This is a genomic window from Streptomyces sp. JJ38, assembly GCF_019303475.1.
Lineage (GTDB): Bacteria > Actinomycetota > Actinomycetes > Streptomycetales > Streptomycetaceae > Streptomyces.
This window is the reverse complement of sequence record NZ_JABLSI010000018.1, coordinates 1-55,851: the sequence shown is the minus strand read 5'-3', so window position 1 is coordinate 55,851 and position 55,851 is coordinate 1. Positions and strand designations below refer to the sequence as shown.

At 70.8% G+C, this 55,851-nt stretch carries 57 protein-coding genes and 4 tRNA genes (1 of these 61 only partly in view); 15 read left to right on the top strand and 46 right to left on the bottom strand.

Annotation, left to right across the window (positions count from 1 at the left end; all coding sequences use genetic code 11):
• Positions 1-101, top strand: partial view of a DoxX family membrane protein gene (locus tag HPT28_RS12160; protein ID WP_219091048.1) — the final stretch only. It extends 319 nt beyond the left edge of the window; the window shows 101 of its 420 coding nt (coding positions 320-420); its start codon lies off the left edge, out of view; it ends in the stop codon at positions 99-101.
• A 12-nt stretch (positions 102-113) separates the two neighbouring features.
• On the opposite strand, the gene HPT28_RS26825 is transcribed toward HPT28_RS12160, so the two are convergent.
• Positions 114-236, bottom strand: coding sequence for a hypothetical protein (locus tag HPT28_RS26825; RefSeq protein ID WP_257578483.1), 123 nt, complete (start codon positions 234-236; stop codon positions 114-116).
• A 166-nt stretch (positions 237-402) separates the two neighbouring features.
• Here HPT28_RS26825 and HPT28_RS12155 point away from each other — a divergent pair, with 166 nt between their 5' ends.
• The 3 genes from HPT28_RS12155 to HPT28_RS12145 all read left to right on the top strand — a co-directional run bounded on the left by HPT28_RS12155 (position 403) and on the right by HPT28_RS12145 (position 3,683).
• Complete coding sequence (locus HPT28_RS12155; RefSeq protein WP_219091047.1) at positions 403-741, top strand: hypothetical protein; 339 nt, start codon at positions 403-405, stop codon at positions 739-741.
• A gap of 183 nt (positions 742-924) precedes the next feature.
• The gene (locus tag HPT28_RS12150; RefSeq protein ID WP_308119187.1) at positions 925-1,584 is read left to right on the top strand and encodes an ABC transporter ATP-binding protein; all 660 of its coding nucleotides are present in this window, start codon (positions 925-927) and stop codon (positions 1,582-1,584) included.
• Positions 1,585-1,673: 89 nt separating this feature from the next.
• Positions 1,674-3,683: a hypothetical protein gene (locus HPT28_RS12145; RefSeq protein ID WP_219091045.1), complete on the top strand. Its 2,010-nt coding sequence runs from the start codon at positions 1,674-1,676 to the stop codon at positions 3,681-3,683.
• Positions 3,684-3,701: 18 nt separating this feature from the next.
• Here the strand turns inward: HPT28_RS12145 and HPT28_RS12140 are convergent, their stop codons facing one another.
• The gene (locus HPT28_RS12140) at positions 3,702-4,040 is read right to left on the bottom strand and encodes a helix-turn-helix transcriptional regulator (RefSeq protein WP_219091044.1); all 339 of its coding nucleotides are present in this window, start codon (positions 4,038-4,040) and stop codon (positions 3,702-3,704) included.
• 136 nt (positions 4,041-4,176) lie between these two features.
• Positions 4,177-4,737 (bottom strand): rhodanese-like domain-containing protein, encoded by a 561-nt coding sequence (locus HPT28_RS12135; protein ID WP_257578481.1) that lies wholly within the window; start codon positions 4,735-4,737, stop codon positions 4,177-4,179.
• Positions 4,738-4,815: 78 nt separating this feature from the next.
• Here HPT28_RS12135 and HPT28_RS12130 point away from each other — a divergent pair, with 78 nt between their 5' ends.
• Positions 4,816-5,097 carry a metal-sensitive transcriptional regulator gene (locus HPT28_RS12130; protein ID WP_219091043.1) on the top strand — a complete coding sequence of 94 codons (282 nt, stop codon included), beginning with the start codon at positions 4,816-4,818 and terminating at the stop codon, positions 5,095-5,097.
• A gap of 30 nt (positions 5,098-5,127) precedes the next feature.
• Here the strand turns inward: HPT28_RS12130 and HPT28_RS12125 are convergent, their stop codons facing one another.
• The 18 genes from HPT28_RS12125 to HPT28_RS12040 form a co-directional block, all read right to left on the bottom strand.
• Positions 5,128-5,901 (bottom strand): sulfite exporter TauE/SafE family protein, encoded by a 774-nt coding sequence (locus HPT28_RS12125; RefSeq protein WP_219091042.1) that lies wholly within the window; start codon positions 5,899-5,901, stop codon positions 5,128-5,130.
• A complete protein-coding gene (locus HPT28_RS12120; protein ID WP_219091041.1) occupies positions 5,898-6,257 on the bottom strand; it encodes a rhodanese-like domain-containing protein in 360 nt (119 codons plus the stop codon). The genes HPT28_RS12125 and HPT28_RS12120 overlap by 4 nt, the downstream gene beginning before the upstream one ends.
• 45 nt (positions 6,258-6,302) lie before the next feature.
• Positions 6,303-7,670, bottom strand: a complete 1,368-nt coding sequence (locus tag HPT28_RS12115; protein ID WP_219091040.1) for a rhodanese-like domain-containing protein — start codon at positions 7,668-7,670, stop codon at positions 6,303-6,305.
• 247 nt (positions 7,671-7,917) lie between these two features.
• Positions 7,918-9,111, bottom strand: coding sequence for an elongation factor Tu (gene tuf, locus HPT28_RS12110; protein ID WP_219091039.1), 1,194 nt, complete (start codon positions 9,109-9,111; stop codon positions 7,918-7,920).
• A 229-nt stretch (positions 9,112-9,340) separates the two neighbouring features.
• The gene (gene fusA, locus HPT28_RS12105; RefSeq protein WP_219091038.1) at positions 9,341-11,464 is read right to left on the bottom strand and encodes an elongation factor G; all 2,124 of its coding nucleotides are present in this window, start codon (positions 11,462-11,464) and stop codon (positions 9,341-9,343) included.
• Between the two features lie 39 nt (positions 11,465-11,503).
• On the bottom strand, positions 11,504-11,974 hold the full coding sequence (rpsG, locus tag HPT28_RS12100; protein ID WP_219091037.1) for a 30S ribosomal protein S7: 471 nt from the start codon (positions 11,972-11,974) through the stop codon (positions 11,504-11,506).
• Between the two features lie 2 nt (positions 11,975-11,976).
• Positions 11,977-12,348 carry a 30S ribosomal protein S12 gene (rpsL, locus tag HPT28_RS12095; protein WP_003948652.1) on the bottom strand — a complete coding sequence of 124 codons (372 nt, stop codon included), beginning with the start codon at positions 12,346-12,348 and terminating at the stop codon, positions 11,977-11,979.
• Positions 12,349-12,773: 425 nt separating this feature from the next.
• The gene (locus tag HPT28_RS12090; protein ID WP_306824607.1) at positions 12,774-13,328 is read right to left on the bottom strand and encodes a DUF1707 and DUF4190 domain-containing protein; all 555 of its coding nucleotides are present in this window, start codon (positions 13,326-13,328) and stop codon (positions 12,774-12,776) included.
• Between the two features lie 253 nt (positions 13,329-13,581).
• Positions 13,582-17,481, bottom strand: a complete 3,900-nt coding sequence (locus HPT28_RS12085) for a DNA-directed RNA polymerase subunit beta' (RefSeq protein ID WP_219091122.1) — start codon at positions 17,479-17,481, stop codon at positions 13,582-13,584.
• A gap of 96 nt (positions 17,482-17,577) precedes the next feature.
• On the bottom strand, positions 17,578-21,060 hold the full coding sequence (gene rpoB / locus HPT28_RS12080) for a DNA-directed RNA polymerase subunit beta (RefSeq protein ID WP_219091036.1): 3,483 nt from the start codon (positions 21,058-21,060) through the stop codon (positions 17,578-17,580).
• A gap of 653 nt (positions 21,061-21,713) precedes the next feature.
• Positions 21,714-22,103, bottom strand: coding sequence for a 50S ribosomal protein L7/L12 (gene rplL, locus HPT28_RS12075; RefSeq protein ID WP_219091035.1), 390 nt, complete (start codon positions 22,101-22,103; stop codon positions 21,714-21,716).
• Positions 22,104-22,211: 108 nt separating this feature from the next.
• Positions 22,212-22,766, bottom strand: coding sequence for a 50S ribosomal protein L10 (rplJ, locus tag HPT28_RS12070; RefSeq protein WP_219091034.1), 555 nt, complete (start codon positions 22,764-22,766; stop codon positions 22,212-22,214).
• A gap of 523 nt (positions 22,767-23,289) precedes the next feature.
• Positions 23,290-24,258: a hypothetical protein gene (locus tag HPT28_RS12065; protein WP_219091033.1), complete on the bottom strand. Its 969-nt coding sequence runs from the start codon at positions 24,256-24,258 to the stop codon at positions 23,290-23,292.
• A 120-nt stretch (positions 24,259-24,378) separates the two neighbouring features.
• Positions 24,379-25,101 carry a 50S ribosomal protein L1 gene (gene rplA, locus HPT28_RS12060; protein WP_219091032.1) on the bottom strand — a complete coding sequence of 241 codons (723 nt, stop codon included), beginning with the start codon at positions 25,099-25,101 and terminating at the stop codon, positions 24,379-24,381.
• A gap of 85 nt (positions 25,102-25,186) precedes the next feature.
• Positions 25,187-25,621 (bottom strand): 50S ribosomal protein L11, encoded by a 435-nt coding sequence (gene rplK, locus HPT28_RS12055; RefSeq protein WP_219091031.1) that lies wholly within the window; start codon positions 25,619-25,621, stop codon positions 25,187-25,189.
• Between the two features lie 271 nt (positions 25,622-25,892).
• The gene (gene nusG, locus HPT28_RS12050) at positions 25,893-26,768 is read right to left on the bottom strand and encodes a transcription termination/antitermination protein NusG (RefSeq protein ID WP_219091030.1); all 876 of its coding nucleotides are present in this window, start codon (positions 26,766-26,768) and stop codon (positions 25,893-25,895) included.
• A gap of 77 nt (positions 26,769-26,845) precedes the next feature.
• Complete coding sequence (secE, locus tag HPT28_RS12045; RefSeq protein WP_219091029.1) at positions 26,846-27,127, bottom strand: preprotein translocase subunit SecE; 282 nt, start codon at positions 27,125-27,127, stop codon at positions 26,846-26,848.
• 116 nt (positions 27,128-27,243) lie between these two features.
• Positions 27,244-27,316 (bottom strand) — tRNA-Trp (locus HPT28_RS12040).
• A gap of 320 nt (positions 27,317-27,636) precedes the next feature.
• Here HPT28_RS12040 and HPT28_RS12035 point away from each other — a divergent pair.
• Together HPT28_RS12035 and HPT28_RS12030 are read left to right on the top strand one after the other, a co-directional pair.
• Positions 27,637-28,878 carry a pyridoxal phosphate-dependent aminotransferase gene (locus tag HPT28_RS12035; RefSeq protein WP_219091028.1) on the top strand — a complete coding sequence of 414 codons (1,242 nt, stop codon included), beginning with the start codon at positions 27,637-27,639 and terminating at the stop codon, positions 28,876-28,878.
• 184 nt (positions 28,879-29,062) lie between these two features.
• Positions 29,063-30,082, top strand: coding sequence for an adenosine deaminase (locus HPT28_RS12030; protein ID WP_219091027.1), 1,020 nt, complete (start codon positions 29,063-29,065; stop codon positions 30,080-30,082).
• A gap of 79 nt (positions 30,083-30,161) precedes the next feature.
• On the opposite strand, the gene HPT28_RS12025 is transcribed toward HPT28_RS12030, so the two are convergent.
• The 6 genes from HPT28_RS12025 to HPT28_RS12000 form a co-directional block, all read right to left on the bottom strand.
• Complete coding sequence (locus HPT28_RS12025; RefSeq protein ID WP_219091026.1) at positions 30,162-31,217, bottom strand: UDP-N-acetylmuramate dehydrogenase; 1,056 nt, start codon at positions 31,215-31,217, stop codon at positions 30,162-30,164.
• An 84-nt stretch (positions 31,218-31,301) separates the two neighbouring features.
• The gene (locus HPT28_RS12020) at positions 31,302-31,736 is read right to left on the bottom strand and encodes a MaoC family dehydratase (protein ID WP_219091025.1); all 435 of its coding nucleotides are present in this window, start codon (positions 31,734-31,736) and stop codon (positions 31,302-31,304) included.
• Position 31,737: 1 nt separating this feature from the next.
• On the bottom strand, positions 31,738-32,193 hold the full coding sequence (locus tag HPT28_RS12015; protein WP_219091024.1) for a MaoC family dehydratase N-terminal domain-containing protein: 456 nt from the start codon (positions 32,191-32,193) through the stop codon (positions 31,738-31,740).
• 157 nt (positions 32,194-32,350) lie between these two features.
• Positions 32,351-32,515 carry a 50S ribosomal protein L33 gene (gene rpmG, locus HPT28_RS12010; RefSeq protein WP_003956487.1) on the bottom strand — a complete coding sequence of 55 codons (165 nt, stop codon included), beginning with the start codon at positions 32,513-32,515 and terminating at the stop codon, positions 32,351-32,353.
• Between the two features lie 92 nt (positions 32,516-32,607).
• Positions 32,608-32,680: transfer RNA gene (locus HPT28_RS12005), tRNA-Met, on the bottom strand.
• Between the two features lie 47 nt (positions 32,681-32,727).
• Positions 32,728-32,800: transfer RNA gene (locus HPT28_RS12000), tRNA-Thr, on the bottom strand.
• Between the two features lie 500 nt (positions 32,801-33,300).
• Between HPT28_RS12000 and HPT28_RS11995 the strand changes: the two genes are divergently transcribed.
• From HPT28_RS11995 to HPT28_RS11985, 3 genes are all read left to right on the top strand, one after another.
• Entirely contained in the window at positions 33,301-34,590 is a 1,290-nt protein-coding gene (locus tag HPT28_RS11995; protein WP_219091023.1) for a hydrolase, read from the top strand.
• A gap of 47 nt (positions 34,591-34,637) precedes the next feature.
• Complete coding sequence (locus HPT28_RS11990) at positions 34,638-35,300, top strand: NAD(P)H-binding protein (RefSeq protein WP_219091022.1); 663 nt, start codon at positions 34,638-34,640, stop codon at positions 35,298-35,300.
• A 71-nt stretch (positions 35,301-35,371) separates the two neighbouring features.
• Positions 35,372-35,668 (top strand): hypothetical protein, encoded by a 297-nt coding sequence (locus HPT28_RS11985; protein WP_219091021.1) that lies wholly within the window; start codon positions 35,372-35,374, stop codon positions 35,666-35,668.
• A 26-nt stretch (positions 35,669-35,694) separates the two neighbouring features.
• Here HPT28_RS11985 and HPT28_RS27410 read toward each other — a convergent pair whose 3' ends face one another.
• From HPT28_RS27410 to HPT28_RS11970, 3 genes are all read right to left on the bottom strand, one after another.
• Positions 35,695-37,938 (bottom strand): tetratricopeptide repeat protein, encoded by a 2,244-nt coding sequence (locus HPT28_RS27410; RefSeq protein ID WP_219091020.1) that lies wholly within the window; start codon positions 37,936-37,938, stop codon positions 35,695-35,697.
• Positions 37,935-38,351, bottom strand: coding sequence for a hypothetical protein (locus HPT28_RS11975; protein ID WP_219091019.1), 417 nt, complete (start codon positions 38,349-38,351; stop codon positions 37,935-37,937). The genes HPT28_RS27410 and HPT28_RS11975 overlap by 4 nt, the downstream gene beginning before the upstream one ends.
• Positions 38,352-38,416: 65 nt before the next feature.
• The gene (locus HPT28_RS11970) at positions 38,417-39,676 is read right to left on the bottom strand and encodes an MFS transporter (RefSeq protein ID WP_219091018.1); all 1,260 of its coding nucleotides are present in this window, start codon (positions 39,674-39,676) and stop codon (positions 38,417-38,419) included.
• Between the two features lie 147 nt (positions 39,677-39,823).
• Here HPT28_RS11970 and HPT28_RS11965 point away from each other — a divergent pair, with 147 nt between their 5' ends.
• Positions 39,824-40,336, top strand: a complete 513-nt coding sequence (locus HPT28_RS11965; protein WP_219091017.1) for a MarR family winged helix-turn-helix transcriptional regulator — start codon at positions 39,824-39,826, stop codon at positions 40,334-40,336.
• A gap of 188 nt (positions 40,337-40,524) precedes the next feature.
• On the opposite strand, the gene HPT28_RS11960 is transcribed toward HPT28_RS11965, so the two are convergent.
• The gene (locus tag HPT28_RS11960; RefSeq protein WP_374226957.1) at positions 40,525-40,722 is read right to left on the bottom strand and encodes an alpha/beta fold hydrolase; all 198 of its coding nucleotides are present in this window, start codon (positions 40,720-40,722) and stop codon (positions 40,525-40,527) included.
• A 240-nt stretch (positions 40,723-40,962) separates the two neighbouring features.
• Between HPT28_RS11960 and HPT28_RS11955 the strand changes: the two genes are divergently transcribed.
• A complete protein-coding gene (locus HPT28_RS11955) occupies positions 40,963-42,036 on the top strand; it encodes a hypothetical protein (protein WP_219091016.1) in 1,074 nt (357 codons plus the stop codon).
• Between the two features lie 27 nt (positions 42,037-42,063).
• Positions 42,064-42,612, top strand: coding sequence for a hypothetical protein (locus tag HPT28_RS11950; RefSeq protein ID WP_219091015.1), 549 nt, complete (start codon positions 42,064-42,066; stop codon positions 42,610-42,612).
• 14 nt (positions 42,613-42,626) lie between these two features.
• Here the strand turns inward: HPT28_RS11950 and HPT28_RS26810 are convergent, their stop codons facing one another.
• From HPT28_RS26810 to HPT28_RS11940, 3 genes are all read right to left on the bottom strand, one after another.
• Positions 42,627-42,977: a hypothetical protein gene (locus tag HPT28_RS26810; protein ID WP_257578479.1), complete on the bottom strand. Its 351-nt coding sequence runs from the start codon at positions 42,975-42,977 to the stop codon at positions 42,627-42,629.
• A gap of 157 nt (positions 42,978-43,134) precedes the next feature.
• Entirely contained in the window at positions 43,135-43,377 is a 243-nt protein-coding gene (locus tag HPT28_RS26805) for a hypothetical protein (protein ID WP_257578478.1), read from the bottom strand.
• A gap of 233 nt (positions 43,378-43,610) precedes the next feature.
• Positions 43,611-43,692, bottom strand: a tRNA-Tyr gene (locus HPT28_RS11940).
• Between the two features lie 185 nt (positions 43,693-43,877).
• Here HPT28_RS11940 and HPT28_RS11935 point away from each other — a divergent pair.
• On the top strand, positions 43,878-44,366 hold the full coding sequence (locus HPT28_RS11935; RefSeq protein ID WP_219091014.1) for a YajQ family cyclic di-GMP-binding protein: 489 nt from the start codon (positions 43,878-43,880) through the stop codon (positions 44,364-44,366).
• A gap of 154 nt (positions 44,367-44,520) precedes the next feature.
• Positions 44,521-45,165 (top strand): dihydrofolate reductase family protein, encoded by a 645-nt coding sequence (locus HPT28_RS11930; RefSeq protein ID WP_219091013.1) that lies wholly within the window; start codon positions 44,521-44,523, stop codon positions 45,163-45,165.
• Positions 45,166-45,176: 11 nt separating this feature from the next.
• Here HPT28_RS11930 and HPT28_RS11925 read toward each other — a convergent pair whose 3' ends face one another.
• The 12 genes from HPT28_RS11925 to HPT28_RS11870 form a co-directional block, all read right to left on the bottom strand.
• On the bottom strand, positions 45,177-45,680 hold the full coding sequence (locus tag HPT28_RS11925; RefSeq protein ID WP_219091012.1) for an FBP domain-containing protein: 504 nt from the start codon (positions 45,678-45,680) through the stop codon (positions 45,177-45,179).
• A 52-nt stretch (positions 45,681-45,732) separates the two neighbouring features.
• Positions 45,733-46,086 carry a VOC family protein gene (locus HPT28_RS11920; RefSeq protein WP_219091011.1) on the bottom strand — a complete coding sequence of 118 codons (354 nt, stop codon included), beginning with the start codon at positions 46,084-46,086 and terminating at the stop codon, positions 45,733-45,735.
• Positions 46,083-46,493, bottom strand: a complete 411-nt coding sequence (locus HPT28_RS11915) for a YccF domain-containing protein (protein ID WP_219091010.1) — start codon at positions 46,491-46,493, stop codon at positions 46,083-46,085. Before HPT28_RS11915 ends, HPT28_RS11920 begins: the two co-directional genes overlap by 4 nt.
• Positions 46,490-47,350, bottom strand: a complete 861-nt coding sequence (gene htpX, locus HPT28_RS11910; RefSeq protein ID WP_219091009.1) for a zinc metalloprotease HtpX — start codon at positions 47,348-47,350, stop codon at positions 46,490-46,492. The genes HPT28_RS11915 and htpX overlap by 4 nt, the downstream gene beginning before the upstream one ends.
• 385 nt (positions 47,351-47,735) lie before the next feature.
• Positions 47,736-49,301 carry an NADH-quinone oxidoreductase subunit N gene (locus HPT28_RS11905; protein WP_219091008.1) on the bottom strand — a complete coding sequence of 522 codons (1,566 nt, stop codon included), beginning with the start codon at positions 49,299-49,301 and terminating at the stop codon, positions 47,736-47,738.
• Positions 49,298-50,884: a NuoM family protein gene (locus tag HPT28_RS11900; protein ID WP_219091007.1), complete on the bottom strand. Its 1,587-nt coding sequence runs from the start codon at positions 50,882-50,884 to the stop codon at positions 49,298-49,300. The genes HPT28_RS11905 and HPT28_RS11900 overlap by 4 nt, the downstream gene beginning before the upstream one ends.
• Positions 50,885-50,887: 3 nt before the next feature.
• Positions 50,888-53,044: an NADH-quinone oxidoreductase subunit L gene (locus tag HPT28_RS11895; RefSeq protein WP_219091006.1), complete on the bottom strand. Its 2,157-nt coding sequence runs from the start codon at positions 53,042-53,044 to the stop codon at positions 50,888-50,890.
• Positions 53,041-53,460 carry an NADH-quinone oxidoreductase subunit NuoK gene (gene nuoK / locus HPT28_RS11890; RefSeq protein WP_219091005.1) on the bottom strand — a complete coding sequence of 140 codons (420 nt, stop codon included), beginning with the start codon at positions 53,458-53,460 and terminating at the stop codon, positions 53,041-53,043. Before nuoK ends, HPT28_RS11895 begins: the two co-directional genes overlap by 4 nt.
• Positions 53,460-54,074 (bottom strand): NADH-quinone oxidoreductase subunit J, encoded by a 615-nt coding sequence (locus tag HPT28_RS11885; RefSeq protein ID WP_219091004.1) that lies wholly within the window; start codon positions 54,072-54,074, stop codon positions 53,460-53,462. The genes nuoK and HPT28_RS11885 overlap by 1 nt, the downstream gene beginning before the upstream one ends.
• Positions 54,071-54,649, bottom strand: a complete 579-nt coding sequence (locus tag HPT28_RS11880; protein WP_219091003.1) for an NADH-quinone oxidoreductase subunit I — start codon at positions 54,647-54,649, stop codon at positions 54,071-54,073. Before HPT28_RS11880 ends, HPT28_RS11885 begins: the two co-directional genes overlap by 4 nt.
• Positions 54,649-55,608: a complex I subunit 1 family protein gene (locus tag HPT28_RS11875; protein WP_219091002.1), complete on the bottom strand. Its 960-nt coding sequence runs from the start codon at positions 55,606-55,608 to the stop codon at positions 54,649-54,651. The genes HPT28_RS11880 and HPT28_RS11875 overlap by 1 nt, the downstream gene beginning before the upstream one ends.
• Positions 55,609-55,851, bottom strand: a 243-nt coding sequence (locus HPT28_RS11870; protein ID WP_219091001.1) for a hypothetical protein, incomplete at its 5' end; no start/stop codon positions are given.

Genomic DNA, 55,851 nt, shown 5'->3' with positions numbered 1-55,851 from the left:
CAGCCCTGGCCGGAGCCTCGCTGATGCTGCTCGCGTTCTTCGCCTACACCGGCGACGAGCTGGGCCTGACACTCACCGGCCCGCTCTTCACCATCGACTGACGTGGGAGGGACTCAGGGCGCCGCGGTGACCTCGGAGCCGACGTCGTCGGCGCCGGCGGCGGCGAGGACGGCCGGGAGCAGGTCCGGGAAGCGGTCGTCGAGGTCGGCGCGGCGCAGCCGCACGTAAGAGGCCAAGCAGCGAACTGCCCCCTACGGTCCATTCCGGCCAGATAGCCGCCCACGCCGATGACATCGAGTCGAAGTGTCACGCTCCGCAATCCCGAAGGTTGTGCCCTGGGGGGTGATCATGTGGACTCTGGGTTGCTTGCTCCCGACCGGGAGCAGAAGGAGGGGAATCCACATGCGTGTGCGCAGCATCGCAGTCGGAGCAACAGCCGTATTCGGCCTTGTCCTTGCGGCCCCGACCGCCGCGAGCGCTCTCACCAGCTACAACGGCAGCGACTACTCTTACGACTTCAATTCGCGCAGAGACATCAAGACGTGTGACAAGGAGTCGGACCGCACGGGCGTGAAGGCCGTCTACGAGTACGGATCCTCCGGGACCGGCTCGGTCAAGGACGGAGACGGAAACAACGGCGTGTGCGCCCAGGAAGGCTCTCCGGGCAAGATAACCGGTCACAAGACGTGCGAGACGCCCAACTTCTGGCCTGACTCGTGCGGTAACTGGCAGCGGTACTGATAGGAGTGCTCACGTGTCCTGCCGCCGTTCCGCGAGTGGTGGCGGGACACGCCCTTTCCAGTGGACAACGGGGCATGAGGACGGGCGGGAGACGTAGTGGTGGAGCGCGGGAGTACGAGAGCGGGAGACTCGCCTTCCCAGGATGATCCGGGGCGTCGCCCCGTCGCCCGAGCGACCGGCCTGGTGATCGAGGTACCAGGACGCAGGATCGCGGACGGACTCGACATCGAGGTGAGAGCAGGAGAGGCCGTAGCAGTCATGGGTCCTTCCGGCTCCGGCAAGACCACGCTGATCAATGCACTGGCCGGTCTGACCCACCCGGCCGAAGGGGTCGTGGAGATCTGCGGACAGCCGCTCAGTGGTGTTCCGGAGGACACTGCCGCCGCCGTTCGGCTGGCGAGCATCGGCATGGTGTTCCAGTTCGGTGAGCTGATGCCGGAACTGAGCATCCTGGAGAACGTAGCCCTTCCCGCCATGTTCTCCGGCAGAGGCGGGGCGCGAGCCCGGGCGGAGGAACTGCTGAGCCTGGTCGGCCTGGCCGGGTACGGACACCGGCCACCCGAGGAGCTCTCAGGCGGCGAAGCGCAGCGTGCGGCCATCGCACGGGCACTGGTCTGTGGACCACGGCTGGTCCTGGCCGACGAGCCCACCGGGGCACTGGACGAGAACAACGCCCAGCGCGTGACTGAGGTCCTGTTGGACGCATGCCGCCAGGGCGGGGCCGCACTCGTCGTCGCCACCCATGACACGGCGGTCGCACGTGCCATGGACCGGACGCTCATCCTCAAGTCGGGCCGTCTTCAGGCAGCTCCCGCCACGGCTTCCCCCGGAGAGCTTCGGTGAACGCGGGCAGAACGACGCTCCGAGTCGCTCTCCGTCTGGCGACGGGCCAGCACCCGCAACAGCGACTACGCCTGGTTCTCCTTGGCGCCGTGGCCGCCGTGGCCGCCGCGACGGCGCTGTTCACCGTGGGCGTGGTCCACATGCTGGCCGCGGAGAGCGCACGCTTCCAAGCACGGACGCTGACTCTGGCCACGCCCGGTGAACCCGCTGTGCTCCGGGTCGATCAGCGAACGGACACCTGGGGGCCCGACCAGTACCCGGTCGTATGGCTCGACCCGGTAAGTCTGGATTCCCCGGCCGCGATGCCGCCGGGGATGACGACATGGCCCGAACCGGGAGGCTGGGCCATCTCCCCCGGGCTGGCAGACCTTGCCGAGAAGCACCCTGCGTTGGCGATGCGGTTCCCCGACGCTTCCGTCCTCGGTGACGAAGGGGTTCTCAACCCGGGCGAACTCCTGGCCTACCGGCACATGCCGACAGGCGGCACCATGGGCGTGGACACCGTCGACGTCGCCGGGTTCGGCGGCCCTGGCCCGAGCATCGGTGAGGGGACCGAGATCGATGTTCCGGCCATGGCACTCGCCCTGACGGGTTTTGTCGTCGTACCGTTGATCGTGCTCGCTGCAGCGGGTACTGCCGTGTCCGCTCCGCTGCGCGCCCAGCGTCTGGCTCTGTTGCGCGCCGTGGGTGTCGCCACCAAGCGCCGTCGACGGCTGATCGTCCTGGAGTCAGCGGCTGCATTCCTGCCAGGGCTTGCCGCCGGAACGCTGTTGTGGATGGTGTGCCGTCCGTTGATGGGCCACATCCCCGTCGTCAACCGCCCGGTAGCCGAGGGCGCACTCAGGCTGCCGCTATGGGCCGTGGTGCTCCTGCTCCTGGTTCTGACCATCGCATTCGGCCGGCTGGCCGTCGTCGTGGAACGCCGCGGGGAGGAACGCCACCAGGCCACCCCGCGGCCCCGGGCGGGCCGCCCGCGGCTGCCCGCCCTGCGCTCAGCACCCGCAGCGGCCGCGGTGCTCCTGCTGGTCGTAGCGACGTTCAGCGCGGGCGATTCGGCATCCACCACCACCCTGGCCGGTGTGGTCCTGCTCGCCGCGGGAGTCCCACTGGTCCTCCCGCTGATCGGGCGCATCGTGGGCGCTCGCATGGCGACGAGGGCACGATCCCCCGAGGACGTGCTGGCCGGGCGGCGGCTTCAGTACGATCCCCGCTCCGCGGTCCGGCCGCTGTACGGCATCGCGGCCCTTCTCGTGATCACGCCGGTTGTCGCGGCGTGGATCAGCGCAGCACGCGACCTCGACCCGCCGACGCCGCCGGATGTCTCCGCCGAAGCCGTCCTCCTTCGCGGAGCGCTCGGTGACGTCGACTTCGAGCTGTTGCTCCGCGACCTTCCGGACGCTGTCGCGGCTCCTGTCAGCCAGTCCACGAGCCAGGGAAACGCCCCTGTCATGGAGCTTGGCGCGACCTGCACGGATATCAGCCGCCTGCTGAACACGCGGGCCTGTGCTCCTGACGGGACGCTGGAGGCCACGGCTGAGGATCGCCTGGCGGGCGTCGTCCGTTCCCCGATGGAGGTCGAGCTGGTCCGCCCGGAATTCGATCGACTCACCTCCGAAAGCCAGGTGATCATCCTGGCGCCGCGCAGTACACAGTTCGAGATGGATATACGCGCCGCGGCACTCGGAAACCCCGCCGCGCTCAACGTGATCTCGGCAGCCGACCTCACCCTCCAGGAGTCCGATCTCGTCTCCTGGATCTTCGGGGGTATCACCGTCCTGAGTTCACTCACGTTCCTCAGCCTCGCCGTCGGAATGGTCGATCGAACAGCGACTGGGCGCCGGGGAGCGCGGCTCCTCACGGCCCTGGGGCTGACACATCACCGAATCCGCGGCATCAACGTCCGAGAGTTTCTTCTGGGGTACACGGTCGTCGCCGGAACTGGATTGGTGGCCGGAATCATTGCCTCACTCTCGTGGAGCAATCTCGATCCGTCCATCGCCTTCCCGCTCAGCACCATCCTGGTCACCTGCGCCCTCGCCGCACTGCTCGCAGGTGCGGGAATCGTCGGAGTCCGGGTCATGACGAGGACGTCTTCCTGACACACAGCGGGGGCCCGCTCAAGGCGCCGCGGTGACCTCGGCGCCGACGTCGTCGGCGCCGGCGGCGGCGAGGACGGCCGGGAGCAGGTCCGGGAAGCGGTCGTCGAGGTCGGCGCGGCGCAGCCGCACGTAGCAGCGGGTGCCCTCCTGGCGCGTGCGGGTGATGCCCGCGTCCCGCAGCACCTTCATGTGGTGACTGAGCGTCGACTTGGCCACGGGGGCCCGGAGTTCACCCCAGCCGCGCTCACCGCCGTCGGCGAGGAGGCGGACGACGCCGAGCCGGACGGGGTCGCTGAGGGCGGCCAGAACCCGGGTGAGGGCGATCTCGTCGGTGGCGGGGTGCCGCGGGTCCTTCATAGGCCCATGGTACCGTGATTCGATGTTCGGCGAACTTCGAACATTGCGCACGCCCGGAGGCGGGCCGGCTCACCGGGCAGGCCCTCACCGTCGACGGCGGCCTGGAGCCGGCCTGAGCCTCCCGGTTGCGCCCGGGTCAGCCTTCGAGGGCGGCGAGGGTGGCGTCGAGGTCGGCGCCTCGCGGCCGGTTGTGCGGAAGCCTGGCGAGGACGCGGGCCATGCCGCAGGTGTCGGTGAGGGCGGAGAACACCAGACCGCCCGCGACCCCGGCGGAGATCCACCGGGCGTGCGGCAGGCGGAGACCGGCCAGCAGCCCGGTCAGGACGAGGCCGCCGGCGGCCAGGCGCACCTGCCGCTCCATGGCCCAGGGGGCGCGGACGCCGGCGGGGCGGTGGATGTCGTGCCCGAGCTGGGTCCAGGCGGTGGTGCCCCCGGTGAGACTGGCGGCGGTGACGCCGTTCTCGGCCAGCCGCCGGCAGGCCGTCGCGGAGCGGGCGCCGGAGGCGCACACCACGAGCAGGTCCCCGCGCCCGGCGGCGGCTTTGAGCGCGGGCAGGGCGCGGTCGAGGTCGTCGAGGGGGACGTTGTGGGCGCCCGGCAGGTGGCCGGAGGCGTACTCGCCGGGGGTGCGGACGTCGATGACGGTCAGCTCGGCGAGTCGGCCGTGGACCTGCTCGGGGGCTATGGCGCTGCTCATGGCGATTTCTCCGCTTTTCATTTCGGGTGGCACCCTGGATAGGGTACCCAGTGGGGTATATACGGACAGGAGTGGATCATGGAGCTGGCGATGGCGGCCGAGGAACTGAAGACGGTGGTCAACCGGCTGCGCCGGGCGCAGGGCCAGATCGCCGGCGTGATCGGGATGATCGAGGAGGGGCGGGACTGCGAGGACGTGGTCACCCAGCTCGCCGCGGCCTCCCGCGCGCTCGACCGGGCGGGCTTCGCGATCATCGCGACGGGCCTCCAGCACTGCCTCACCGACGCGGACATGGCCGAGTCCGGCGACCGCGAGCAGATGCGGGCCCGGCTGGAGAAGCTGTTCCTCTCCCTGGCCTGACCCGCCCCGGAGCACGACACCCCCTCCCACTCAGCCGAGGAGGCCGACGAGGAGGACGTCGACGAGCATGAAGGCGGCCACGGCCAGGAGCACCGCCGCGAACAGTCGCTGCAACCGGGGCACCGAGACCCGGGCCGCGAGCCGCCTGCCGTCCCAGGCGCCCAGGACGGCGGCCGCGGTGAACGGGGCGATGACCGACCAGTCGAGGGGGACGGCGACGCCCGCGCGGGTGACCAGGGATGTCAGGGAGTTCGCCGAGATCACCAGCAGGCTCGTGCCCACGGCGGCCGGCATCTCGAAGGCCAGCACCGTGACCAGGGCCGGGACGGCGAGGAAGCCACCGCCCACGCCCAGCAGACCGGTCAGCGCACCCAGCCCCGCCCCGGTTCCCGCCGCCTTCACCGGCCGCACCCGCGGCGCACCGGCGCCGGCAGCGGCCGGGTCCGGGGCCGGGCGCAGCATGCGCAGCGCGGCGAGGGTCGCGACGAGGGCGAACGCCAGCGTGAGGGCGACCTGCGGCAGCCGGGCGGCCGCGGCCCCGGCGAGGGCCGCGGGCAGCAGGCCCGCCGCGGCGAAGGCCGCCCCCACCCGCCACCGGACGTTGCCCGCTCTGGCGTGGGTGTACAGGGCGGTCAGCGAGGTGGCGGAGACGATGAGGAGACTGGCGCTCGTCGCCGCCACCGGGCTGAAGCCGAGCAGGTAGATCAGCGCCGGTACGGCCAGGACGCTCCCGCCGCCGCCGAGCGCCCCGAGTGCCAGGCCGACCACGGCCCCCGCCAGCAGGGCCAGGACCAGGGCGCTCACGCGATCCGGCCGTCCCGCCCACGCGCGTCGACGACGGGCAGTCCGGCACGTGCCCAGGCGGCCATCCCGCCCGCGACGTCGACGGCGTCGACGCCCCGGGCGACGAGCAGCTCGGCGGCCCGCTGGGAGCGGTTGCCGGAACGGCAGATCGCCACCACCGGCCGCCCCCGCGCCTCGTCGGGCAGGGCGGCCCCGGCCGTGAGGCGGGTCAGCGGCAGGTGGACGGCGGCGGGGGCGTGCCCGGCCGCCCACTCCGGCGCTTCCCGCACGTCCAGCAGGACGGCGGCGCCGTCGCCGGTTCGGGCGTGGGCCTGTTCGGGGGTGAGGCGGTCTCGACCGCGTCGGAAGAGGGGCATGGCTCTGCCTTCGCTGTACGGGGGTGGTCAGGGGGGGCGGGCCGCTCAGGGGCGGGAGGCGGCCGTCAGCCCGGCCCGGGCGGCGGCGTCGAACGCGTCGTCGACGGCGACGACGCGGCGGCCGGCGGCGTCGAGGAGGGAGGCGGCGATCGCCGCACGCATCCCGCTGGCGCAGTGCGTCCACACCGTGCCCGCGGGGACCTCCCCGAGACGGGCGTGCAGCTCGTGGACCGGGATGTGCACCGACCCCTCGACACGTTCGCCGGCGCGCTCGGAGTCGCGGCGCACGTCGAGCACCACCACGTCCTCACCGCGCCCACGGGCGTCGGCGAGCTCGGCGAACGTCGCGCGCGGGAAGGAGGCGAGCGCCTCGCCCTCGCGGACCCAGCCGGCCGGGTCGCCGGTGGCGGCCGCGGCCGGGCGGTCGATGCCGACGCGGGCCAGCTCGCGCTGCGCCTCGGCGAGCTGCTCCGGGGTGTCCGCGAGCAGGGTGACGGGCTTGCCCCACGGCATGAGCCAGGCGAGGTAGGTGGCGAGCTTGCCCTCGCCCTCGAAGTTGACCGAACCGGCCACGTGGCCCGCGGCGTAGGCGACGCGGCTGCGCAGGTCCACCACCCACTCACCGGCGGCCAGCCGCTCGGCGATGCGCTCGGCGTCGGCCGGCGCCGGCGGGGTGAGGTCGACGGGGGCGGGCCCCGCGGCGTTGATCGGGCCCATGTGCGCGTAGTACGCGGGGACGTCGTCCAGCCCGGCCAGCATCCGCTCGACGAAGGTGTCCACGTCCAGCGTGAAAGCCTCGTTGGCGGCGCGCTCCTCGCCGATCGTCGTCGCGTCGCCGTCGGACTGGGCCGAGGCGCAGAAGCTGCCGAACCCGTGGGTGGGCAGCACCGGCACCTCGTCGCCCAGGGCCTCGGCGAGACGGTGGGCGGAGGCGTGCTGAGCGCGGGCCAGCCGCTCGGTCAGCCGGGGCTCGACGAGGTCGGGACGGCCCACCGAGCCGATGAGCAGCGAGCCGCCGGTGAACGCGGCCACGGCCCGGCCCTCGTCCTCCAGCACGTAGGAGGTGTGGTGCGGGGTGTGCCCCGGAGTCGCCAGGGCCCGCAGCCGCAGACCCTCGTCCACCGTGACGGTGTCGCCGTCGGCGACGGGGGTGCGGGCGAAGGACACGTGGGCACCGGCCGGGACCAGGTAGCGGGCCCCCGTCAGCCGGGCCAGCTCCAGGCCGCCGGTGACGTAGTCGTTGTGCACGTGCGTCTCCGCCACGAACACGACGCGCACGCCCCGCCGGGCGGCCGCGGCGAGCACCCGCTCGATGTCGCGCGGTGGATCGACCGCCACCGCACCGCCGGGCCCGCCGGCCAGATAGCTCCGGTTGCCCAGCCCCTCGGTCTCGAAGGTGTCGACGAAGTACACGGTCACTCTCCTTCGGATGCTTACCCCGGGGGGTATCTACTGCCTCCACCGTAGCAGAGATACCTAGGGGGGTATCTGCGCCGTACGGTGAGCCTCCGGCCGCGCCCGCCGTTCCCCAGGGCCCCGAACACGCGGGAGGAGACCCGGACCCACGTGGGAGGAGCCCCGGACACGCGTGAGGGGCCCGTACGACCGGGTGGTCGTACGGGCCCCTCACGTGGAGCTGGTTCCGCCAGGAACCGTCAGGTCACTTGAGGATCTTGGTGACCTGGCCGGCGCCCACGGTCCGGCCACCCTCACGGATGGCGAACTTCAGGCCCTCTTCCATGGCGACAGGCTGAATGAGCTCAACCTTCATGTCGGTGTTGTCGCCCGGCATGACCATCTCGGTGCCCTCGGGGAGGGTCACGACGCCGGTCACGTCGGTCGTACGGAAGTAGAACTGCGGGCGGTAGTTGTTGAAGAACGGGGTGTGGCGGCCACCCTCGTCCTTCGACAGGATGTACGCCGTGGCCTCGAACTCCGTGTGCGGGGTGACCGAGCCCGGCTTGATGATGACCTGGCCGCGCTCGACGTCCTCGCGCTTGATGCCGCGGAGCAGCAGACCGACGTTCTCACCGGCCTGGCCCTCGTCGAGCAGCTTGCGGAACATCTCGATGCCGGTGACCGTGGTGGAGGTCTTCTCCGGCTTGATGCCGATGATGTCGACGTTCTCGTTGACCTTGAGGACACCACGCTCGATGCGGCCGGTGACGACCGTACCGCGACCGGTGATGGTGAAGACGTCCTCGATGGGCATCAGGAACGGCTTCTCGACGTCGCGCTCCGGCTCCGGGATCGCCTCGTCGACGGCCTTCATCAGGTCCACGACGGACTTGCCCCACTCGGCGTCGCCCTCCAGCGCCTTCAGCGCGGAGACCTTGACGACCGGGACGTCGTCGCCCGGGAACTCGTACTCGGAGAGCAGCTCACGAACCTCGAGCTCGACGAGCTCCAGGATCTCCTCGTCGTCCACCATGTCGGCCTTGTTCAGGGCGACGACGATGTACGGAACGCCGACCTGGCGGGCCAGGAGCACGTGCTCCTTGGTCTGCGGCATCGGGCCGTCGGTGGCGGCGACCACGAGGATGGCACCGTCCATCTGGGCGGCACCGGTGATCATGTTCTTGATGTAGTCCGCGTGACCCGGGCAGTCGACGTGGGCGTAGTGACGGGACTCCGTCTGGTACTCGACGTGCGCGATGGAGATGGTGATACCGCGCTGGCGCTCCTCGGGAGCCTTGTCGATGTTCTCGAACGCCGACGCCTCGTTCAGGTCGGGGTACGCGTCGTGCAGCACCTTGGTAATGGCCGCCGTGAGGGTGGTCTTACCGTGGTCGATGTGACCGATGGTGCCGATGTTGACGTGCGGCTTAGTCCGCTCGAACTTCGCCTTCGCCACTGGGGTCCTCCTGTGGACTGGTGCTGTACGCCCCCCGCACTCTGCGGGAAGGGTTCAGGTGGTCGTACCGAACAAGCCAGGACCCCGAGGGGGACGCCCTTGACCCGTTCGTTCTTAAGGGCTGGCCACCGGGGCCCGGCCCAGACCGCTTTGCCGCGATCTGCGCCGGATGCCCCGGAATGCCGTTGTGCTACAGCCTAAGGGGTGAGATTACGACGGCGAACCGTCGTCACTCGCCCCGGGCCTTCGCGACAATCTCCTCGCTGACGTTCTTGGGAACCTCGGCGTAGGAGTCGAACTGCATGGAGTAGCTCGCGCGACCGGAGGTCTTGCTCCGCAGGTCGCCGACGTAGCCGAACATCTCCGAGAGCGGCACCAGGCCCGTGACGAGCTTGGCGCCACCGCGGTCCTCCATGGACTGGATCTGACCACGGCGCGAGTTGATGTCGCCGATCACGTCACCCATGTAGTCCTCGGGCGTCGTGACCTCGACCTTCATCATCGGCTCCAGCAGGGCCGGGCTGGCCTTGCGGGCGGCCTCCTTGAAGGCCATGGAACCGGCGATCTTGAAGGCCATCTCGGAGGAGTCGACCTCGTGGTAGGCGCCGTCGAGCAGCGTCACGCGCACACCGGTGAGCGGGTAGCCCGCCAGGACGCCGAACTCCATGGCCTCCTGGCAGCCGGCGTCCACCGACGGGATGTACTCCCGGGGGATGCGGCCACCGGTGATCTTGTTGACGAACTCGTAGCCGTCGCCTTCCAGCGGCTCGATCTGGATCTGCACCTTGGCGAACTGGCCGGAACCACCAGTCTGCTTCTTGTGCGTGTAGTCGTGCTTGTCGACCGACTTGCGCAGGGTCTCGCGGTAGGCGACCTGCGGCTTACCGACGTTGGCCTCGACCTTGAACTCGCGCTTCATGCGGTCGACCAGCACGTCCAGGTGCAGCTCGCCCATGCCGGCGATGATCGTCTGGCCGGTCTCCTCGTCGGTGTTGACCTGGAAGGACGGGTCCTCCTCGGCCAGCCGCTGGATCGCGACGCCCAGCTTCTCCTGGTCGCCCTTCGACTTGGGCTCGATGGCGACCTGGATGACCGGAGCCGGGAACTCCATCGACTCCAGGATCACCGGGCTGCCCGCGTCGCAGAGGGTCTCACCGGTGGTGGTCTGCTTCAGACCCATGACGGCGACGATGTCGCCGGCGCCCACCGAGGCGATCTCCTCACGCTTGTTCGCGTGCATCCGGTAGATCTTGCCGATGCGCTCCTTCTTGCCCTTCACGGAGTTCAGCACCTGCGTGCCGGCGTCCAGGCGGCCCGAGTACACCCGGACGAAGGTCAGCTTGCCGAGGTGCGGGTCGCTCGCGATCTTGAAGGCGAGCGCGGCCAGCGGCTCCTCCTCGGAGGGGCGACGCTTGATGACCTCTTCGCTGTCCTTGACCGAGTGGCCCTCGATGGCCTCGACGTCCAGCGGCGACGGCAGGTACCGCACGACCGCGTCGAGCAGGGGCTGCACGCCCTTGTTCTTGAACGCGGTACCGCAGAACACCGGGGTGACCGTGATGGTGCCCTCGGCGCCCGTGGAGGCCAGGGTGACGCGACGGATGGCGGCGATGAGCTGCTCCTCGGTGGGCTCCTGGCCCTCCAGGTACAGCTCCATCATCTCCTCGTCGTTCTCCGCGACGGCCTCCAGGAGCTTGCCGCGGTACTCCTCGGCGGCCTCCTGGTGCGTGTCGGGGATGTCGACGACGTCGTAGGCCTCGCCCAGCTTCGTCTCGGCGGACCAGACCAGGGCCTTCATGCGGACCAGGTCCACGACGCCCTTGAAGTCGGCCTCGGCACCGATCGGCAGCTGCATGACCAGCGGCGTCGCGCCCAGCCGGTCGACGATCATGTCGACGCAGCGGTGGAACTCGGCGCCCGTCCGGTCCAGCTTGTTGACGAAGCAGATGCGCGGCACGCCGTAGCGGTCCGCCTGACGCCACACCGTCTCGGACTGCGGCTCCACACCGGCGACACCGTCGAACACGGTCACGGCACCGTCGAGCACGCGCAGCGAGCGCTCCACCTCGACGGTGAAGTCGACGTGACCCGGGGTGTCGATGATGTTGATCGTGTGGTCGATGTTGTCCAGCGGCCAGTGGCAGGTCGTCGCGGCGGACGTGATGGTGATGCCGCGCTCCTGCTCCTGCGCCATCCAGTCCATCGTCGCGGCGCCGTCGTGGACCTCGCCGATCTTGTAGCTGACGCCGGTGTAGTACAGGATCCGCTCGGTGGTGGTCGTCTTGCCCGCGTCGATGTGGGCCATGATCCCGATGTTCCGGACCTTGGCCAGGTCAAGTGAAGTGGTAGCCATAAGGCTTCAGTCTTCTCTCGGTCTCGATAGGGGTAGCGACTACCAGCGGTAGTGCGCGAAGGCCTTGTTGGACTCGGCCATCTTGTGGGTGTCCTCGCGCTTCTTCACGGCCGCACCGAGGCCGTTGGAGGCGTCGAGCAGCTCGTTCATCAGACGCTCGGTCATCGTCTTCTCGCGACGGGCGCGGGAGTAGCCGACGAGCCAGCGGAGAGCGAGCGTGGAGGCACGGCCGGGCTTGACCTCGACCGGAACCTGGTAGGTCGCACCACCGACGCGGCGGGACTTGACCTCAAGCGTCGGCTTGATGTTCTCCAGAGCGCGCTTCAGCGTGATGACCGGGTCGGTGCCGGTCTTCTCACGCAGACCCTCCATGGCGCCGTAGACGATGCGCTCGGCGGTGGAGCGCTTGCCGTTCAGCAGCACCTTGTTGATCAGGGAGGTCACCAGAGGAGTGCCGTACACCGGGTCGACGATGACCGGGCGCTTCGGGGCGGGGCCCTTACGAGGCATGCTTACTTCTCCTTCTTGGCGCCGTAGCGGCTGCGAGCCTGCTTGCGGTTCTTGACGCCCTGGGTGTCGAGCGAGCCACGGATGATCTTGTAGCGAACGCCCGGCAGGTCCTTCACACGGCCACCGCGCACGAGGACGATGGAGTGCTCCTGCAGGTTGTGACCCTCACCCGGAATGTAGGCCGTGACCTCGATCCCGCTGGTCAGACGCACACGCGCGACCTTACGCAGGGCCGAGTTCGGCTTCTTCGGAGTGGTGGTGAACACGCGCGTGCAGACGCCGCGACGCTGGGGAGAGCCCTCCAGTGCCGGCGTCTTGTTCTTCTCGACCTTGTCCTGTCGGCCCTTGCGGACCAACTGCTGGATCGTAGGCACAGTTTCTCCGGTTTCTGTGTGCCAGTCTCGGTAAAGCTAACCTGGGCCACATTGTCCGACCCACGCGGTCGGGTGTGTCGGAGGCTGCAGACCCCCGCCACGGGGACGGGGTGACTCCTCTGGAGGGAGAAGCGTGTGCAGATCCTGGTGTCACACGAGCGGCCGAAGCAGCGCAGGGGACACCCCAGGCACAAGGTCAGAGCGTACCTACCGCATCCGCTCCGGTCAAAAGAGAACGGCACGCGGGCGGTGGCACGGAAAACCGGGCGCCCTCACCCGGCTGCCCTCACGGTAGCCGCCGTCGCCGACGACGACCAGAGGGCCTGCGGAAGCGCTCCGGGGACGTCTGCGCCGGTGGAACGGGGCCGGCGAGCGCAGCGCGCGGCACCGGGCGCCCCGGGCCCCACGGCCCACGCCCCGCGCGGCTACCCCGCCAGGGTGACCCCGAGAAGGACGACGAGGGCGATCAGGCCGAGCGCCAGGTACCCCACGACCAGCCCGGCCGTGGCGAAGCCGTCGCCCTGCTTGCCCGTCTTGCGGACGTCCGCCTTGGCGATGTGGCCCAGGATGACGGACGGGATCGCGCACACCCCGTACGTCATCGGCGTCAGGATGGCCAGCACCAGGGCCGCGATGGCCACCCCGCTGTACGGCGGCGCCGGGGGCGGGGGCATCGGCGCGATGTAGCGCGGCGGCGTGATGTGGACCATCGGCTCCGGGTGGCGTACCGCCGGTTGCGCCGGCACCGGGCCCTGCGGGAGATCGGCGATGACGGGCTGGATCTCCGCGTACGTCAACGCCCGGTGCAGCCGGTTCAGCCGGGCGTCGTACTCGTCCTTGCCCAGCCGGCCCTCGGCGTACCCGGCCTTCAGCACGTCGGCGGCACGCTCCCGGTCCGCGTCGGAGGCGCGCATGAACGGCTGCCCGCCGTAGGGCTGACCTGCGAAAGGCTGGTTACCGCCCTGCCAGTTCAGTGACATCGCCCGACTCCTCCCCGCCTCCGGAGCGTGTCCCGGAGCAACACTGCTCATCATCCACGACGTTCGGGCCGCCGCGCGAGTTCCACGGACCGCGCTTCTGCTTGTCCGGCCGTGATTCCCGCCCCCGGACCGGGCGGCCGGGCGGGTGCGGGGAAACGCCGCAGGGCGGCACCCCGTTCGGGGTACCGCCCTGCGGATGGTCCTGCGAGCCCTGCGAGCCGGTGCGCGGCTCGCGCGGAGGGACTCGGGCGCCTTACTGGTTGTAGGGGCCGTAGTCGTAGTCCTCCAGCGGAACGGCCTGGCCGGAGCCGGTGCCGAACGGCGAGTAGTCGATGTCGTCGTACCCGACGGCCGAGTACATCGCCGCCTTCGCCTCCTCGGTCGGCTCGACCCGGATGTTGCGGTAGCGGGACAGGCCCGTACCGGCCGGGATGAGCTTACCGATGATGACGTTCTCCTTGAGGCCGATCAGGGAGTCCGACTTGGCGTTGATCGCCGCGTCGGTCAGGACCCTGGTCGTCTCCTGGAAGGAGGCAGCGGACAGCCACGACTCGGTCGCCAGCGAGGCCTTGGTGATACCCATGAGCTGGGGACGGCCGGAGGCCGGGTGGCCGCCCTCCTGCACGACGCGGCGGTTCTCGCCCTCGAACTTCGAGCGCTCGACCAGCTCACCGGGCAGCAGCTCGGCGTCACCGGACTCGATGATCGTCACGCGGCGCAGCATCTGCCGGATGATGATCTCGATGTGCTTGTCGTGGATCGACACACCCTGGCTGTTGTAGACCTTCTGCACCTCGCCGACCAGGTGGACCTGGACGGCGCGCTGGCCGAGGATGCGCAGCACGTCGTGCGGGTTGGCCGCACCGACGGTCAGCGGCTGGCCGACGGCGACGTGGTCGCCCTCGCCCACCAGCAGACGGGAGCGCTTGGAGACCGGGTAGGCGGTCTCGTCGCTGCCGTCGTCCGGCGTGACGACGACCTTCTTCGTCTTCTCGGTCTCCTCGATGCGCACCCGGCCGGCCGCCTCGGTGATCGGGGCGACACCCTTCGGGGTGCGCGCCTCGAACAGCTCGACGACACGCGGCAGACCCTGGGTGATGTCGTCACCGGCCACACCACCGGTGTGGAAGGTACGCATCGTCAGCTGGGTGCCGGGCTCACCGATGGACTGGGCGGCGATGATGCCGACGGCCTCGCCGATGTCCACCAGCTTGCCGGTGGCCAGGGAGCGGCCGTAGCACATGGCGCAGGTGCCGACGGCGGACTCGCAGGTCAGGACCGAGCGGGTCTTGACCGTCTCGACGCCGTGCCGGACGAGCTCCTCGATGAGGACGTCGCCCAGGTCGGTGCCGGCCGGGGCCAGCACCTTGCCGTCGACGACGATGTCCTCGGCGAGGCAGCGCGCGTACACGCTGGTCTCCACGTCGTCCGTCTTCCGCAGCGTGCCGTCCGCGCCCTTGACCGCGATGGGCAGCTTGAGGCCGCGCTCGGTGCCGCAGTCCTCCTCGCGGATGATGACGTCCTGGGAGACGTCCACCAGACGACGGGTGAGGTAACCCGAGTCGGCGGTCCGCAGGGCGGTGTCGGCGAGACCCTTACGGGCACCGTGCGTGGAGATGAAGTACTCCAGCACGGACAGGCCCTCGCGGAACGAGGACTTGATGGGACGCGGGATGGTCTCGTTCTTCGCGTTCGACACCAGACCGCGCATACCCGCGATCTGCCGCATCTGCATCATGTTTCCGCGCGCGCCCGAGTCGACCATCATGAAGATGGCGTTCGTCTTCGGGAAGTTCACGTTCATGGCCTCGGCGACCTCGTTCGTCGCCTTGGTCCAGATCTCGATGAGCTCCTGCGAACGCTCGTTCTTGGTGATCAGACCGCGCTCGTACTGCTTCTGGACCTTCTCGTCCTTCGCCTCGTACCCGGCGATGATCTCCTTCTTCGCCTCGGGCACGACGACGTCGGAGATGGCGATGGTGACACCCGAGCGGGTGGCCCAGTGGTAACCGGCCGACTTGAGGTTGTCCAGCGTCGCGGCGACCGCCACCTTCGGGTAGCGCTCGGCCAGGTCGTTGACGATCTGGGAGAGCTGCTTCTTACCGACGGTGTAGTTGACGAACGGGAACTCCTCGGGCAGGAGCTCGTTGAAGAGCGCCCGGCCCAGCGTCGTCTTGAGCCGGAAGCCGTCGCCCGGCTGCCAGGCGGCCTCGCCCTCCTCCGGGGCCGGCGGGGTCCAGCCCAGGGGCGGGACGGAGCCGACCGGGAAGCGGATCTCCACCTCGGCCTGGAGCGAGAGCTCGCCGGCGTCGAAGGCCATGATCGCCTCCGCGGTGGAGGCGAACGACCGGCCCACGCCCTTGACGTCCCGCTCCCCCGCCTCGCTGGAGAGGAAGAACAGGCCGAGCACCATGTCCTGGGTCGGCATGGTCACCGGGCGGCCGTCGGCGGGCTTGAGGATGTTGTTCGAGGACAGCATCAGGATGCGGGCCTCGGCCTGCGCCTCCGCGGACAGCGGCAGGTGGACGGCCATCTGGTCACCGTCGAAGTCCGCGTTGAACGCGGTGCACACGAGCGGGTGGATCTGAATGGCCTTGCCCTCGACCAGCTGCGGCTCGAAGGCCTGGATGCCGAGGCGGTGCAGCGTCGGCGCACGGTTCAGCAGCACCGGGTGCTCGGCGATGACCTCTTCGAGGACGTCGTACACCACGGTGCGCTGGCGCTCGACCATGCGCTTGGCCGACTTGATGTTCTGCGCGTGGTTCAGGTCGACCAGGCGCTTCATCACGAACGGCTTGAACAGCTCCAGCGCCATGGCCTTCGGCAGGCCGCACTGGTGCAGCTTGAGCTGCGGGCCGACGACGATGACGGAACGCGCCGAGTAGTCGACACGCTTACCGAGCAGGTTCTGCCGGAAACGGCCCTGCTTGCCCTTGAGCATGTCGGACAGCGACTTCAGCGGCCGGTTGCCCGGACCCGTCACCGGACGACCGCGGCGGCCGTTGTCGAACAGCGCGTCGACGGCCTCCTGCAGCATCCGCTTCTCGTTGTTCACGATGATCTCGGGGGCACCGAGGTCAAGGAGACGCTTGAGGCGGTTGTTGCGGTTGATGACGCGGCGGTACAGGTCGTTCAGGTCGGAGGTCGCGAAGCGGCCACCGTCCAGCTGCACCATCGGACGCAGGTCCGGCGGGATGACCGGGACGCAGTCCAGCACCATGCCCTTGGGGCTGTTGGACGTCTGGAGGAACGCGGAGACGACCTTGAGCCGCTTGAGGGCGCGGGTCTTCTTCTGGCCCTTGCCGGTGCGGATGATCTCGCGGAGGCGCTCGGCCTCCTCCTCCAGGTCGAAGGTCTCCAGCCGCTTCTGCAGGGCGGCGGCGCCCATCGAACCGTCGAAGTAGGTGCCGAAGCGGTCCCGCAGCTCGCGGTAGAGCAGCTCGTCACCCTCCAGGTCCTGGACCTTGAGGTTCTTGAAGCGGTTCCACACCTCGTCGAGGCGGTCGATCTCGCGCTGCGCGCGGTCGCGGAGCTGCTTCATCTCGCGCTCGGCGCCCTCGCGCACCTTGCGGCGGACGTCGGCCTTGGCGCCCTCGGCCTCCAGCTCGGCGAGGTCGGCCTCCTGCTTCTTGGCACGCGCCTCCAGGTCGGAGTCGCGGCGCTGCTCGATCTGCTGGCGCTCGACGGAGACGTGGGCCTCCAGCGAGGGCAGGTCGCGGGTGCGGCGCTCCTCGTCCACGTACGTGATCATGTACGCGGCGAAGTAGATGACCTTCTCCAGGTCCTTCGGCGCCAGGTCCAGCAGGTAGCCGAGGCGGCTGGGCACGCCCTTGAAGTACCAGATGTGCGTGACGGGGGCGGCCAGCTCAATGTGGCCCATCCGCTCACGGCGCACCTTGGCACGGGTCACCTCGACGCCGCAGCGCTCACAGATGATGCCCTTGAAGCGGACGCGCTTGTACTTGCCGCAGTAGCACTCCCAGTCCCGGGTGGGGCCGAAGATCTTCTCGCAGAAGAGTCCGTCCTTCTCGGGCTTGAGGGTGCGGTAGTTGATGGTCTCCGGCTTCTTGACCTCGCCGTGGGACCACTGACGAATGTCGTCAGCGGTGGCCAGGCCAATCCGCAGCTCGTCGAAGAAGTTGACGTCGAGCACTCTCGTCAATCCCTCTCAGGGTCGTGTCAATTGTGGTCTGAACGGGGTCCGGGGAGTGCCGGGGGGCCGTGGTGTGCACGGCCCCCCGACCACCCGTCAGACCTCTTCGACGCTGCTCGGCTCGCGCCGGGACAGGTCGATACCGAGCTCTTCCGCGGCGCGGAAGACGTCCTCATCGGTGTCACGCATCTCGATCGACATGCCGTCCGAGGAGAGCACCTCCACGTTCAGGCAGAGCGACTGCATCTCCTTGATGAGCACCTTGAAGGACTCGGGGATGCCGGGCTCGGGGATGTTCTCGCCCTTGACGATGGCCTCGTAGACCTTCACGCGGCCGGTGACGTCGTCGGACTTGATGGTCAGCAGCTCCTGGAGGGCGTAGGCGGCGCCGTAAGCCTCCAGCGCCCACACCTCCATCTCACCGAAGCGCTGGCCACCGAACTGGGCCTTACCACCCAGCGGCTGCTGGGTGATCATGCTGTACGGGCCGGTGGAGCGGGCGTGCAGCTTGTCGTCCACCAGGTGGTGCAGCTTGAGGATGTACATGTAGCCGATGGAGATCGGGTCCGGGAACGGCTCGCCGGAGCGGCCGTCGAACAGCCGGGCCTTGCCGGACGGCAGCACGACCCGCTCGCCGTCGCGGTTGGGCAGGGCGTGCTCGAACAGACCCGTCAGCTCGTCCTCGCGGGCGCCGTCGAAGACCGGGGTGGCGACGTTGGTGCCCGGGGCCACCTCGTCAGCGCCGATGGCCTTCAGCCGCTCCATCCACTCCTCGCTGCCCTCGACCTTCCAGCCCTGGGAGGCCAGCCAGCCGAGGTGGATCTCCAGCACCTGGCCCGGGTTCATCCGGGACGGGACGCCGAGCGGGTTGAGGATGACGTCGACCGGGGTGCCGTCCTCGGTGAACGGCATGTCCTCGACCGGCAGGATCTTGGAGATGACGCCCTTGTTGCCGTGGCGGCCGGCGAGCTTGTCACCGTCGGTGATCTTGCGCTTCTGGGCCACGTAGACGCGCACGAGCTGGTTCACGCCCGGGGGCAGCTCGTCGCCCTCCTCGCGGTCGAAGACGCGGACGCCGATGACCTTGCCGGTCTCACCGTGCGGCACCTTCAGCGAGGTGTCGCGGACCTCACGGGCCTTCTCACCGAAGATCGCGCGCAGCAGGCGCTCCTCCGGCGTCAGCTCCGTCTCGCCCTTCGGGGTGACCTTGCCGACCAGGATGTCCCCGGCCTCGACCTCGGCACCGATCCGGATGATGCCGCGCTCGTCGAGGTCGGCGAGGACCTCCTCGGAGACGTTCGGGATGTCCCGGGTGATCTCCTCGGGGCCGAGCTTGGTGTCCCGGGCGTCGACCTCGTGCTCCTCGATGTGGATCGAGGACAGGACGTCGTCCTGCACGAGGCGCTGCGACAGGATGATCGCGTCCTCGTAGTTGTAGCCCTCCCAGGGCATGAACGCCACGAGGAGGTTCTTGCCGAGGGCCATCTCGCCGTCCTGCGTGGACGGGCCGTCGGCCAGGACCTGGCCCTCGATGACCCGGGCACCCTCGTCGACGATCACCTTCTGGTTGAAGGAGGTGCCCTGGTTGGAACGGTAGAACTTGGCGACGCGGTACGTGGTGTACGTGCCGTCGTCGTTGGCCACCGTGACGTAGTCGGCGGAGACCTCCTGGACGACACCGTCCTTCTCGGCCTTGATGACGTCGCCGGCGTCGACCGCGGAGCGGTACTCCATGCCGGTGCCGACCAGCGGCGACTCGGCCTTCAGCAGCGGCACGGCCTGGCGCATCATGTTCGAGCCCATGAGCGCGCGGTTGGCGTCGTCGTGCTCCAGGAAGGGGATCATGGCCGTCGCGACCGACACCATCTGGCGCGGCGAGACGTCCATGTAGTCGACCTCGTCACCCGTGACGTAGTCGACCTCGCCGCCACGGCGGCGGACCAGGACGCGGGCCTCGGCGAAGTGCATGTCATCGGTCAGCGGCGCGTTGGCCTGCGCGATGACGAAGCGGTCCTCCTCGTCGGCCGTCAGGTAGTGCGCCTCGTCGGTGACGACGCCGTCCACCACCTTGCGGTACGGCGTCTCCACGAAGCCGAAGGCGTTGACCCGGCCGTAGGAGGCGAGCGAACCGATCAGACCGATGTTCGGGCCTTCCGGCGTCTCGATCGGGCACATGCGGCCGTAGTGCGAGGGGTGCACGTCACGGACCTCGAAGCCGGCCCGCTCACGCGACAGACCGCCCGGACCCAGCGCCGACAGGCGGCGCTTGTGGGTCAGACCCGACAGCGGGTTCGTCTGGTCCATGAACTGCGAGAGCTGGCTGGTGCCGAAGAACTCCTTGATGGAGGCGACGACCGGCCGGATGTTGATCAGGGTCTGCGGCGTGATCGCCTCGACGTCCTGCGTGGTCATGCGCTCGCGGACCACGCGCTCCATGCGGGCGAGACCGGTGCGGACCTGGTTCTGGATCAGCTCGCCGACGTTGCGCAGGCGGCGGTTGCCGAAGTGGTCGATGTCGTCCGTCTCGACGACGATCTCGTCACCCTCGGCGCTGACCGTCTCCGTCTCCCCGGCGTGCAGCTTCACCAGGTACTTGATCGTGGCGATGATGTCGGCGCTGGTGAGCACGCCGGAGTCCAGCGGCTCGTCGCCGCCGAGCTTCTTGTTGATCTTGTACCGGCCGACCTTGGCCAGGTCGTAGCGCTTCGGGTTGAAGTAGAGGTTCTCCAGCAGGGTCTGGGCGGCCTCCTTCGTCGGCGGCTCGCCCGGACGCAGCTTCCGGTAGATGTCCAGCAGGGCGTCGTCCTGCCCCTGGGTGTGGTCCTTCTCCAGGGTGGCGCGCATGGACTCGTACTGGCCGAACTCCTCCAGGATCTGGTCGTTCGTCCAGCCCAGGGCCTTCAGCAGCACGGTGACCGACTGCTTGCGCTTGCGGTCGATGCGCACACCGACCATGTCGCGCTTGTCGATCTCCATCTCCAGCCAGGCACCGCGGGACGGGATGACCTTGGCGGAGTAGATCTCCTTGTCCGAGGTCTTGTCCAGGGAGCTGTCGAAGTACACGCCCGGCGAGCGGACGAGCTGCGAGACCACGACACGCTCGGTGCCGTTGATGACGAAGGTGCCCTTGTTCGTCATGAGCGGGAAGTCGCCCATGAAGACCGTCTGGGACTTGATCTCGCCGGTCTCGTTGTTGGTGAACTCGGCGGTGACGAAGAGCGGAGCGGCGTAGGTGAAGTCACGCTCCTTGCACTCGTCGATCGAGTTCTTCGGCGGCTCGAACCGGTGGTCGCGGAACGTCAGCGACATGGAGCCGGAGAAGTCCTCGATCGGGGAGATCTCCTCGAAGATCTCTTCCAGACCGGACTTGGTGGGGACGTCCTCCCCCCGGTCGAGGGCAGCCTCGACCCGCCCCTTCCACGCCTCGTTGCCGAGCAGCCAGTCGAAGCTCTCGGTTTGGAGGGCAAGGAGGTTGGGAACCCCGAGGGGCTCCTTGATCTTCGCAAAGGAAATACGCAGCGGTGCGGTGCTGGCGCCGTTGTTCGAATTGACGGTCGAGGCGTTGCGCGAGGCGGCCAAGAGGGGGTCCTTCCGAGGGCTCGGACTCACTACGCGCATACCGGTGCCCCTGGTGACGGGCAGGGAGCAGCTATAAGGCAGCGCAAAGGGTCAGTGTAGCCACAAGGCCCACTGATGTCCAGAGCGGAACATCGGAGATCGGCGCAGGGCCTCTCTCTCCCTCCGGGAGCTCATCCTCGGTTGTCTGTCGGGTACTGCCTCGGCGCTGTCCTTCGGCCTGCCTCTCGGTGCCTGCCGCAAGACTTCCCACATCGCCGAGGATCCATGCCTCGGGTTCCGCGGAACTCCGAACCGGTGCGCCCCCTGACGCCACGGCGCTTGTGAGAATCGCGCGCCCGGACGCCATACGTCAAGGCCCCGCACTCCGCCGCGGCCGTCACACCCGCGATGTGCGGCGGCCGGAGACCGCCCCGTCCCGCCCGACACCCCCGTCACGGAGGGTCGCGCCGAACACCGGTGATCACCCTACCCGTGGCGGACGCGAAGGCAAGGAGAGCGGCGCGCGCGTGAGAGCGTGACCGGCGGGTAACCCCGGGAATTCACCCGCCTGTGGGCCCCGAAAACGCCCGAGGGCGACCACCCGGATGGGTGATCGCCCTCGGCGAGCGGGTCGGGAGCCGCGTGCGGCCACCGCCCCGCGGAGGTTCAGCGGGTCACTTGACCTCGACGGAGGCGCCGGCGCCCTCGAGGGCCTCCTTGGCCTTGTCCGCGGCCTCCTTGTTGGCCTTCTCCAGAACCGGCTTCGGCGTGTTGTCGACCAGGTCCTTGGCCTCCTTCAGGCCGAGGGAGGTCAGCTCGCGCACGACCTTGATGACCTGGATCTTCTTGTCACCGGCGCCGGTGAGGACGACGTCGAACTCGTCCTTCTCCTCGGCGGCGGCGGCCTCGCCACCACCCTGGCCCGGAGCGGCGGCGACGACGGCGGCCGGAGCGGCGGCCTCGACGTCGAACTTCTCCTCGAACTTCTTCACGAAGTCGGAGAGCTCGATGAGGGTCATCTCCTCGAACTGCGCGAGCAGCTCGTCCTGGGTGAGCTTCGCCATGGTTGGCGTCCTTCCACTAAGTCGGCTGGTGCCGGATGTCGTACATGTCGGCGGGCGTGCGCCTGGCGGCTTCGCTGTGTAGACGGGGCCCGCTGGACCGGGGAGTGGTTACTCCGCGGCCTCGGCGGGAGCCGGCGTACCGGCACCGCCCTGCTCGGCCTTGGCACGCAGCGCGTCCGCGGTGCGGACGAACTTCGTGAGCGGGGCCTGGAAGGTCGCCGCGGCCTTCGCCATGGACGCCTTCATGCCACCGGCCAGCTTGGCGAGCAGCACCTCGCGGGACTCGAGGTCCGCAAGCTTCTTGATCTCGTCCGCGGTCAGGGCCCTGCCGTCAAGGACACCGCCCTTGACCTCGAGCGCGGGGTTCTCCTTGGCGAAGTCACGCAGACCCTTAGCCGCCTCGACCGGGTCACCGGTCACGAAGGTGACCGCCGTCGAGCCCACCAGGAACTCGTCGAGCGTGGTGATCCCGGCCTCCTTGGCCGCGATCTTGGTCAGCGTGTTCTTCACCACACGGTACTGGGCGTTGTCACCGAGCGAGCGGCGCAGCTCCTTGAGCTGTGCCACGGAAAGACCGGTGTACGCGGTGACCACAGCGGCGTTGGAGTTACGGAACTTCTCCGTCATCTCCTCAACGGCTGCGACCTTGTCGGGCGTCGCCATGAGCCTCGCGCCTCCTTCCGGGTGTTGGTCCTCGGCCGGTCCTACGACCGGCCCGTCGCGCCGGACCGCCCCATCGGGCACTACAGGAAGGAGCCGCTAACAAGCGAAACGCCCCGGTGCGCAGGCGCACGGGGCGTGACTCGACGGCTTCGGGCTCGCGCCCATGCCGGAGTGGACCTCATGTGCCTGCACGGGCCGTCCGCCCAACGGGCGGATCCTTAGGCCACTGAGCACCCCCTCGCGGAGGCACACAGCAACGACCAGCGGTCTTTGGCTACCGCGACACTGTACGGGGGCGCCCGCCACCCGCGCAAATCGCCTCCGGCCCGCCCGCCGCCGGCCGGCTCCGGGCAGCCCTGCCGCGCTTGGGAGGTCTGCGCCGAAGGCGCAGGGCTGGCAAGCGCAGCCCGCACCCCACCCCGGGCAGGGACAGCCCCCACCTGTGCGTTCGCGGACCGCGGGCACGTCGTGGCCGCTCGCGCAGTTCCCCGCGCCCCTTCAGGGCGCGGGGAACGCGAGGGGCTCAGACGGCGGGGGAGCCGGGCTCCCCCATCTCCTCCAGCATCTGCATGAAGTCGAAAGTGTCCTTCGCCGGCGGGGCCTGCGGGGCGACCTTGACGCCGTAGTCGGTGATGCGCTGGGTGACCTCCATGGCGCCCATGGGGCTGTCCATCGTCATCGTCAGCTTGACCGGCATGTCGTCGCCGTTGATCCAGACGTCGAGGTCCAGGCTCTCGATGCCGGTCTCGTCCATGCCCTCCAGGAGCTCCTTGCGCTCCTCCTCGGTCATGAAGTCCGCGGAGGCGGACTGCTCCTTCTCCATCTCCAGGAGCTCGGCGATGCTCAGCGTGCCCTGGTAGTGCTGCGTGGCCTCGCCGTCCAGCTTCTCCGCACCGACGTGCTTGATGCTGGGCGAGTCGAGCAGGAGGGCCATCTGCTCGGCCGGGCTCTGACCCATGTCCTGCAGGCCACCCGTCATCTGCCGGGCGATCTCCTCGTCCTCGGTCTGCTCCGCCAGCGCGCCCAGATCCATCTTGATCCAGCTCTTGCCGTCGGTCTCGGCCGCCATGGCCTCGCCCATGTGCATGTACATGACGTCGTCGAGCCAGATCATGCGGATCTCGTCCGGCATGCCGGGCTCACCGGCCGCCTCCTCGAAGGCGGAGCCGCTGAGGGTGAGGTCCATGGCGACCGGGTCCCAGGACATGACGCCGCGCATCTCCATCGACCCGGCCTCGCCCCCCGGACCGGCCGCGCCCTCGGGCATCGTCATCGTCATCTCGACCCGGGCGGACTTCGCCTCGGTGGTCTTCTTCGTCGCCGCCGTCATCACCTGGAGCGCGGAGCGCTCCTCGGTGCGCTGCTCGGCGGACTTCGCCGGGGCGGACGTGCCCCCCTCGTCGCTCTTCTCGCCGCCGCCGGAGCAGCCCGTCAGCACGACGGCCACGGCCAGGCTCGCGGCTCCCAGCGCCGTCTTACGTATCGGACGCATGCGTCCCCCCAAGTTGTGCCAGTGAATGTGCCAACCGTAGTGCATGCCGGCAGGTGTCTGACAACGACGAAGCCCCCGCTCCGAGGGAGCGGGGGCTTCGGGTCAGGCTCGACCGACGCGTCAGGCCGCCTCGTCCTCGACGAGGAGGTTGCGGGTGCGGTTGGAGTCGACCGGGATGCCGGGGCCCATCGTGGTGGTGATGGTGGCCTTCTTGATGTACCGGCCCTTGGCCGCGGACGGCTTCAGCCGGTTGATCTCCTCCAGCGCCGCCGCGTAGTTCTCGACGAGCTGCTCGTCGCTGAACGAGGCCTTGCCGATGATGAAGTGCAGGTTCGCGTGCTTGTCGACACGGAACTCGATCTTGCCGCCCTTGATCTCGGTGACGGCCTTGGCGACGTCGGGGGTGACGGTGCCGGTCTTGGGGTTCGGCATCAGACCACGCGGACCGAGCACGCGGCCCAGGCGGCCGACCTTGCCCATGAGGTCCGGGGTGGCGACGACGGCGTCGAACTCGTTCAGGCGGTTGCCCTTGGAGATCTCGTCGATCAGCTCGTCGGAGCCGACGATGTCGGCGCCCGCGGCTTCCGCGGCGGCTGCACGGTCACCGGTCGCGAAGACCAGGACCCGGGCGGTCTTACCGGTGCCGTGCGGCAGGTTCACGGTGCCGCGGACCATCTGGTCGGCCTTGCGCGGGTCCACACCCAGCCGGAACGCGACCTCGACGGTGGGGTCGAACTTGACCCCGGAGGTCTCCTTGGCGAGGCGGACGGCCTCGAGGGGGGCGTAGAGCCGCGTGCGGTCGACCTTGGCGTCCGCGCTGCGGAGAGTCTTGCTGCGCTTCACTTCTGCTCCTGTGTTTCAGGTATGGAGTCGTGGTGTGGGCCAAGCGCTCGGCCCTTCCACGGGAACTGCTGGTGACCGGGGTCGGTCAGCCCTCGACCGTCACGCCCATGGAACGCGCGGTGCCGGCGATGATCTTCTCGGCGGCGTCCAGGTCGTTGGCGTTGAGGTCGGGCATCTTGGTGGTGGCGATCTCCCGCACCTGGTCGCGCGTGATCTTGGCGACCTTCTTGGTGTGCGGCTCGCCGGAGCCCTTCTCCACGCCCGCGGCCTTGAGGATCATCTTCGCGGCCGGCGGGGTCTTGGTGATGAAGGTGAACGAACGGTCCTCGTAGACCGTGATCTCCACCGGGATGACCCAACCGCGCTGCGACTCGGTCGCGGCGTTGTAGGCCTTGCAGAACTCCATGATGTTCACGCCGTGCTGGCCCAGCGCGGGGCCGACCGGCGGAGCCGGGTTCGCGGCACCGGCCTGGATCTGGAGCTTGATCAGCCCCGTGACCTTCTTCTTCTTGGGAGGCATGCTCTCTCCGGGTCTTGAGTGAGAGTGTTTCGCCAATCCATCCGTCATCCGGATGGAGGCATACCGCACCACGATAGCCAATGCCCCACCCCAGAGCGAAACCGGCAGGTCCCGAGCCTGGGGCGGAGGCCGTGACGACCACCGCCGGGCCCGCCGTCGGACGGGCCGGGCCGCGGACGTCACCGACGGCCGAGGTGCGTGTGAGGCCGCACGGAACGAGCCCCCGGCGGCGCCGCTGGCGCCGTGCGGGGGCTCGACCGGGCCGTGGGCCTCAGTTCTTCTGGATCTGGTCGAAGCTCAGCTCGACCGGGGTCTCGCGGCCGAAGATCTCCACCAGGCCCTTGACCTTCTTGGAGTCGGCGTTGATCTCGTTGATGGTCGCCTGGAGGGTGGCGAAGGGGCCGTCGGTGACGGTGACCGAGTCGCCCACCTCGAAGTCCAGCACCTGCACCTCGACCTTGCGGCTGGGCGCCGGACGGCCCTCGGCCTCGGCGGCCTCCTTGGCGGCCTTCTCCTCGGCCTCGGGGGCGAGCATCTTGACGACCTCGTCCAGCGTGAGCGGGTACGGGTCGTAGGCGTTCCCGACGAAGCCGGTGACACCGGGGGTGTTGCGGACGACGCCCCAGGACTCGTTCGTCAGTTCCATGCGGACCAGCACGTAGCTGGGCAGCTTGTTCTGCCGGACGGTGCGGCGCTCGCCGTTCTTGATCTGGGCGACCTCTTCCTGCGGCACCTCGGCCTGGAAGATGTAGTCCTCGACGTTGAGCGAGACGGCCCGCTGCTCCAGGTTCGTCTTCACCCGGTTCTCGTAGCCGGCGTAGGTGTGGATGACGTACCACTCGCCCGGCTGGAAGCGCAGCTCCTCGCGGAGCGCGGCGACGGGGTCGACGGGCTCTTCCTCGGCCTCTTCGGCGGCCTCGGTGTCGGCGGCCTCGGCGGCCTCCGCGTCGTCCTCGGCGGCCTCACCGGCCCCCGCCTCGGCCTCGACCTCGGCGCCGGCTTCGACGGTGGGCTCCTCGACCGCGTCGGCGGCCTGCACGGCCTCGGCCTGGTCGACGCTGTCGGCTGCCGTGGACTCGACGGAGTCGAGCGCAGCCTCGCCGCCCTGGGCGGGCTCGACGGCGTCGTTCAGGTTCGGGTCAGACACGGTAGCTGCTTCTTCCTGGCTTTATGGGGTCGAACATACGGATCGGCACCACGGAAGCGGTGCCGCCGCGGTGGGGCTCAGCCGAAGACGAACTCGACGGCCTTGCTGAATCCATAGTCAATCACGAAGACAAAACCGATGACGATGAGAACAAAAATGATCACCACGGTGGTGTACGTCGCGAGCTGCTGCCGCGTGGGCCAGACGACCTTGCGGAGCTCGGCGACGATCTGCCGGTAGAAGAGTGCCAGCCGAGCCAGCGGACCCTTCTTGGCTCGCTTGCCGCCGCGCCGCGGCTTCTTGTCGTCCGACGAACGCCCGGGCTCGGGGACCTCGGCAGTATCGGTGATCTCCGCCACTTGTCCTCACCTGATCCGGGGTCGGGGCCGTGCGACGTTCGGCCCAGCCGCACGGCGGTGCATTTCAGTACGTACGCCTGCACGCACCATCCTATGGGGTGGAGAAGATGCGTGAGCAGGGCCGGAGGGACTTGAACCCCCAACCGCTGGTTTTGGAGACCAGTGCTCTACCAATTGAGCTACGACCCTTTGCGGATCCCCCAACCTACCGCATTCCCGGCACTGCGTAGAGTGCCCGGCCCACGGTCGCTGAAGGCCAACGAGGGAAGAGTGTACGTGCTCACCGCGCTGCCGTCGAACAGGTTGCACCCGGCGGCTGTGCGCAGGCCCCCGGGCGGAGCCCAACCGGCGCACCCGCGCGGCTGCGGGGGGAGGCTGGGAACGGGGCACGGCACGGGCTCCGGGGCGGGTCCGCGCGCCGACTCCGGGGCTGGCGCGGGCCCGGGGCGGTGACTCCGGGGAGTGAAACCGTTGTGTCCGGCCGACGGCGAGTCTGCAACGATGCTCGTATGACTGCTGCAACCCCCTCAGACCAGTCCCCCGCCCCGACCGGGAACCGCGTGTCGGCGCGCATCGGCGCGATCTCCGAGTCGGCCACCCTGGCCGTCGACGCCAAGGCGAAGGCCCTCAAGGCGGCCGGACGGCCGGTCATCGGTTTCGGCGCGGGCGAGCCCGACTTCCCGACTCCCGACTACATCGTCGAGGCGGCGGTCGAGGCGTGCCGCAACCCCAAGTTCCACCGCTACACCCCGGCCGGCGGCCTGCCCGAGCTGAAGGCCGCCATCGCCGAGAAGACGCTGCGCGACTCGGGCTACCGGGTGGAGGCGGCCAACGTGCTCGTCACCAACGGCGGCAAGCAGGCCATCTACGAGGCCTTCGCCGCCATGCTGGACCCGGGCGACGAGGTCATCGTCCCGGCCCCGTACTGGACGACCTACCCGGAGTCGATCAAGCTCGCCGGCGGCGTTCCGGTGCCCGTCGTCGCCGACGAGACGACCGGCTACCGGGTGAGCGTCGAGCAGCTCGAGGCCGCGCGCACCGAGCGCACCAAGGTGCTGCTCTTCGTCTCCCCCTCCAACCCGACCGGCGCCGTGTACACGCGCGAGCAGGTCGAGGCCGTGGGCCGCTGGGCCGCCGAGCACGGCCTGTGGGTGATGACGGACGAGATCTACGAGCACCTCGTCTACGGCGACGCCGAGTTCTCCTCGCTGCCCGTCGTCGTCCCGGAGCTGGCCGACCGCTGCGTCGTCGTCAACGGCGTGGCCAAGACGTACGCCATGACCGGCTGGCGGGTCGGCTGGATCATCGGCCCGAAGGACATCGTCAAGGCCGCGACGAACCTCCAGTCCCACGCCACCTCCAACGTCAGCAACGTGGCCCAGGCCGCCGCGCTGGCCGCCGTCTCCGGCGACCTGACGGCCGTGGACACGATGAAGGAGGCCTTCGACCGTCGGCGCCGCACGATCGTGCGGATGCTCAACGAGATCGACGGCGTCGTCTGCCCGGAGCCCGAGGGCGCCTTCTACGCCTACCCGTCGGTCAAGGGCCTCCTGGGCAAGGAGATCCGCGGCAAGCGCCCCGCCGACACCGTGGAGCTGGCCGCGCTGATCCTGGAGGAGGCCGAGGTCGCCGTCGTTCCCGGTGAGGCCTTCGGCACCCCCGGCTACCTGCGGCTGTCCTACGCTCTGGGTGACGAGGACCTGGTCGAGGGCGTCTCCCGGATCCAGAAGCTGCTGGCCGAGGCGCGCTGAGCCCACGGGCGGCGCGCGGCCGCCCGCGACCGCTCTCCTCCGGACCCCCGTTCCGACCGCGGACGGGGGTCCGGCGCGTGTGGGCCCCCGTGGGCGGGGCCGGCGCGTGGACGTCTGTTCGCGGGGGTCCCGGAATTGCGGAAAGCCGCTTCCCGACTCCGGTGGTCTGCGGCAGGATCTTGGGATGGAACGCGCACGTGATGTCCGGCAGCTCCCCAAGGCCCACCTGCACCTGCACTTCACCGGCTCGATGCGGCCCGGCACACTGCTGGAGCTGGCCGACAAGTACGGCGTCCACCTGCCGGACGCGCTGCGCGGCGGAGAGCCCCCCAAGCTGCGGGCCACGGACGAGCGCGGCTGGTTCCGCTTCCAGCGGCTCTACGACATCGCGCGCTCCTGCCTGCGCGAGCCCGAGGACATCCACCGGCTGGTCCGCGAGACGGCGGAGGAGGATCTGCGGGACGGTTCGCGGTGGCTGGAGATCCAGGTGGACCCGACCTCCTACGCGCCGCGGCTGGGCGGGCTGATCCCCGCGCTGGAGATCATCCTGGACGCCGTCGAGGCCGCCCAGCGCCACACGGGCCTGTCCATCCGGGTCCTCGTGGCCGCCAACCGCATGAAGCACCCGCTGGACGCCCGCACCCTGGCCCGGCTCGCGGTGCGCTACCGGGACCGGGGCGTCGTCGGCTTCGGGCTCTCCAACGACGAGCGGCGCGGCTTCGCGCGCGACTTCGACCGGGCGTTCGCCATCGCCCGCGACGGCGGGCTGCTCGCCGCGCCGCACGGCGGCGAACTGACCGGCCCCAGCAGCGTGCGGGACTGCCTGGACGACCTGGCCGCGCGTCGCGTGGGGCACGGGGTGCGGGCCGCGGAGGACCCGGGGCTGCTGGCCCGGCTCGCCGACGCTGGCGTGACCTGCGAGGTCTGCCCCGCCTCGAACGTGGCGCTGGGCGTCTACGACAAGCCCGCGGACGTCCCGCTGCGGGTGCTGTGGGACGCGGGGGTGCCGATGGCGCTGGGCGCCGACGATCCGCTGCTGTTCGGCTCCCGGCTGGCCGCCCAGTACGAGCTGGCCCGCGAGCACCACGGCTTCTCGGATGTGGAGCTGGCCGAGCTGGCCCGGCAGTCGGTGCGCGGCTCGGTGGCCCCGCCGGAGGTGCGCAAGGCCCTGCTGGCGGACATCGACGCCTGGCTGACGGCCTGACCGCACGTCGCGGTGTCTCACGGTCTCTCGCGGCGTCTCGGTGCGCCTCGGAGGGGCGCCTCGGGGGCGCGCGTCCCGGCTAGAGGGCGCAGCCGACGGTGACGGGCTCGTTGACCAGCGTGACCCCGAAGGCCGCCCGCACGCCGTCCCGGACCTCGCGGGCGAGGCCCAGCAGCTCCTCGGTGGTGGCCGCGCCCCGGTTGGTGAGCGCCAGCGTGTGCTTGGTGGAGATCCGGGCGGCGCCGGTGCCATGGCCCTTGCGGAACCCGGCGTGGTCGATCAGCCAGGCCGCGGACGTCTTCACCCGGCCGTCGCCGACCGGCCAGGCGGGCGGCTCGACGCTCGGCCCGAGGCGCTCGGTGACGCGGGCGCGGAACGCGGCGTGCTCGGCCTCGCTCAGGATCGGGTTGGTGAAGAAGGAGCCGGCGGACCAGGTGTCGTGGTCCTCCGGGTCGAGCACCATGCCCTTGCCGGCCCGGAGCTTCAGGACGGTTTCGCGGGCCCGGGCCGCGGGAACGCGCTCCCCGACCTCGACCCCGAGGGCCCGTGCCGTCTCCGCGTAGCGGATGGGCGCCGAGAGCCCGCCGGCGTCCTCCAGCGCGAAGCGCACCCGCAGCACGACGTAGCGCTCCGGGTGCGCCTTGAAGCGGCTGTGCCGGTAGGAGAAGCCGCAGTCGGCCGCCGGGACCGTCACCACCCGCCGCTCGGCGCGGTCGTAGGCGACGACCTCCGTGATGACGGACGACACCTCCTGCCCGTAGGCGCCGACGTTCTGGATCGGGGTGGCCCCCGCCGAACCGGGGATCCCGGCCAGGCACTCGATCCCGGCGAGCCCCGCCTCGACGGTGCGGGTGACGGCGTCGGACCACGTCTCCCCCGCCGCCAGCTCCAGCGCCGTCCCGTCCAGGGCGAAGCCCGTGGTGGCGATGCGCAGGGCGGTGCCGTCGAAGCCGCCGTCGCCGATCACGAGGTTGCTGCCGCCGCCGACCGGCAGCAGCGGCGTGCCCGCCTCGTCGGCGGCGCGCACGGCGGCGACCACCTCGTCGTCCGTGGTGGCGGTGACGAGGCGGCGCGCCGGCCCGCCGAGTCGGAAGGTGGTCAGCGGGGCGAGCGGGGCGTCGAGAAGTTCCTGCACGGGCACCAGCGTAAGGGGCGGGCCCGACGGAGACGCCGGGCGAGCGGTTACCGGGGAACGGGGGCCGGGGGAGGCCGGCGAGCGTCAGGCGAGGCGGACGACGGCGCGGGACATGCCCAGCACCTTCTGCCCCGCGCTGGTGGCCGTGAGGTCCACCCGGACGGTGCGGGCCTCGTCGTCCAGCTTGGCCGCGACCTTCGCCGAGACCTCGATCACGGCGCCCTTCCCGTCGTCCGGGACGACGACGGGCTTGGTGAAGCGCACCCCGTACTCGACGACGGCGCTCGGGTCACCGACCCAGTCGGTGACGACACGGACGGCGGAGGCCATGGTGAACATGCCGTGCGCGATGACGTCGGGCAGGCCGACCTCACGGGCGAAGCGCTCGTTCCAGTGAATCGGGTTGAAGTCCCCCGAGGCCCCGGCATACCGCACCAGGGTCTCGCGGGTGACGGGGAACGTCTGCGCGGGCAGCTCGGTGCCGGGCTCGACGTCCGCGTAGGCGATCGTGGCGGTCATCTCAGCTCTTCTCCTCCGCCGCGCGGGCCACCAGCTTGGTGAAGGCGGTCACGACGTGCTCGCCCAGCGCGTCGTGCACCTCACCACGGATGTCCAGGATGTCGTTGCCCGCCATGGACTTGACGGCCTCGACGGTCGACGTCACCGTCAACCGGTCGCCGGCCCGCACCGGGCGGGTGTAGACGAAACGCTGGTCGCCGTGCACGACGCGGCTGTAGTCCAGCCCCAGCTCCGGGTCCTGCACGACCTGCCCGGCGGCGCGGAAGGTGATACTGAACACGAAGGTGGGCGGGGCGATCACATCCTCGTGGCCGAGGGCCTTCGCCGCCTCCTGGTCCGTGTACGCCGGGTTCGCGTCGCCGATGGCCTCCGCGAACTCCCGGATCTTCTCGCGGCCGACCTCGTAGGGCGCGGTGGGCGGGTAACTCCGCCCGACGAACGACTGGTCGAGGGCCATGGCCCGCTACCTCCTGCTGGGATCTGGTCTGTCCGTACACCTCACGGGGCCGGGCGCACCGCCGCTGTGGCGTTGGTCTCCCCCGACCCCGAAACGCCCTGAGGCCGCCCCCGGGAAAGGGGGCGGCCTCAGTGACGAACCTTGATCAACCCTGCGGTCAGCGCGTCTCGCGGTGCGCGGTGTGCGAGTTGCAGCGCGGGCAGTGCTTCTTCATCTCAAGACGGTCCGGGTTGTTACGCCGGTTCTTCTTGGTGATGTAGTTCCGCTCCTTGCACTCCACGCAGGCCAGCGTGATCTTCGGGCGGACGTCGGTGGCAGCCACGTTGAGTGCTCCTTGACGCGAACGAATAGGTGTTTAACGCAGAAAGAGTAGCCGATCGAAGGACCGACCCCACAATCGGCTACTGGGATTAGTAGCGGCGACCGGACTTGAACCGGTGACACAACGATTATGAGCCGTTTGCTCTACCGACTGAGCTACGCCGCCACGATGTGACCGGCCCTCCACCGCTGGCGGACGGCCTTCCACATCAGAGCCCCAAAACGGAATCGAACCGTTGACCTTCTCCTTACCATGGAGACGCTCTGCCGACTGAGCTATTGGGGCGAGCGATGAAGACACTACACGGTCCGCCGCCGAAGGTGAAATCCGTATCGCGGGCGTGAGGCGCCCTCGCGCGCCGCCCGGCGCGCCGCCCGACGTGCGACGTCGCGCGCGATCCCGCGCTCCGCCGCGCACGCCCCCGCGCCGCCCAGCCGACGTCCTCCCGGTTCGCTCTCCCCCCGGGTCGGCGTCCTCTGCGTCCTCAGGCCCCACCGTTCGGCGTCCTCCCCGTTCAGCGCCCGCCGGGCGGGCCCCGGCCGCGCTCCTCCGCGCGACCCCGCCGATTCCGGCGGGCGGCCGTCGGGTGGCCCGCCACCGCCGGTACGACTTATCCCGACAGGCCGCGACTGGGCAGCATCGTCCGCGAGCGCGTCCTACGCTCGGATGGATCTTGCACGTCTCCAGTCTGCAGGCCCCGGCCCGCCGGGAGCCAGGGCCACACGTTCCACGTCCACACACGCCCCGCCCCGCACCCCGCCGGGGCGTCACCGAGTGGGAGCCCGATGCCGGACAGCCAGCCTCAGGGGCCCGACGAGGGCCGCACCGGCACCGACCACGACGGCGCCACCCTCCTCCTCAGCGGTGCCCGCCTCGCCGACGGGCGCACCGTCGACGTCCGCATCACCGACGGCCACATCCAGGCCGTCGGCACCGCGGGCAGCCTCGCCGACACCGTCCCCCGCGACCGGGGCACCCGCGTCGACCTCACCGGGTACCTCCTCCTCCCCGCCCCCGCCGAGCCTCACGCCCACCACGACAACGCGCTCACCGCCGACGCCTCCGGCCCGCCCTCCCAGGACCCCGGCGACGTCCAGCGGCGCACCACACAGGCCGCCCTCCTCCAGCTCGGCCACGGAGCCACCGCCATCCGCACCCACGTACGCGTCGGCGACGTCACCGGGCTCGGGCCCCTACAGGCCGTCCTCGGCGCCCGGCGCGCCCTGCGCGGCCTGACCGAGCTCAGCGTCGTCGCCGTCCCCGGACTCCTCACCGGCATGGCCGGCGCCGACGGGCTCGCCCTCCTGCGGGACGCCGTCCGCATGGGCGTGGACGTCGTCGGAGGCTGCCCCGACCTCGACCCCGACCCCGCCGGGCACACCGAGGCCGTGCTCGAACTCGCCGCCGAACACGGCCGGCCCGTCGACCTCCACACCGGCGCCCCCGAGCCCGTCCGCCTCGCCCGGCTCGCCACCATGGCCGGCGGGCTGCGGCCCCGCGTCACCATCGGCCCCTGCCGCGGGCTCGCCCGACTGCCGCAGGACGTCGCCCGACAGCTCGCCGAACGGCTCGCCGCCTCCGGGGTCGGAGTCGTCACCCTGCCCCAGGGCGGCTGCGCGTACGAGGGCGGCTCCGGCCCATCCGGCCAACCCGGCAACCCGGGCCCCGGCAAGGCGGGCTGGGCGCCGCTGCGGCTGCTGCGCGCGGCGGGCGTCCACGTCGCGGCGGGCAGCGGCGCCCTGCGCGACACCGCCAACCCCGTCGGCCGCGGCGACCCCCTCGAGGCCGCCTTCCTGCTCGCCTCCGCCGCCGAGGCCGACCCCGACACCGCCTACGCCGCCGTCAGCGCCGCCGCCCGGCACACCCTCGGGCTTCCCCCGGTTCGGGTCGAGGCGGGTTTCCCGGCCGAGCTGCTCGCCGTCCGGGGCCAGACCGTCTCGGGTGTGCTGTCGCTCGGGTACAGCCGCGTCGTCGTGCACCGGGGGCGCGTGGTGGCCCGCACCAGCGCGGTACGGGAGTTCTGCGACGCCGCCGACGCCAACGGCCTCGATCTCCCGCGCCAGGCCCAGGGTTGACGCCTGCGCTGACCCCTCCGACATCCCGGTGCCGTACGGTCGGGACCATGCGTACAGTCATCGCAGGAGGAAACGGAAAGATCGCGGTACAGCTGGAACGGCTGCTCACCGCCCGCGGGGACGAGGCCGTCGGCCTGGTCCGCCGCCCCGAAGCCGCCGACCCCGTCCGGGCCGCCCACGCCGAACCCGTCGTCTGCGACCTGGAGTCGGCCACCGCCTCGGAGGTCGCGGGTCATCTCGCCGGCGCCGACGCCGCCGTCTTCGCGGCCGGTGCGGGCCCCGGCAGCGGCGCCGCCCGCAAGGACACCATGGACCGCGCGGGCGCCGAACTCTTCGCCGAGGCCTGTGCCCGGGCCGGGGTCCGCCGCCTCATCGTCGTCTCCGCCCTGCGCGTCGACGAGGAACCACCGCCCGGCACCGACCCCGTCTTCGCCGCCTACCTCCGGGCCAAGGGCGCCGCCGACGCCGCCATCCGGGCCCGCACCGACCTGGACTGGACGATCCTGCGCCCCGGCCGCCTCACCGACGAGCCCGGCACCGGGCGCGTCCGGCTCGGCGCCGACGTCACCCACTCCGAGGTCCCCCGCGAGGACGTGGCCGCCGTTCTCGCCGCGCTCCTCGACGAGCCCCGCACGGCGGGCCTCACCCTCGGCCTCGTCAGCGGCGAGACCCCGGTCCCCGCCGCCGTCACCGCCACCCTGCCGGCCTGAGCCGACGCGGTTGGACAGCCCTCCTCGGCCGTACGAGCATGGAAAGTGCAAGCCTCCCCGAGGAGGGCACCATGACCACTCTCCACATCGAGGCGCCGGTCACCGACTTCGATCTCTTCAAGAGGCAGTTCGACCGCAACGCCGAGCTGCGCCGCGAGGCGGGCGTCCGGCACTACCGCGTCCAGCGTCCGGTCGACGACCCGGCCGCCGTCGTCATCGACCTCGACTTCCCGACCGTCGAGCAGGCCGAGGGCTTCCTCAACACCATGCGTACGAAGATCTGGCCGGACAAGGAACGGTCCTCCTCCCTCACCGGACCGCCCCGCACACGGATCCTCGAACCCGCCGAGGAGAAGGACGTGACCTGACGTCCCGACAGCCGGGCCGACGGCCGTCATCCGATGGCGCCGTCACCCCCGTCGGCGGCGAGGTCCAGCCAGGCGAGCGCCGCCGCCGTCTCCGGGTGGTCCTCGCCCAGGATCGCCGCGCGGCCCTCCGCCACCTCACGGGCCAGCGCAACGGCTTCGGACGTCTCACCGAACGCGTACAGGGCCCGACTCAGCGCGATCGACACCCCCAGCACCAGCGGGTGTCCCTCTCCGTACCCGGCGCGCTGCCCCGCCAGCGCCGATCGCAGCAGGCCGACCGCCGCCTCCGCTCGGCCCTGGCGCAACAGCTCCTTCGCATACGCGTCCCGGGCCCAGACGGTGACGAGGTGCCCCGCCCCCAGGTGCCGCTCGCACTCCCCCACCAGCTCCGCGGCCGCCGCCTCCGCCCCCGCGTGATCACCCTGCGCCGCCCGGAGTTCCAGCAGCTCGCAGCGGGCCTTGAGCGTGTCGGTGTGCTCCGGACCCAGGAGCAGGGCGCGCCCGGCGAGCACCTCGTCCAGCAGCGGGCGGGCCTCGTCCCACCGCCCGAGCCGGTGCAGCAGCCGCTGCAGCTCGAAGCCCGCGTCGAGCGTGCGGACATCATCCGGGCCGAACACCTCGACGCAGCCCTGCCGCACCCGGCCAAGCCGTTCCGCGCCCTCGGCGTACCGGCCGAGCCGCAGCAGCACGGGCCCGGCGGCGAGCCCCGCCTCCAGCGTCACCGCGTCCCGCTCGCCCAGCACCCGTCTCGCCGTCCGCGCCGCCGCGTCCGCGAGCGCCAGGGCCGCAGGCCAGTCACCGGCCCGGTAGGCGAGCCGGGCGACGCGCAGCACGGGCCCGAGGACCTTCCGTACCACCTCGGCGGCGTCCATGACGCCCGGCTCGTCGGCCGCCCGGCCCGTCGCCCGGCCGGACGCCTCCCCCGCTGACTCGCCCGACGGCTCGGCCGGCTCCGCGTGGACCGTGGCCCGCTTCAGGAGCGCGGCCGCGTGCGGGGCCAGCAGTCGCGTCGTCGCCCGATCCCCGTCGCTGCCCGCACCCGCCGGCAACGCGGCGTCCAGCAGCTCGGCCGCCGTCGTCAGCAGCCGCGCGCGCTCACCGTGCGGCGTGCCCGCCGCCACGCTGTCCAGCAGCACCCCGTGGGCCAGCACGCAGCGCGCGGGCTCGGCCGAGCCCGCCCCGGGCGCCGTGGCCAGGGCGACGAGCGAGTGGTCGAGCAGCCCGCGCAGCGCGGGCTCCACCCGGACCCCCGCGGTCGCCGGATGCCCGGCCGCCGCCGCGAGCAGCGGCAACGGCAGCGGCTCCGCCGCCCAGCACGCCAGCAGACGCAGCAGCGTCACCGCGCCTGGCAGGCCTTCGGCGGCCAGGGCGTCCAACGACAGCCGCCACGTGCCGCCGGCCAGTTGGCCGTCCGGCGCCCCGGGCCGCGCGCCCCGGTCCAGGAGCCCCGTCGGGTCAGGCTCCAGCCGACTGCAGTACTCGCTCATCGTCCACCGCTCCAGCACCTGCTGGGCCAGATACGTCCCGGCCAGGTTGAGCGCGAGCGGCAGACAGCCCAGCCGCCGCGCCATCTCCCGCGCCTCCTCCGGCCCGCCCGCCTCCGGCGCCAGGTCGCACAGCGCCTGCGCGGCGTCCGGCAGCGGCAGCGCGCCCACCGCGTGGCGCACCGCCCCGGCCCACACCGGCGACGTCCCCTGCCGCGTCGTGACCACCACCGTCCCCCGGCGGGCCGCCCGCAGCCAGCCGCCCTCGGCCAGGATCTCCGGGGCGTCGGCGTTGTCCAGCACCAGCAGCCAGGGCCGCGAAGCCCCCTCCAGAGCCGCCCACGCCAGATCCGCCGCCGGGCGCCGCCCCTCGGCCGCTGCCGCGATCATGCCCTCGGGCACGCCCAGTTCGGCCGCCACGGCCAGCATGGAGGAACGCAGGGTCATCCGGTCCGCACAGCCCACCCAGAAGCAGTCCCGCGCCTGCTCCCGCTCCACCTCCCGGAAGAGCGCGTGGGCGATGCTCGTCTTCCCGCACCCACCCATACCGAACAGCACGTGCACCCCCGAGCCGCCCGGCGCCACCGCCTCCCGCAACGCGGCCCGCACGTCGTTCCGGTCCCGTAGGGCGGGCGGCGTGCGCCCCACCGTCGGCACCCGCACGGAGTCCGGCATCGGGCCCGGCCCGGCGGGGTGGTGATGGTGGTGCTCGACGATGTGCTGGTCCCCGGCCGCCTGGTACACCCGGCCCTGCCCCACGGCACGGCCGTACAGCGCCTCGCTCATCCCTCACCGACGCGCTGGTCGCGGCCCGCCTGGTAGACCCGGGCCCGCCCGGACGCCGTGGCGTTCAACGTCACCGTCGTCCCCGCCTGCTCCGGCTGCGCGGGCCGCAGCTCGTCCAACAGCACCCGCAGCTCGTCCGCCAGCTCCGGGCGCTCGACCAGCAGCCGCCGGACCCGGGCCTGCCACTCGGTGCGCAGCTCCTCCTCGGCCAGCTCGTCCCCGGCCTCCCGGGCCGCCAGCAGCTCGTCCCGGGACGCCGCCAGCTCCGCCCCGACGCCCTCGGCCCGCTCCGGGTGCACCCGCTGCCACAGCCCCATCAGCCCGTCCCGCGCCGACTGCCACGCCTCGGTCGCCAGCGCCCCGACGACGGCCGTCCCCGCGGCCCGCGCCAACTCGACGATCTGCGCGTCCATTCCGCCCCCGTTCACCCACGCCCTGCCTGACGTCCCGTCACCCTAGTTCCCCGGCCCCCGCCCCGTCATCGGGCGACCTTCCGCGGCGTCGGGGTGGCGGCCGGGGCCCGGGGCGTGAGCGTATGGGCGGGGAGCGTGCGTTCGGCGCGCAGCAGGATGGCCGCGCCGGCCAGGACCATGACGGCGAGAACCGCCCACAGGTGCCATTCCCCCGCGTCGAGCAGCAGCCCCAGCAGCATGGGCGCGATGGTGCTACAGAGGGACCAGGAGAGCTGGTAGGCCGACAGGTACCGTCCTTTCAGGTGGTCCGGCGCGGCCTGGACGGACAGGCCCTGCGACGGCGCGGAGTGGACGAGTTCGGCGGCGGTGTAGAGCACGGCGACGGCCAGGACGGCGACGATGGCGTCCGGACCGCCGACGAGCCGGGGCAGCGCGGCGAACGCGGCGAACGAGAGCGCGAAGCCGACGGCGCCGAGCGCGGCCGTGCGCGTCCGCCGGCCGCGCAGGGTCAGGCGGGCGACGGGCACGCCGAGAACGGCGACGAGAACGGTGTTGACCGCGAAGACGAGCCCGGCCAGGGCGTCCGGCAGGGCGACGTCACGCGTCAGGAACACCGGGAGGGCGATGGCCTGGGCGGTGTAGCCGAAGGCGATCAGGAAGTTGGCCGTCGTGATGAGCAGGTAGGGCCGGTCGGCGAGGACCCGCCGGTACCCTCCTCGCGCCTCGGGGCGGCGTGCGACGTCACCGCGGACGTTCGGGATGCGGGCGACCAGTACCGCGGCCAGGGCGAAGAGCCCGGCCAGAGCCTCGGCCGCCACGATGAAGCCGATGGTGTCGTTCCACGCCAGCATGCCGGCCGTGGCCAGACTGCCGCACCCCATTCCGGCGTTGCGCAGGCTGCGGTCCCACGCCAGGAGCCGGTCCCGCTCGGCACCTTGGGCGATGTCGCCGATCAGCGCGTGCTGGCTGGCCCCGGAGGCCCACGTCCCGACCGCCACCAGCAGGGCGATCACCAGGAAGGCGGGATAGGAGTCGGCCAACGGGTAGACGGCGAAGCCGATCGCACGCAGCGCGAGCACGCCGATGAGGACCTGCCGCCCGCCGAACCGGTCGATGAGGATGCCCGCGGCCGGCATGAAGCCCAGCGCACAGAGCCCGGCGACCGTCAGGCCGGTGCCGATCGAGGTCAGGGACAGCCCGGTGAGCGCGAGGACGAACAGCATGGTCAACGGCACGTAGATGCCGTTGCCGATCGAACTGACCAGACTCGCGGCGATGAGCCGGCGGCGCGCGGACGCGCCCGCCTCAGGTGCGGTCGAGCTCACCGGGCCCTCGCTTCGAACAGGCGCACGTGCTGATGAGAGCGGGGTGGCGGGCGGCGTCGGAACCTTGGACGACGGGCGGGGACGCGTGGAGCACGCGCATATCTTCCATGGAAGATATTTATCATCCGCGGAAGATACAGTGAAGGCATGCAGCCGGACGCCATCGCCGCGATCGTCGACCAGTGGCAGCGCGAGCGCCCCGACCTGGACGCGACGCCGATGCTGGTCGTCGGCAGGCTCTTCCGGCTCACCGCCACCCTCGACCAGCGCCTGCGGCCGCCGTTCGCCGACGCGGGGCTGGGCAGCGGCGACTTCGACCTGCTGGCCGCGCTTCGACGCGCCGGCGAGCCCTACACCCTGTCCGCCGGCGAACTCAGCCGCACCACCGTCGTCACGACCGGCGCGATCACCAAGCGGGTCGACCGGCTCGTGGCCCGCGGCCTCGTCGCCCGCACCGTCGACGAGGCAGACTCCCGCGGCCGCCTCATCACCCTCACCCCCGCGGGCGCGGCGCTGACCGACGAGCTCATCGCCGTCCACCTGGACAACCAGCGCCGCCTCCTCGCCGGGCTCGACGACGAGGAGGCGGCGCACCTCGCGGACCTCCTCCGCCGGCTCACCGCGGCGCTGCCCCCGCCCGACGACACCCGGAACGCCTGACCCCCACCGGGAACCGGCATCCCGGCCCGCGGACCCGGCGAGGCCGATGCCGTGGAGCCGGGCGACGAGCGCGCGTCCGCCGCGGCTCACCCGGGCGTCCCCCACCGGGCCGCGCCGTTCCGCCTCGGCGACGCGTTGTCGGTTGAGCGGGACGGCCACTTCCCACGAACCGTCCCGTCATGTCGCGGTCAGCCGGCGTCCTGCCGTTCCAGCCACGTCAGAATCGCCTGGTTCGTCTCCTCCGGCTTCTCCTGCTGGATCCAGTGACCGCAATCAAGGCTGACCACCTCCACGTTGGGCACGAAATCCCCCAGGTTCTCACCCCGTTGGACCAAGTCCCTGTCGCCATAGACCATGAGCGCGGGCTGCCGGATGACCGGGTCCACGTCCGCCAGGAGATGCCAGTTGCGGTCAAGGTTCCGGTACCAGTTGATGCTCGCCGTGAATCCTGTTGCGTATCCCGACGCGTGGCGGACCTCCTGGATCTAGTCGCGGGACGCCGCGCTCGAAAAGTTCATGCGGAACAGCCCTGGAACCTTGCCCTGAGTCAAGCCGCAAGAGCACCACCCTTGCGATCAGGTCCGCCCCAGGGAAGATTATCGAACGCTTGAACGGTTTCGGCTAGCATGACCGACTGGACACCCACAGAGATGATTCATTCACTGGAAGTAACGCAGGCATGGCGGCATACTGTCGCGCAAGGCATGGACGGGCATCAACCCATCGGGGGGTGGCTACCGTTGAGTAGCGCTGGCCGCAAAAAGACCGTTGCTTTCTACGAGGTTGTCCGGCCCAAGGAAGCCGGCGACCCACGCATGCGTCACCTAGAATGGCCTACGGTGCTCAGGAACCTTGCGCATTTGGGGATGCGACAGCGTCGGTACACAGACGGCGAGGATGTATACGTCGGAGAACCCATCGAAATGCACGGAACCCACCATTTGGTGTTGGCCCGCCTCCGCGACGGCGATGTTCAGCAGGTTGACTGGGATCATGGACGTATCGACGACCTGCAACTTGAGGGAAATCGCCACATCGTTGATACAACGATCGTTTGCTTCCTGCCATTCGGGAACGTAATCGGAGCCATTCAAAGCAGTGCCTCGGCCCCTCGACCCACTGCACTTCAGAGGTGGCTCAACAGCATGGATTCAGGAATCGCCGAAGACTTGGCAATTAGGCCGCTCGTCGGAAAAAATGCTTGGGAAAAAATCAACAACGCCGAAGCTGTCCACCTTTTCGAGATGCGCCTCATGCCCGGCCCCACGATGTTCCCGGCAGATTCTGGCGGTTTGGGTCAATTCTCGCGCGATGCCCACAGGTGCAATCCCGATGCATTGATCACACTCACCATCAAAGTCCCAAAGCAGCGCCGCTTCGGTCGCGATACCTCGCGTGCGCGTGGCGAGCGCCGCCTCAGGGAAGACGTACAGCGCTTCATGTCCGAGTTCGGAAGCCTAATTGGGCCAGACGGGTCGGTTGATCGCGCCATTGCCCATGTGTCCCTCGAATCTTCAGATGGCAGCCTGGCAGAGGACAGGATCAACTTCGTCTCGGACCACATCACTTCCCGCAAGACCGTCACGCTCAGGAGGAGCGAGGGTCACGCCCCCTGGTACGAAGCTGCCGTACACGCAGTCTTGGACGTCGCCTCGCAGCATGAGCGCGAGCTCCGGGAGGCTGTCAGTGCTGTGCCCTAGGCTGCCAAGCAGTCGGAGGGGGCAGACATGAGCGCATGGGCGGCGCGTGCTAGTCGGCGGCTACACGATATCTGGGGCGAACATCCATCGACGGACCTATTTGTTGCGGCCCTAGCCACTTTGCTTAGCGCTCTCTGGCTGAACCACCATGCCCTGTCCGAGCATCCGGCCGGGCAGCGGATGAACATTTACGCCGCCGTTGCCTCGGTTGCTGCTATCGTTGGGGGGTTTGGAGCAGCGGCGATCAGTCAGTACGCCTCGAACTCGGGGCAGCGCATGACATTTCTACGGCAACGCTTCGGTCCCAGTCTGCGCAGAAACTGGGTCAGCATTCTGACGTCCATGGTATCCGTGTCCGGTGGTTGCCTGCTTATCATGATCGCGGACTCAGGAAGGGAGCTTGGATGGCTCGGCTGGGTGGTTCAGGCTTTGATTTTGCTTGGCGCACTGCGAGCCATTCGTCTGATTTGGTTGTTCCGCCTCTTGATCGACGTCGCCGATCATGATGGCACTTCTGGTCACGATGCAACACCAATTACGGTTGTCGATCGAACCAGTGGGCACTCCTTGCATTGACCCCCAAGCAGCCTTCAGGCGCGCATGGAACCTTCGATTTCCTCTCCAAGCTCACGAAGAGGCGAGAGATAATCCACCGTTGCTGGATCATCGCCAAAATGAGATCTAAGAGTCACCGACAATTCACGACTTGCCATTACCAAAGAGAGGGTGGATTGCCGTGCGCCCGTCAGAGCACCCTGACCGTGCACGAGCGCTTGCTCAAGGTCTCCACTCCGCGCTGCAGTCACTCCGAGGGTGACGCGGGCTTCAGCGTTGCGCATCGGGGAGCGTTCGGTACCGTCGAAGTCGGTGCCGTCGCGTAGGATTTGTTCCGCGAGGTTGCGGGCAAGCCGGTTTTCACCGACGAGGCGATAGCAGTCCATCGCGTAAGTCGAACCTCGCCGGGGCAGCGACGAAGTGGTCGTCCAGGTTCTCTGAAAAGAGCATGCCTTCCAAGAGGCGCCGACCACGGTCGAGCGCCACCTCGGCCTGTCGGCGGTCCCCAACGCGGGCCCATGCCTTCGCTTCCTGCGGAGCCCGCTACACGGCGACACCGTGGTTCGCGGCACGTTTGGCGCCAGCTTGCGCGGCGGCGACAATACCTCGGTCGCCGTGGCCGGTCTCAGTGGCGAGTGAGAGCGCGGCCCGGCGCGTTGACTCGGCGCCGTGGCGGTTGCCCATGTCGTACTCGACGCAGCCAACCAGGAGCGCGAGCCAGTCGGAGAGCGCCAGGACTTCGCGGTGCTGGGCGAGCGTGAGACTCTTGGAGTGGAGGTCCACCACGCGGCTGAAATCTCCGCTCGGTTGGGGGAGCGGGGGACGCCGTCCCTCTGAGCCCCACGCATGCCCCATAGGTGCAGGTCACCCACCCGACGCCCGTCCACGGCTCGTCCAGAACCACTGGTAGAGGACGTGATCGAACGGGACGGGGTGAGACAGTCCGGCACTCCCGTGGGCACCGACACGAAGAGGCCCCTGCCTGCTTGTATGCAGGTCAGGGGCCTCTTGCGTTCCTGTGGCGGCGCTAGGATTCGAACCTAGGAAGGCTGAGCCGGCAGATTTACAGTCTGCTCCCTTTGGCCACTCGGGCACACCGCCTGGGGTTCGCCGTCCGGAGTCGCGCTCCTCGACGACGGGGTAAACCATACCTGATGGGTGGGGGTGCTTCGCCACTCGGTTGATCAGCGGCCCGGAGGGGGCGACAGGGCTAGGCTGGGCGGGCGCGGACGCCGTAGGGCGGGCCGTCGTCCCAACCGGATCTACGTACGAGGAGCCAACCAACGATGGCCGACTCCAGTTTCGACATCGTCTCGAAGGTCGACCGGCAGGAGGTCGACAACGCCCTCAACCAGGCCGCCAAGGAGATCTCGACGCGGTACGACTTCAAGGGCGTGGGAGCGAGCATCGCCTGGTCGGGCGAGAAGATCGAGATCCGTGCCAACTCCGAAGAGCGCGCGAAGGCGGTCCTCGACATCTTCGAGACCAAGCTGGTCAAGCGCGGGATCTCGCTGAAGGCCCTGGAGTCGGGCGAGCCGCAGGCGTCGGGCAAGGAGTACAAGATCTTCAGCTCGATCCAGGAGGGCATCTCCCAGGACAACGCGAAGAAGGTGGCCAAGGTCATCCGTGACGAGGGGCCGAAGGGCGTCAAGGCGCAGGTGCAGGGTGACGAGCTCCGGGTGAGCTCGAAGAGCCGGGACGCGCTGCAGGAGGTCATCGCCCTGCTGAAGGGCAAGGACTTCGACTTCGCGCTCCAGTTCGTCAACTACCGCTGACGGACCGCTCCCGCGCGGGCAGGGCGCAACGGGGGCGTTGTCGCCGGGGGCGTCCCGACGGCGGCCCCCGTCGCGTGCTGCTCGGCGGGGCGGCGATGAGTTTCGCCCCGGCGGGGAGTCTCTCTCACTGTCATCGACAGCAGAGGAGGAAGCCGTGACACAGCTTCTGCGGGTGCAGAACTTCAGCGTCTCGCGGGACGGCATCGCCGCCGGGGAAGACCAGAGCCTGGAGCGCCCTTTCGGCCACGTCGACCCGGGTGAGCTCTTCGCGTGGGCCGGGGCGACGGCGAGCTGGCCGGGGCGGACGGACCCCGGCGGGAGCCGTGGGCTGGACGACTACTTCACGCGGGACTTCGCGCGCAACATCGGCGCCGAGATCATGGGCCGCAACAAGTTCGGGCCGCAGCGCGGGCCGTGGCAGGACCACGAGTGGCGCGGCTGGTGGGGTGACGAGCCGCCGTTCCACACCCCGGTGTTCGTCATGACGCACCACGAGCGGCCCTCGTTCACGCTCTCGGACACCACGTTCCACTTCGTCTCCGGGGACCCGGCCGATGTCCTGAAGCGGGCGCGCGAGGCGGCGGAGGGCGGGGACGTCCGACTCGGGGGCGGGGTCACCACGATCCGGGAGTTCGTGGACGCCGATCTCGTCGACACGCTGCACGTGGCCGTGGCGCCCGTGGAGCTCGGGTCCGGGGTGCGCCTGTGGGAGTCCCCCGAGGAGTTGCTCGACCGGTTCCACCTGGAGGTCGTGCCCAGCCCGAGCGGGGTGGTGCACCACCTGTTCTGGCGCCGTTAGGCCAGGCGGGCTCAGCGGGCGGTGACCTTGGCGGCGAAGGCGGTGAGGTTGGCCATGGCGCGGTCGACGCGCTCCTGGAGCGTGAGGGACTCGGGGTGCCGGACGAGCCGCAGGGCGGGCTGGCGCTTGCCGCGGAGGTAGAGGGAGCAGGCGAGGTCGGCGCAGATGTACTGGCCGACGGAGTTGCCCTGACGGCCGGCGGCGCCCGCGCGCGGGGCGACGAGGAGGCGGACGCCCGCGAGGTCGTGCCCGGTGAGGCAGATCTGGCACATGCTGGACCTGACGGCGCCGGTGGGCTTGCCGGTGGCGCTGCGCAGCAGGATGCCGAGGGGGCCTCCGGCGCCGGGCATGACGATGAGGGAGCGCTGCGGTGCCGTCGGGTCGGTCCAGCCGAGGTAGTCGAGGTCTTCCCAGGGGGTGTCGGGGAAGCCCGTCGGCAGCCGCAGCCGGCTGGCCTCACCCTTGCTGCAGTTGACGAAGCTCGTGCGGATGTCCTTTTCGGTGAGTGGGTCCATTCCGGGGACGGTAGGCGACGGCAGGACCTGCGGTCGCCCGAATTTCCGCTGATCAGGCCCTGGGGTGGCTGAGGACGTTGACGACGCGGCCGTGCGGGTCGCGGGTGAAGAAGCGGCGGACTCCCCAGGGCTCGTCGGTGAGCGGGTGGACGATCTCGGCTCCGGAGGCGACGACGGCGGCGTGGACGGCGTCGACGTCCTCGACCTCGATGCTGAGGTCGGGCACGACGGGCGCGGACTCCTCCTCACGGATGAAGATGAGCTGGGCGGAGGGATTGCTCGGGGAGGCGAGGGTCATGACCCAGTCCAGGTTCATGACCTCCTCCAGCCCGAGGAGGCCGTAGAAGTCGCGGTGCTCGGCCATGGCGTGGGTGTGGAGGTCGGGCACGACGCGGCGGACGGTCATCGGGTGTGGCCTCCGTAGGGGTGGGAGAAGGGTGTGTCGTCGCGGACGATCTCGCGCCCGAGGGGCATCAGGGAGACGGGGATCAGCTTGAAGTTGGCGATTCCGAAGGGGATGCCGATGATCGTGACGCACAGGGCCACCCCGGCGACGATGTGGCTCAGGGCGAGCCACCAGCCGGCGAGGACGAGCCACAGGATGTTGCCGATCATGGAGGGCGCTCCGGCGTCAGGGCGCTCCACGGCGGAGTAGCCGAAGGGCCACAGGGCGTAGACGCCGATCCGGAACGAGGCGATGCCGAACGGGATGCCGATGATCGTGATGCACAGGATCAGCCCTGCGGCGAGGTAGCCGAGGAAGAGCCAGAAGCCGCTGAGGACGAGCCAGATGACGTTGAGGATGGTCTTCACGGGCGCCAGCCTGCCATGCGTTCGAGACGGGCGATACGTTCCGCCATGGGCGGGTGCGTCGAGAAGAGCCTGGCCATGCCCTCGCCGCGGCGGAAGGGGTTGGCGATCATCATGTGGCTGGCGGTTTCGAGGCGCGGCTCGGGGGGAAGCGGGAGCTGTTTCGTGCCGGCTTCCAGCTTCCGCAGGGCCGAGGCGAGGGCGAGTGGGTCGCCGGTGAGCCGGGCGCCGGCGGCGTCGGCCTCGTACTCGCGCGAACGGCTGACGGCGAGCTGGATGAGGGAGGCGGCGAGCGGCCCGAGGATCATCAGCATCAGTATGCCGACCAGCCCGGGGCCCTCCTCGTCGTCGCGGCCGATGGGGAGCAGCCAGGCGAAGTTGGCCAGGAAGACGATGACGGAGGCGAGCGCCCCGGCGACGGAGGAGATGAGGATGTCGCGGTTGTGGACGTGGCTCAGCTCGTGCCCGAGGACGCCGCGCAGCTCGCGCTCGTCGAGGAGGCGGAGGATGCCGTCGGTGCAGCAGACGGCGGCGTTGCGCGGGTTGCGTCCGGTGGCGAAGGCGTTGGGCGCCTGCGTCGGCGACACGTAGAGCCGCGGCATGGGCTGCCGGGCGGCGGTGGAGAGCTCCCGCACGACGCGGTAGAGCTGCGGGGCCTGGAACTCGCTGACCGGACGGGCCCGCATGGCGCGCAACGCGAGCTTGTCGCTGTTCCAGTAGGCGTAGGCGTTGGTGCCGAGGGCCACGAACAGCGCCACGATCAGGCCGGTGCGGCCGAAGAGGCCACCGATGACGATGATCAGTGCGGACAGCGCCCCGAGCAGCACAGCTGTCCTCATGCCGTTGTGTCGGCGGTGCACGGTACGCCCTCCTGGTGGTGCATCGGGGGATCCTTGCGCGGGTGGCGTCTCCACCGCCCTCCAGTGGACCTTCCCTGTGAGCACAACGCGAGGCGGCCACCCCGGGTTCCCCGCCGCTGGCAGAACCGGTGCGCGGTACATCTACATCGGCCGCCGCAGCCGGGCGATCGGCCGCCGCGCCCGCGCGATCGGCCGCCGCGTCCGCGCGACGTCCACGACAGGGCGGCGACCGACCTGCCGGGTTCGGAGACGGTTCCGGTCCAGGTGGCGACCTGGGAGACGGTCGACCACCGACCAGGCCGACGCGTACGGGTTCGGCCGGGTCGGGAGGGCCAGTCCAGCGAGCACATCACGTCCGACTGGACCGGCCCCGGATGAGAAGGGTCTACAGCAGGTCCCCGGAGGCGAAGCGGAGGATGAGCTGGGGGGCGCCGGAGAGGGCGAGGGCCGTGACGGCGGTGAGGCCGACCGCGAGGCCGACGGGCGCCGGGCGGGCGATCCGGACGGGCGCACCGGCGGGGGCGCGGAAGAGGACGGCCGTCCAGCGCAGGTAGTAGACGAGCCCGATGGCGACGTTGACGGCCATGGCGACGGCGAGCCAGCCGAGGTCGGCGTCGACGGCGGCGGCGAACACGGTGACCTTGGCGAACAGCCCGATGACGCCGGGCGGCAGTCCGGCCAGGCACAGGAGGAAGAAGCCGAGGACGAGCGCGGTCAGGGGGTGGGCGGCGTGGAGGCCGCGGAAGTCGCTGACCCGGGCTCCGCCGGCGCTGCCCTCGGGCAGGGGCGTGCCGTCGCGCCCGGTGCGGTGGACGCGCAGCACGATGGCGAAGGTGCCGAGGTTCACGACGGCGTACATGAGGGCGTAGGTGACGGTGGCACCGACGGCCCGGCCGGGGTCCTCGGCGTAGGCGGCGGAGGCGATGGGCACGAGCAGGTAGCCGGCCTGGGCGACGGAGGACCAGGCGAGCAGCCGGACGGCGCTGTGCGGGACGTCGGCCCGCTGCCGGAGGGCGCCGACGTTGCCGACGGTCATGGTGAGCGCGGCGAGTACGGCGACGACCAGGCCCCAGGTGTCCCCGTAGGCGGGGAAGGCGTAGACGGTGACGAGGATGAGCCCGGAGAAGCCGGCGGCCTTGCCGATCACGGAGAGGTAGGCGGCGACGGGCACGGGGGCGCCGACGTAGGTCTCGGGTACCCAGAAGTGGTAGGGGACGGCGGCGGTCTTGAAGGCGAAGCCCACGAGGGTGAGGACGACGCCGGTGGGGGCCAGGACGGCCAGGGCGGGGTCGACGTCGCGCAGGCCCTCGGCGACGGCGCTGAGGTGGAGGCTGCCGGTGGCGGCGTAGACGAAGCTGATGCCGAGCAGGCTGACGGCGGTGGCGGCGACCGAGGACAGGAAGAACTTGAGCGCGGCCTCGGAGGCGAGCCGGTCGCCGCGGCGCAGGGCGATGAGCCCGAAGACGGGCAGCGAGGCGACCTCGAGAGCGACGATGAGCGTGGCCAGGTCGCGGGCGGCGGGCAGCAGGGCGGCCCCGGCGGCCGAGGAGAGCAGCAGGAACCAGTACTCGCCGGGGGGCAGCTTGCTGTCGGCGACGGTGGTGAGCGAGAGCAGCGCGGTGAGCAGGGCGCCGCCGAGCACGAGGAACTGGATGGCGAGGGCGAAGCCGTCGGCCGTGTAGCTGCACACGGTGGGCTCGTCGGTCAGGCAGAAGGTGGCGCGGTCGTCGCCGAGGAGCGGCAGGAGGGAGAGGGCGGCGAGTCCGAGCCCGGCGACCGCGGCCCAGCCGAGCAGGTGCTTGTGCCGCTCGGCGAGGAAGAGGTCCGCGAGCAGGAGCAGCAGCCCGACGCCCGCGGTGACGACGACGGGGGCGAGCGCGACCCAGTCGACGGACTGGACCTGCTGCGCGGCGCTGGTCGCGCCGGCGGCGAGAGTGGCGAGGTCGGTCATCGGGCGACTCCCGGCAGGAGGTTCTGCACGGCCGGGTCGGTGAGCCCGAGGAGGAGCGCGGGCCACAGTCCGGCGAGGACGGTGAGGACGACGAGCGGCGTCCAGGCGGCGAACTCGTAGCCGCGGACGTCCGGGAGGGCGGCGGTCTCGGGCTGCCGTTCGCCCATGCAGACGCGCCGGACGACGAGCAGCAGGTAGGCGGCGGTGAGCAGGGTGCCGAGGCCGCCGAGGGCCATGAAGACGAGGAAGGCGGGGCGGCTGAGCCCGTCGGCGGGGTGGTAGGCGCCGAGCAGGGCGAGCATCTCGCCCCAGAACCCGGCGAGCCCCGGCAGCCCGAGGGAGGCGACGGCGCCGAAGGCGAGGAGCCCGCCGAAGCGGGGGGCGCGGCCGTAGAGCCCGGCGCCCCGGCCGCCCTCGGCGCTGCGGGCGAGGGCGTCGAGGTCGGTGGAGCCGGTGCGCTCCTTGAGGGCGCCGACGAGGAAGAAGAGCAGTCCGGTGACGAGGCCGTGGGCGATGTTGGCGAAGAGCGCCCCGTTGACACCCGTTCGGGTGAGGGTGGCGATGCCGAGGAGGACGAAGCCCATGTGGCCGACGGAGGAGTAGGCGATGAGCCGCTTGAGGTCGCCGCCGCCGCCCTGGCGGACGAGGGCGAGGCAGGCGAGGGAGCCGTAGAGGATGCCGACGACGGCGAAGGCGGCCAGGTAGGGCGCGAAGTACGCGGCGCCCTCGGGCGCGATGGGCAGGACGATGCGCACGAGGCCGTAGGTGCCCATCTTGAGCAGGACGCCGGCGAGGAGCACGGAGCCGACGGTGGGCGCGGCGGTGTGGGCGTCGGGCAGCCAGGTGTGCAGGGGCCACATCGGCGTCTTCACGGCGAAGCCGACGCCGAGGGCGAGGACGGCGATGATCTGGGTGGTGTGGCTGATCCCCGAGCCGTTGTCGGCGGCGAGTGCCACCATGTCGAACGTGCCCGCGCTGCGGCCGACGAGCAGCAGCCCGAGCAGCATGACGACGGAGCCGACGAGCGTGTAGAGGATGAACTTCCAGGCCGCCCGCGCGCGGCCTTCCCCGCCCCAGCGGGCGATCAGGAAGTACATCGGGATGAGCACCATCTCGAAGGCGAGGAAGAACAGCACGAGGTCGAGCACGGCGAAGGTGGCGAGCGTGCCGGCTTCGAGGACGAGGAGGAGGGCGACGAACGCCGTGGGGCTCGGTCCCTTCGGCGGGTTCCGGTAGCTGTAGAGCGCGCAGAGGAACGTCAGCAGGGCGGTCAGGACGAGGAGGGGGAGCGAGATGCCGTCGACGCCGAGGTGGAGCCGGATGCCGAGGGCGGGGATCCAGGAGAGGTCCGTGCCGCCCTGGATGTCCTCGGCCCGGTCGTAGTCGAAGCCCGCGGCGAGCACCAGGGCGGCGGCGAGGACGAGGCCGGTGACGGTGACGCCGTGGCGCAGCACGGCCTGCTCGGGGCCGCGTCCGCGCAGGCCGGGCGGGGCGGGCAGCAGGGCCGCGCCGGCGCCGAGCAGCGGCAGCACGACGACGGCCGCCAGGAGGTACTGCAGCACGGTGTCGTTGAGGGTGATCACGGCTCACGCTCCGGCGAGGACGACGGCGAGGGCCAGCACGATGGAGCCGGCGAGCAGGGCGCTCAGGTAGGTCTGGACGTTGCCCGTCTGGGCGAGCCGGACGGCCCGGCCCAGCCAGTTGGTCGTGGTCCCGGCGCCGCGCACGTAGGCGTCGATGACCTCGCGGTCCAGGAAGCGCACGAGAGTGGCGGCGCCGCGGACGGGGGTGACGAACGCCTTCTGGTAGAGCACGTCGAGGTGGAAGCCGTCGACGGCGGCGCGGTGGAGCGGCCCGAGGAGCACGGGCCCGGGGTCGACGGCGCCGTAGGTGACGGCGTGCCGCCACGCGCCCCAGGCGAGGGCGGCGCCGAGGGCGGCGGCGCCGGTGGCCAGGACGGAGGTGACGAGCGTCGGGCCGAGGCTTCCCCCGCCGAGCCAGTGCGGCAGCCAGTCGTAGAAGAGGCCGAAGGCGAGGGAGGGGAGGGCCAGCGCCCACAGGACGGCGGTCATGACGAGCGGCGGGTGCGTGTGCCCGGGCTCCGGCTGCTTCGCCTCAACTCCGGCGCCCTGCCCGGCGGCGGCCCCGGCGGCGGGCGCGCCCTCGGCGGCTGCCCCTCCGGCGGCCTCCGCGGCGGCGGCCTCCTCGGTGACGGCCCAGGCGTGGGCCTCGGTGGCGCCGGGCTCGGGCGCCGCGGCGTCCTCGGCGTCCGGGGTGCCGCCGTCGGCGGGAGCACCGGCCCCGGCCCCGGTGACGACGTGGGCGCCCCCTCCCGACGCGGCGACGGCGGCGGGCGCCACGGCGGTGAACGCGGCGGCCCCCTCGCTCCGGCAGGCCAGCAGCCACAGGCGGGCCGCGTAGGCGGCGGTGAGGGCGGCCGTGAGCAGCCCGGCCACGAGCACGATCCACCCGGCCGCGGCGGGGATGCCGTCGACGGGGTCGAGGGCTGCGTGCTCGGCCGCCCCGAGTACGGCCTCCTTGGAGAAGAAGCCGCTGAACGGCGGGATGGCGGCGAGGGCGAGCAGGCCGATCGTCAGCGTCCAGTAGACGTCGGGCACCCGGCGGGCGGTGCCGCCGGCGCGGGCCATGGCGGTGAGCGAGCCGGTGCCGGCGGCGTGGATGAGCACGCCGGCGGAGAGGAAGAGCAGCGCCTTGAAGGCGCCGTGGGAGAGGAGGTGGAAGACGGCGGCACCCCGGTCGGCGACGGCCAGGGCACCGGCGAGGTAGCCGAGCTGGCCGATGGTCGAGTAGGCGAGCACGCGCTTGATGTCGTCCTGGGCGAGCGCGGCCAGCGCGGAACCGGCCATGGTGACGGCGGCCAGCAGCGCGAGGACGACGAGGGCGGCCGCGGAGGCGGTGAAGACGGGCAGCAGCCGGGCCACGAAGTACACGCCCGCCGCCACCATCGTCGCGGCGTGGATGAGGGCGGATACGGGGGTGGGGCCCGCCATCGCGTCCGGCAGCCAGGTGTGCAGCGGGAACTGCGCGGACTTGCCCGCGACGCCCGCGAGCAGCAGCAGCGCGATGACCGTGGGGTGGTCGAGCTGGAAGTCGGCGAGCGGGGAGGTGAGGCGGGTGACGATCGTGGAGATGCGGAACGTCCCTGCCTCGGAGGCGAGGGCGAGGATGCCGATGAGGAACGGCACGTCGCCCAGCTTGGTGACGAGGAACGCCTTGAGCGAGGCGGCCCGGGCCGCGGCCGTCTCCCAGTAGTGGCCGACGAGGAAGTACGAGCAGATGCCCATGACCTCCCAGCCGACGAGCAGCACGATGAGGTCGTCGCTGTAGACCACGAGGAGCATCGCGGCGGTGAAGAGGGAGACGAGCGCGGAGTACGAGGCGTAGCGGGGGTCGTCGCGCAGGTATCCGGTGGAGTAGATCTGCACGCAGGACGCGACGACGGCGACGAGGACCGCGACGAGGACCGCGGTGCCGTCGATGTTGAAGGCCAGCTCGACGGGGAGGGCGGCGTTGCCGGTGGGGGTCAGCTCCGTGGCGGCGGTCAGCGGGGCCCGGCCGCCCTGCCGCACCGCGACGACGACGGCGAGCACGGCGGCGGTGAGCGTCGGCAGGACGGCGAGCGGACGGACGAAGCCGGGCGCCTTGCGCCCGGCGCCGAGCCCGCCGAGGGCACCGAGGAAGGGCAGGACGGGGACGAGGACGGCGAGGGTGGTCGTGCTCACGCGGCGGCCCCCGCGCCTCGGGCCCCGGCGGCGTCCGCGCTGTCCACGGCGTGCTCCTCGGCGTCGTCGGATGGGTGGTCGGGGCGGGCGGCGTCACCGGGCCCGGGGGGCGGCTCGGCCAGGTCACGCAGGCGGTCGACGTTGGACCCGGCCCGGTTGCGGTACACGAGCAGAACGATGGCCAGACCGATGCCGATCTCGGCGGCGGCGATGGCGATGGTGAAGAGCGTCAGGCTCTGTCCGGCGCGCAGGGTGTCGCGCAGCCACACGTCGAAGGCGACGAGGTTCAGGTTGACCGCGTTGAGCATCAGCTCGACGGAGATCAGCACGAGGACGGCGTTGCGGCGGGCGAGCACGCCGTACAGGCCGACGCTGAACAGCAGCGCGGCGAGCACGGCGGGGTAGACGAGATGCATCAGCGCTCCTCCTCCGGTGCGGTCGCCGCCCCGGAACCGGCCCCCGGACCGGCCCCGGGCCCGGCCACGGAACCGGCCCCCGGCTCCCCCTCGCCCGCCCGGCGGCGGGAGACGACGATGGCGCCGACGAGGGCGGCGAGCAGCAACACGGACAGCGCTTCGAAGGGCAGCACCCAGTGCCGGAACAGCGCCTCGCCGACGGCCTGGGTGGAGCCCTGCGGGGTGTCCACGTCGATCCAGGCGGTGGCGAAGGCGTCGACGACGACGGTGACGAGCGTCGCCGCCGCGGCCAGGGCCACCACAAGGGCGACCCAGCGGTTGCCGGAGTCGGCGTCCGGAGAACGGCCGATGGGCGCCCGGGTCAGCATGAGCCCGAACAGCAGCAGCACGACGACGGAGCCGACGTAGATGAGCACCTGCACCCAGGCCACGAACTCGGCGGTGAGCAGCAGGTACTCCACCGCGACGCCGCCCAGCGCGAGGACGAGCCACAGCGCGGCGTGCACGAGCTGCTTGGTGGTGACGGCCATGAGTGCGGCGCCGAGCGTGACCAGTCCGGTGAGGACGAAGGCGATCTCGACGCCGGTGGGCGAGAGGAAGCCGGGAGCGTTCACGGGCGCTCCCCCTCCTCGCCCGGCTCCGCCGCCGACTCGGCCGCGGCCTGCTGGGCGGCGGCCGCGGCCTTGTCTGCGGCCTTGCGGGCGGCGGCGATCTCCTTCGGCTCCTCGGCGGCCGGGTCGAGCGGCGGTGGCTCGGGCACCGTCCACATCCACTCGCGCAGCTTGTCGCGCTCGTGGGTGAGCTCTCGGATGTCCGTCTCCGCGTATTCGAACTCGGGGGACCAGAACAGCGCGTCGAACGGACACACCTCGATGCAGATCCCGCAGTACATGCACAGGGAGAAGTCGATGGCGAAGCGGTCCAGCACGTTGCGGCTGCGCTCGCGCCCGCCCGGGGTGACGGCGGGCACCGTCTCCTTGTGGGAGTCGATGTAGATGCACCAGTCCGGGCACTCGCGTGCGCAGAGCATGCAGACCGTGCAGTTCTCCTCGAACAGCCCGATGACGCCGCGGCTGCGCGCGGGCAGGTGCGGCTGCACGTCCGGGTAGTGCGCGGTGTGCGAGCGCCGCGTCATCGTCCGCAGGGTGACGGCGAGGCCCTTGGCCAGGCCGGAGCCGGGGAGGCCCATCAGGGGAACACCACCTTCACGACACCGGTGACGGCGATCTGGAACAGGGCGAGCGGCACCAGCACCGTCCAGGCGAACTTCTGGATCTGGTCGGCGCGCATCCGGGGCCAGGCGACGCGCATCCAGATCACCAGGAAGCTGAGCGCACCGGTCTTGAGCAGCATCCACAACCAGCCGAGCTGGTCGGAGAACGGGCCGTGCCAGCCGCCGAGGAACAGCACGGCGGTCAGCGCCGAGACGACGACGATGCCCGCGTACTCGGCCAGCATGAACAGGGCGAAGCGCAGCCCGCCGTACTCGGTGAGCGGGCCGAAGATGATCTCCTCGGGGGCCAGCGGCGCGTCGAAGGGCGGGCGGTGGAGCTCGGCGATGCCCGCGGTGAAGAAGACGAAGGCGCCGATGAGCTGCCACGGCAGCCACCACCACTCCCAGGCGTCCAGGATGCCCGGCAGCGAGAGCGTGCCGGCGGCCATGGTCACGGACGCTGCGGAGAGGAGGAGCGGCAGCTCGTAGGCCATCAGCTGAGCGGCGGTGCGCAGGCCGCCGAGCAGGCTGTACTTGTTGGCCGAGGCCCAGCCGCCCATGAGCTGGCCGAGCACGCCGACGCCGAGGACGGCGAGCACGAAGAAGATGCCCGCGTCGATGACCTGCCCGACCCCTCCGTCGGGCGCCACGGGGATGGCGATGAGCACGAGGAGGTAGGGGACGAGCGCGACCGCGGGGGCGAGGCGGAAGATCCGCCGGTCCGCCTCGGCCGGGACGACGTCCTCCTTCTGGGCGAACTTGACGCCGTCCGCGACGAGCTGGGCCCAGCCGTGGAAGCCGCCCGCGTACATCGGCCCGACCCGGCCCTGCATGTGGGCCATGACCTTGTGCTCGGTCTGGCCGACGAGGAGGGGGAGTGTCAGAAACGCCACGAGCACGGCGGCGAGCCGCCACGCCACGTCGAAGAATTCCATCTAGCCCTGGTCCTCCTCTCGGTCGGTGGTCCGGTCGTCGGTGTTGGTGTTGGCGTCGGCTTCGGGCTCGGCCTTGGGCGCGGCGGGCTCAGGCTTCGGCGCGGCGGGCTCGGCCTTGGGCGCGGCGGGCTCGGGCTTCGGCGCGGCGGGCTCGGGCTTCGGCGCGGCGACAGGCGCGGTTTCGGCCTTCGGCTCGGGCGGCTCGGCCTCGGGCTTCGGCTCGCGCCACGGCGCGTCGGCCGC

Excerpts from the sequence above, each read along its gene's own strand:
- HPT28_RS12155 (WP_219091047.1), top strand. The coding sequence starts at position 403 with ATGCGTGTGCGCAGCATCGCAGTCGGAGCAACAGCCGTATTCGGCCTT.
- HPT28_RS12140 (WP_219091044.1), bottom strand. The coding sequence starts at position 4,040 with ATGAAGGACCCGCGGCACCCCGCCACCGACGAGATCGCCCTCACCCGG.
- HPT28_RS12135 (WP_257578481.1), bottom strand. The coding sequence starts at position 4,737 with ATGAGCAGCGCCATAGCCCCCGAGCAGGTCCACGGCCGACTCGCCGAG.
- HPT28_RS12130 (WP_219091043.1), top strand. The coding sequence starts at position 4,816 with ATGGAGCTGGCGATGGCGGCCGAGGAACTGAAGACGGTGGTCAACCGG.
- HPT28_RS12120 (WP_219091041.1), bottom strand. The coding sequence starts at position 6,257 with ATGCCCCTCTTCCGACGCGGTCGAGACCGCCTCACCCCCGAACAGGCC.
- fusA (WP_219091038.1), bottom strand. The coding sequence starts at position 11,464 with ATGGCTACCACTTCACTTGACCTGGCCAAGGTCCGGAACATCGGGATC.
- rpsG (WP_219091037.1), bottom strand. The coding sequence starts at position 11,974 with ATGCCTCGTAAGGGCCCCGCCCCGAAGCGCCCGGTCATCGTCGACCCG.
- HPT28_RS12090 (WP_306824607.1), bottom strand. The coding sequence starts at position 13,328 with ATGTCACTGAACTGGCAGGGCGGTAACCAGCCTTTCGCAGGTCAGCCC.
- rplL (WP_219091035.1), bottom strand. The coding sequence starts at position 22,103 with ATGGCGAAGCTCACCCAGGACGAGCTGCTCGCGCAGTTCGAGGAGATG.
- rplJ (WP_219091034.1), bottom strand. The coding sequence starts at position 22,766 with ATGGCGACGCCCGACAAGGTCGCAGCCGTTGAGGAGATGACGGAGAAG.
- HPT28_RS12065 (WP_219091033.1), bottom strand. The coding sequence starts at position 24,258 with ATGCGTCCGATACGTAAGACGGCGCTGGGAGCCGCGAGCCTGGCCGTG.
- rplK (WP_219091031.1), bottom strand. The coding sequence starts at position 25,621 with ATGCCTCCCAAGAAGAAGAAGGTCACGGGGCTGATCAAGCTCCAGATC.
- HPT28_RS12035 (WP_219091028.1), top strand. The coding sequence starts at position 27,637 with ATGACTGCTGCAACCCCCTCAGACCAGTCCCCCGCCCCGACCGGGAAC.
- HPT28_RS12030 (WP_219091027.1), top strand. The coding sequence starts at position 29,063 with ATGGAACGCGCACGTGATGTCCGGCAGCTCCCCAAGGCCCACCTGCAC.
- HPT28_RS12020 (WP_219091025.1), bottom strand. The coding sequence starts at position 31,736 with ATGACCGCCACGATCGCCTACGCGGACGTCGAGCCCGGCACCGAGCTG.
- HPT28_RS12015 (WP_219091024.1), bottom strand. The coding sequence starts at position 32,193 with ATGGCCCTCGACCAGTCGTTCGTCGGGCGGAGTTACCCGCCCACCGCG.
- HPT28_RS11995 (WP_219091023.1), top strand. The coding sequence starts at position 33,301 with ATGCCGGACAGCCAGCCTCAGGGGCCCGACGAGGGCCGCACCGGCACC.
- HPT28_RS11990 (WP_219091022.1), top strand. The coding sequence starts at position 34,638 with ATGCGTACAGTCATCGCAGGAGGAAACGGAAAGATCGCGGTACAGCTG.
- HPT28_RS11985 (WP_219091021.1), top strand. The coding sequence starts at position 35,372 with ATGACCACTCTCCACATCGAGGCGCCGGTCACCGACTTCGATCTCTTC.
- HPT28_RS27410 (WP_219091020.1), bottom strand. The coding sequence starts at position 37,938 with ATGAGCGAGGCGCTGTACGGCCGTGCCGTGGGGCAGGGCCGGGTGTAC.
- HPT28_RS11975 (WP_219091019.1), bottom strand. The coding sequence starts at position 38,351 with ATGGACGCGCAGATCGTCGAGTTGGCGCGGGCCGCGGGGACGGCCGTC.
- HPT28_RS11965 (WP_219091017.1), top strand. The coding sequence starts at position 39,824 with ATGCAGCCGGACGCCATCGCCGCGATCGTCGACCAGTGGCAGCGCGAG.
- HPT28_RS11955 (WP_219091016.1), top strand. The coding sequence starts at position 40,963 with ATGACCGACTGGACACCCACAGAGATGATTCATTCACTGGAAGTAACG.
- HPT28_RS11950 (WP_219091015.1), top strand. The coding sequence starts at position 42,064 with ATGAGCGCATGGGCGGCGCGTGCTAGTCGGCGGCTACACGATATCTGG.
- HPT28_RS26810 (WP_257578479.1), bottom strand. The coding sequence starts at position 42,977 with ATGGACTGCTATCGCCTCGTCGGTGAAAACCGGCTTGCCCGCAACCTC.
- HPT28_RS11935 (WP_219091014.1), top strand. The coding sequence starts at position 43,878 with ATGGCCGACTCCAGTTTCGACATCGTCTCGAAGGTCGACCGGCAGGAG.
- HPT28_RS11925 (WP_219091012.1), bottom strand. The coding sequence starts at position 45,680 with ATGGACCCACTCACCGAAAAGGACATCCGCACGAGCTTCGTCAACTGC.
- HPT28_RS11920 (WP_219091011.1), bottom strand. The coding sequence starts at position 46,086 with ATGACCGTCCGCCGCGTCGTGCCCGACCTCCACACCCACGCCATGGCC.
- HPT28_RS11905 (WP_219091008.1), bottom strand. The coding sequence starts at position 49,301 with ATGACCGACCTCGCCACTCTCGCCGCCGGCGCGACCAGCGCCGCGCAG.
- nuoK (WP_219091005.1), bottom strand. The coding sequence starts at position 53,460 with ATGCATCTCGTCTACCCCGCCGTGCTCGCCGCGCTGCTGTTCAGCGTC.
- HPT28_RS11880 (WP_219091003.1), bottom strand. The coding sequence starts at position 54,649 with ATGGGCCTCCCCGGCTCCGGCCTGGCCAAGGGCCTCGCCGTCACCCTG.
- HPT28_RS11875 (WP_219091002.1), bottom strand. The coding sequence starts at position 55,608 with ATGGAATTCTTCGACGTGGCGTGGCGGCTCGCCGCCGTGCTCGTGGCG.